This window comes from Rhizobium sp. CG4 (genome assembly GCF_023701965.1).
Lineage (GTDB): Bacteria > Pseudomonadota > Alphaproteobacteria > Rhizobiales > Rhizobiaceae > Agrobacterium.
In genome coordinates this window covers 517,086-574,756 of the sequence record NZ_JABAEG010000003.1, presented here as the reverse complement: position 1 = coordinate 574,756, position 57,671 = coordinate 517,086, and the positions used below count along the sequence as shown (strand labels likewise).

At 54.2% G+C, this 57,671-nt stretch carries 50 protein-coding genes, 1 tRNA gene and 1 riboswitch (2 of these 52 cut by a window edge); of the genes, 13 read left to right on the top strand and 38 right to left on the bottom strand.

Annotated features, from left to right (window positions below; all coding sequences use genetic code 11):
- On the bottom strand, positions 1-1,001 hold the 5' portion of the coding sequence (gene katA, locus HGO37_RS12915; RefSeq protein ID WP_250983615.1) for a catalase KatA. The gene continues 481 nt to the left of window position 1, outside the view; 1,001 of the gene's 1,482 nt are visible here — the first part of the coding sequence; the start codon lies at positions 999-1,001; its stop codon lies beyond the left edge, outside the window.
- Positions 1,002-1,154: 153 nt separating this feature from the next.
- On the opposite strand from katA, the gene HGO37_RS12910 reads away from it, so the two are divergent.
- Positions 1,155-2,075 (top strand): hydrogen peroxide-inducible genes activator, encoded by a 921-nt coding sequence (locus HGO37_RS12910; RefSeq protein WP_250983614.1) that lies wholly within the window; start codon positions 1,155-1,157, stop codon positions 2,073-2,075.
- Here HGO37_RS12910 and adhP read toward each other — a convergent pair.
- From adhP to HGO37_RS12890, 4 genes are all read right to left on the bottom strand, one after another.
- Positions 2,072-3,097: an alcohol dehydrogenase AdhP gene (adhP, locus tag HGO37_RS12905; protein WP_250983613.1), complete on the bottom strand. Its 1,026-nt coding sequence runs from the start codon at positions 3,095-3,097 to the stop codon at positions 2,072-2,074. The genes HGO37_RS12910 and adhP overlap by 4 nt on opposite strands.
- A gap of 124 nt (positions 3,098-3,221) precedes the next feature.
- On the bottom strand, positions 3,222-3,623 hold the full coding sequence (locus HGO37_RS12900) for an MAPEG family protein (RefSeq protein ID WP_250983714.1): 402 nt from the start codon (positions 3,621-3,623) through the stop codon (positions 3,222-3,224).
- 121 nt (positions 3,624-3,744) lie between these two features.
- Positions 3,745-5,250 (bottom strand): IMP dehydrogenase, encoded by a 1,506-nt coding sequence (guaB, locus tag HGO37_RS12895; RefSeq protein ID WP_192487059.1) that lies wholly within the window; start codon positions 5,248-5,250, stop codon positions 3,745-3,747.
- A gap of 209 nt (positions 5,251-5,459) precedes the next feature.
- A complete protein-coding gene (locus tag HGO37_RS12890; protein ID WP_250983612.1) occupies positions 5,460-6,461 on the bottom strand; it encodes an MBL fold metallo-hydrolase in 1,002 nt (333 codons plus the stop codon).
- Between the two features lie 200 nt (positions 6,462-6,661).
- Between HGO37_RS12890 and HGO37_RS12885 the strand changes: the two genes are divergently transcribed.
- On the top strand, positions 6,662-8,047 hold the full coding sequence (locus tag HGO37_RS12885) for an MDR family MFS transporter (protein WP_250983611.1): 1,386 nt from the start codon (positions 6,662-6,664) through the stop codon (positions 8,045-8,047).
- A gap of 69 nt (positions 8,048-8,116) precedes the next feature.
- Here the strand turns inward: HGO37_RS12885 and HGO37_RS12880 are convergent, their stop codons facing one another.
- The 6 genes from HGO37_RS12880 to nrdH all read right to left on the bottom strand — a co-directional run bounded on the left by HGO37_RS12880 (position 8,117) and on the right by nrdH (position 14,405).
- Complete coding sequence (locus HGO37_RS12880; protein WP_250983610.1) at positions 8,117-8,881, bottom strand: RlmE family RNA methyltransferase; 765 nt, start codon at positions 8,879-8,881, stop codon at positions 8,117-8,119.
- 12 nt (positions 8,882-8,893) lie between these two features.
- Positions 8,894-10,447: a Ppx/GppA phosphatase family protein gene (locus HGO37_RS12875; protein ID WP_250983609.1), complete on the bottom strand. Its 1,554-nt coding sequence runs from the start codon at positions 10,445-10,447 to the stop codon at positions 8,894-8,896.
- Between the two features lie 191 nt (positions 10,448-10,638).
- Positions 10,639-11,613 (bottom strand): class 1b ribonucleoside-diphosphate reductase subunit beta, encoded by a 975-nt coding sequence (nrdF, locus tag HGO37_RS12870; protein ID WP_250983608.1) that lies wholly within the window; start codon positions 11,611-11,613, stop codon positions 10,639-10,641.
- An 18-nt stretch (positions 11,614-11,631) separates the two neighbouring features.
- On the bottom strand, positions 11,632-13,785 hold the full coding sequence (gene nrdE / locus HGO37_RS12865; RefSeq protein ID WP_285200571.1) for a class 1b ribonucleoside-diphosphate reductase subunit alpha: 2,154 nt from the start codon (positions 13,783-13,785) through the stop codon (positions 11,632-11,634).
- On the bottom strand, positions 13,755-14,171 hold the full coding sequence (nrdI, locus tag HGO37_RS12860; protein ID WP_192487052.1) for a class Ib ribonucleoside-diphosphate reductase assembly flavoprotein NrdI: 417 nt from the start codon (positions 14,169-14,171) through the stop codon (positions 13,755-13,757). The genes nrdE and nrdI overlap by 31 nt, the downstream gene beginning before the upstream one ends.
- A gap of 12 nt (positions 14,172-14,183) precedes the next feature.
- Positions 14,184-14,405, bottom strand: coding sequence for a glutaredoxin-like protein NrdH (gene nrdH, locus HGO37_RS12855; RefSeq protein WP_192487051.1), 222 nt, complete (start codon positions 14,403-14,405; stop codon positions 14,184-14,186).
- 248 nt (positions 14,406-14,653) lie between these two features.
- A riboswitch (cobalamin riboswitch) is annotated at positions 14,654-14,871 on the bottom strand.
- A 288-nt stretch (positions 14,872-15,159) separates the two neighbouring features.
- On the opposite strand from nrdH, the gene HGO37_RS12850 reads away from it, so the two are divergent.
- Positions 15,160-15,783 (top strand): class I SAM-dependent methyltransferase, encoded by a 624-nt coding sequence (locus tag HGO37_RS12850; RefSeq protein WP_192487050.1) that lies wholly within the window; start codon positions 15,160-15,162, stop codon positions 15,781-15,783.
- Between the two features lie 455 nt (positions 15,784-16,238).
- Here HGO37_RS12850 and HGO37_RS12845 read toward each other — a convergent pair.
- Positions 16,239-16,315 (bottom strand) — tRNA-His (locus HGO37_RS12845).
- Positions 16,316-16,626: 311 nt separating this feature from the next.
- On the opposite strand from HGO37_RS12845, the gene HGO37_RS12840 reads away from it, so the two are divergent.
- On the top strand, positions 16,627-20,325 hold the full coding sequence (locus HGO37_RS12840; RefSeq protein WP_250983607.1) for an ATP-binding protein: 3,699 nt from the start codon (positions 16,627-16,629) through the stop codon (positions 20,323-20,325).
- Positions 20,326-20,683: 358 nt separating this feature from the next.
- Complete coding sequence (locus HGO37_RS12835) at positions 20,684-22,234, top strand: ABC transporter permease (RefSeq protein WP_250983712.1); 1,551 nt, start codon at positions 20,684-20,686, stop codon at positions 22,232-22,234.
- A 317-nt stretch (positions 22,235-22,551) separates the two neighbouring features.
- On the opposite strand, the gene HGO37_RS12830 is transcribed toward HGO37_RS12835, so the two are convergent.
- The 5 genes from HGO37_RS12830 to HGO37_RS12810 form a co-directional block, all read right to left on the bottom strand.
- Entirely contained in the window at positions 22,552-23,373 is an 822-nt protein-coding gene (locus HGO37_RS12830; RefSeq protein ID WP_192487048.1) for an ABC transporter permease, read from the bottom strand.
- Between the two features lie 10 nt (positions 23,374-23,383).
- Positions 23,384-24,289, bottom strand: coding sequence for an ABC transporter permease subunit (locus HGO37_RS12825; protein WP_250983606.1), 906 nt, complete (start codon positions 24,287-24,289; stop codon positions 23,384-23,386).
- An 11-nt stretch (positions 24,290-24,300) separates the two neighbouring features.
- A complete protein-coding gene (locus HGO37_RS12820; RefSeq protein ID WP_250983605.1) occupies positions 24,301-25,458 on the bottom strand; it encodes an ABC transporter ATP-binding protein in 1,158 nt (385 codons plus the stop codon).
- A gap of 117 nt (positions 25,459-25,575) precedes the next feature.
- Positions 25,576-26,670: a polyamine ABC transporter substrate-binding protein gene (locus tag HGO37_RS12815; RefSeq protein ID WP_192487045.1), complete on the bottom strand. Its 1,095-nt coding sequence runs from the start codon at positions 26,668-26,670 to the stop codon at positions 25,576-25,578.
- Between the two features lie 127 nt (positions 26,671-26,797).
- Entirely contained in the window at positions 26,798-28,216 is a 1,419-nt protein-coding gene (locus HGO37_RS12810) for a helix-turn-helix domain-containing protein (RefSeq protein ID WP_250983604.1), read from the bottom strand.
- A 237-nt stretch (positions 28,217-28,453) separates the two neighbouring features.
- Here HGO37_RS12810 and aceA point away from each other — a divergent pair, with 237 nt between their 5' ends.
- Positions 28,454-29,743, top strand: coding sequence for an isocitrate lyase (aceA, locus tag HGO37_RS12805; RefSeq protein WP_250983603.1), 1,290 nt, complete (start codon positions 28,454-28,456; stop codon positions 29,741-29,743).
- A 65-nt stretch (positions 29,744-29,808) separates the two neighbouring features.
- Entirely contained in the window at positions 29,809-30,054 is a 246-nt protein-coding gene (locus tag HGO37_RS12800; protein WP_192487042.1) for an SMc00767 family acetate metabolism repressor, read from the top strand.
- A 65-nt stretch (positions 30,055-30,119) separates the two neighbouring features.
- On the opposite strand, the gene HGO37_RS26370 is transcribed toward HGO37_RS12800, so the two are convergent.
- Together HGO37_RS26370 and HGO37_RS12795 are read right to left on the bottom strand one after the other, a co-directional pair.
- The gene (locus tag HGO37_RS26370) at positions 30,120-30,254 is read right to left on the bottom strand and encodes a hypothetical protein (protein ID WP_285200570.1); all 135 of its coding nucleotides are present in this window, start codon (positions 30,252-30,254) and stop codon (positions 30,120-30,122) included.
- Positions 30,255-30,438: 184 nt separating this feature from the next.
- Positions 30,439-31,620 carry a BaiN/RdsA family NAD(P)/FAD-dependent oxidoreductase gene (locus HGO37_RS12795; protein ID WP_250983602.1) on the bottom strand — a complete coding sequence of 394 codons (1,182 nt, stop codon included), beginning with the start codon at positions 31,618-31,620 and terminating at the stop codon, positions 30,439-30,441.
- A 127-nt stretch (positions 31,621-31,747) separates the two neighbouring features.
- Here HGO37_RS12795 and HGO37_RS12790 point away from each other — a divergent pair, with 127 nt between their 5' ends.
- The 5 genes from HGO37_RS12790 to edd all read left to right on the top strand — a co-directional run bounded on the left by HGO37_RS12790 (position 31,748) and on the right by edd (position 38,889).
- The gene (locus tag HGO37_RS12790) at positions 31,748-33,184 is read left to right on the top strand and encodes a glutamine synthetase family protein (RefSeq protein WP_250983601.1); all 1,437 of its coding nucleotides are present in this window, start codon (positions 31,748-31,750) and stop codon (positions 33,182-33,184) included.
- A 126-nt stretch (positions 33,185-33,310) separates the two neighbouring features.
- Positions 33,311-34,597, top strand: a complete 1,287-nt coding sequence (locus tag HGO37_RS12785; RefSeq protein ID WP_250983600.1) for an NAD(P)/FAD-dependent oxidoreductase — start codon at positions 33,311-33,313, stop codon at positions 34,595-34,597.
- A gap of 161 nt (positions 34,598-34,758) precedes the next feature.
- On the top strand, positions 34,759-36,234 hold the full coding sequence (gene zwf / locus HGO37_RS12780; RefSeq protein WP_250983599.1) for a glucose-6-phosphate dehydrogenase: 1,476 nt from the start codon (positions 34,759-34,761) through the stop codon (positions 36,232-36,234).
- A 12-nt stretch (positions 36,235-36,246) separates the two neighbouring features.
- Positions 36,247-36,945, top strand: a complete 699-nt coding sequence (gene pgl / locus HGO37_RS12775) for a 6-phosphogluconolactonase (RefSeq protein WP_250983598.1) — start codon at positions 36,247-36,249, stop codon at positions 36,943-36,945.
- A gap of 123 nt (positions 36,946-37,068) precedes the next feature.
- On the top strand, positions 37,069-38,889 hold the full coding sequence (edd, locus tag HGO37_RS12770) for a phosphogluconate dehydratase (protein ID WP_250983597.1): 1,821 nt from the start codon (positions 37,069-37,071) through the stop codon (positions 38,887-38,889).
- 78 nt (positions 38,890-38,967) lie between these two features.
- Here edd and HGO37_RS12765 read toward each other — a convergent pair whose 3' ends face one another.
- From HGO37_RS12765 to HGO37_RS12740, 6 genes are all read right to left on the bottom strand, one after another.
- The gene (locus HGO37_RS12765; RefSeq protein WP_192487035.1) at positions 38,968-39,324 is read right to left on the bottom strand and encodes a hypothetical protein; all 357 of its coding nucleotides are present in this window, start codon (positions 39,322-39,324) and stop codon (positions 38,968-38,970) included.
- A gap of 296 nt (positions 39,325-39,620) precedes the next feature.
- A complete protein-coding gene (locus HGO37_RS12760) occupies positions 39,621-40,712 on the bottom strand; it encodes an ABC transporter ATP-binding protein (protein WP_250983596.1) in 1,092 nt (363 codons plus the stop codon).
- An 18-nt stretch (positions 40,713-40,730) separates the two neighbouring features.
- Positions 40,731-42,386 (bottom strand): beta-galactosidase BglA, encoded by a 1,656-nt coding sequence (gene bglA, locus HGO37_RS12755; protein WP_250983595.1) that lies wholly within the window; start codon positions 42,384-42,386, stop codon positions 40,731-40,733.
- Positions 42,387-42,419: 33 nt separating this feature from the next.
- Complete coding sequence (locus tag HGO37_RS12750; protein WP_250983594.1) at positions 42,420-43,580, bottom strand: carbohydrate ABC transporter permease; 1,161 nt, start codon at positions 43,578-43,580, stop codon at positions 42,420-42,422.
- Position 43,581: 1 nt separating this feature from the next.
- Positions 43,582-44,595, bottom strand: a complete 1,014-nt coding sequence (locus HGO37_RS12745) for a carbohydrate ABC transporter permease (RefSeq protein WP_250983593.1) — start codon at positions 44,593-44,595, stop codon at positions 43,582-43,584.
- Positions 44,596-44,702: 107 nt separating this feature from the next.
- Entirely contained in the window at positions 44,703-46,064 is a 1,362-nt protein-coding gene (locus HGO37_RS12740; protein WP_250983592.1) for an ABC transporter substrate-binding protein, read from the bottom strand.
- A gap of 289 nt (positions 46,065-46,353) precedes the next feature.
- Here HGO37_RS12740 and HGO37_RS12735 point away from each other — a divergent pair, with 289 nt between their 5' ends.
- Positions 46,354-47,376: a LacI family DNA-binding transcriptional regulator gene (locus tag HGO37_RS12735; RefSeq protein ID WP_250983591.1), complete on the top strand. Its 1,023-nt coding sequence runs from the start codon at positions 46,354-46,356 to the stop codon at positions 47,374-47,376.
- Between the two features lie 68 nt (positions 47,377-47,444).
- Here the strand turns inward: HGO37_RS12735 and folD are convergent, their stop codons facing one another.
- The 13 genes from folD to HGO37_RS12670 all read right to left on the bottom strand — a co-directional run.
- Positions 47,445-48,344: a bifunctional methylenetetrahydrofolate dehydrogenase/methenyltetrahydrofolate cyclohydrolase FolD gene (gene folD, locus HGO37_RS12730; RefSeq protein WP_250983590.1), complete on the bottom strand. Its 900-nt coding sequence runs from the start codon at positions 48,342-48,344 to the stop codon at positions 47,445-47,447.
- Between the two features lie 151 nt (positions 48,345-48,495).
- Positions 48,496-50,268 carry a GumC domain-containing protein gene (locus HGO37_RS12725; RefSeq protein WP_250983589.1) on the bottom strand — a complete coding sequence of 591 codons (1,773 nt, stop codon included), beginning with the start codon at positions 50,266-50,268 and terminating at the stop codon, positions 48,496-48,498.
- Between the two features lie 617 nt (positions 50,269-50,885).
- Positions 50,886-51,428 (bottom strand): hypothetical protein, encoded by a 543-nt coding sequence (locus HGO37_RS12720; RefSeq protein ID WP_250983588.1) that lies wholly within the window; start codon positions 51,426-51,428, stop codon positions 50,886-50,888.
- A complete protein-coding gene (locus tag HGO37_RS12715) occupies positions 51,428-51,793 on the bottom strand; it encodes a hypothetical protein (RefSeq protein ID WP_192487838.1) in 366 nt (121 codons plus the stop codon). The genes HGO37_RS12720 and HGO37_RS12715 overlap by 1 nt, the downstream gene beginning before the upstream one ends.
- 19 nt (positions 51,794-51,812) lie before the next feature.
- Positions 51,813-52,382, bottom strand: a complete 570-nt coding sequence (locus HGO37_RS12710) for a rod-binding protein (protein ID WP_192487024.1) — start codon at positions 52,380-52,382, stop codon at positions 51,813-51,815.
- Between the two features lie 108 nt (positions 52,383-52,490).
- The gene (locus HGO37_RS12705) at positions 52,491-52,910 is read right to left on the bottom strand and encodes a hypothetical protein (protein WP_250983587.1); all 420 of its coding nucleotides are present in this window, start codon (positions 52,908-52,910) and stop codon (positions 52,491-52,493) included.
- Between the two features lie 54 nt (positions 52,911-52,964).
- Entirely contained in the window at positions 52,965-53,720 is a 756-nt protein-coding gene (locus HGO37_RS12700) for a flagellar biosynthetic protein FliR (RefSeq protein WP_250983586.1), read from the bottom strand.
- Complete coding sequence (flhA, locus tag HGO37_RS12695) at positions 53,717-55,804, bottom strand: flagellar biosynthesis protein FlhA (protein ID WP_192487021.1); 2,088 nt, start codon at positions 55,802-55,804, stop codon at positions 53,717-53,719. The genes HGO37_RS12700 and flhA overlap by 4 nt, the downstream gene beginning before the upstream one ends.
- Before the next feature lie 121 nt (positions 55,805-55,925).
- The gene (gene fliQ / locus HGO37_RS12690; RefSeq protein ID WP_192487020.1) at positions 55,926-56,192 is read right to left on the bottom strand and encodes a flagellar biosynthesis protein FliQ; all 267 of its coding nucleotides are present in this window, start codon (positions 56,190-56,192) and stop codon (positions 55,926-55,928) included.
- A gap of 30 nt (positions 56,193-56,222) precedes the next feature.
- On the bottom strand, positions 56,223-56,705 hold the full coding sequence (gene flgD / locus HGO37_RS12685) for a flagellar hook assembly protein FlgD (protein WP_192487019.1): 483 nt from the start codon (positions 56,703-56,705) through the stop codon (positions 56,223-56,225).
- On the bottom strand, positions 56,696-57,145 hold the full coding sequence (gene flbT, locus HGO37_RS12680; RefSeq protein WP_192487018.1) for a flagellar biosynthesis repressor FlbT: 450 nt from the start codon (positions 57,143-57,145) through the stop codon (positions 56,696-56,698). Before flbT ends, flgD begins: the two co-directional genes overlap by 10 nt.
- Positions 57,142-57,489: a flagellar biosynthesis regulator FlaF gene (gene flaF, locus HGO37_RS12675; protein WP_192487017.1), complete on the bottom strand. Its 348-nt coding sequence runs from the start codon at positions 57,487-57,489 to the stop codon at positions 57,142-57,144. The genes flbT and flaF overlap by 4 nt, the downstream gene beginning before the upstream one ends.
- A gap of 35 nt (positions 57,490-57,524) precedes the next feature.
- Positions 57,525-57,671 carry the 3' portion of a flagellar hook-associated family protein gene (locus HGO37_RS12670; RefSeq protein ID WP_259147471.1) on the bottom strand. It continues 960 nt past the right edge of the window, so only the last 147 of its 1,107 coding nucleotides appear in the window; its start codon lies beyond the right edge, outside the window; the stop codon is at positions 57,525-57,527.

Below are 57,671 nucleotides of genomic sequence, written 5' to 3'. Positions count from 1 at the left end.
ACCCGAGCCTGCAGCATCTTGTCTGGCGAATAACCGATGCCTGGCACGATGTTGGACGGCGAGAAGGCAGCGTTTTCGATTTCGGTGAAGTAGTTGTCCGGGTTACGGTTCAGCTCCATCACGCCGATATCGATCGGTGGGTACTCGGCATGTGGCCAGACCTTGGTCAGATCGAACGGGTTATAGGTTGTCTTTTCGGCTTCCAGTTCCGGCATGATCTGAACCTGTACAGTCCAACGCGGATATTCACCGGCTTCCAGCGCGTTGAATAGGTCTTCCTGCGTCGACTCGCGGGTTTTACCGATAACGGTTTCGGCCTCTTCATTGGTCCAGTGCTTGTGGCCCTGCTGGGTCTTGAAGTGAAACTTTACCCAGTAACGTTCACCGGCATCATTCCAGAAGGAATAGGTGTGTGAACCATAACCATTGATGTGACGAACGTCGGTTGGCAGACCACGGTCGGACATCAGGATCGTCACCTGGTGCAGGCTTTCAGGCGACAGCGACCAGAAATCCCACATGGCAGTTGCCGAACGCATATTTGTGCGCGGATGACGTTTCTGCGTGTGGATGAAATCAGGGAACTTGACCGGATCGCGCACAAAGAACACCGGCGTATTGTTGCCAACAAGATCCCAGTTGCCTTCTTCGGTGTAGAACTTGATGGCAAAACCGCGCACATCACGTTCGGCATCGGCAGCGCCCTGCTCACCGGCCACTGTGGAGAAGCGCAGGATCAACGGCGTCTCAGCGCCCGGCTGCAAGGCCTTGGCCTTTGTGTAACGGGAGATATCGCCAGTGATCTTCAGCGTGCCATAGGCACCCCAACCCTTGGCGTGAACGGCACGCTCAGGAATACGTTCACGGTTCTGATGTGCCAGTTTTTCAATCAACTGGTAGTCCTGCAGCAGAAGCGGGCCACGCTCGCCTGCACTCAGGGAATTCTGGTTATCAGGAATTGGTGATCCTGCGCTGGTTGTCATTGTCGGGCGATCAGCCAAGATTTCCTCCTTTTGGGTTCACTCTCGATGGCAGCAAGTCACCGGCAATTGGGCCGGACGCTTGTCTAGAATACTTCTAACACTGGTTTTTGGCATCCCCTTTCCATAATTTCCAATTGTATTTACGTTCATTTTCGATAGGATTTTCCTATCATGATTACACTTCGGCAAATGCGGTATTTTGAAACTCTGTCCAACACACTTCACTTTGGAAGAGCGGCCCGTGCTGCCAACATCAGTCAACCAGCGCTATCGGCCCAGATTATGGAGATGGAGAACCATCTCGGCGTAAAACTTGTAGAGCGGAGCCGCAGCGGGGTCATTATAACCCAAAAAGGCACGGATATTTTACAGCATGCTCGGGCAATTCTTGCTGAGGTCGATCGGCTTGAGGCAACGGCCCGCAAGGGGTCGGGTGTGCTGGAGGGTCCGGTTCGGATCGGCATCATTCCAACCATTGCACCTTATCTTGTGCCACAACTGATACCGCGACTGCGCCAAACCTATCCACGCATTGAAATCGAATTGAAGGAAGCCGTCACAGACCGGCTGCGCAGTGATCTGCTTGAAGGTAAGTTGGACGCGGTGATTGCTGCCCTGCCGCTGGATGACGAATCACTTGCCAGCCAGGTGCTGTTTACGGACCGCTTTTACATGGCCGTTGCCAGCAATGAAGACAGCGTGCTCTCCTCCCCGATGACCGAAGCGCAGGTCGACATGAGCAGGTTGCTGCTTCTGGAAGAAGGTCATTGCCTGCGCGACCAGGCACTGGCGGTGTGTGGCACAGCCGGCAAACGTAGTCTGGTGAATTTTGGTGCAACGTCGATGACCACGCTGCTGCAGATGGTGTCCCACGATATGGGCATGACGCTTATTCCCGAGATCGCGGTACCCTTGGAAACCAAACGCAACAATCTGAGGATCGTTGCCTTTGCCGAGCCGCAGCCATCCCGGCAGATTGGCCTCGCCTGGCGACGCTCCAGCGCCCGTGCGGACGACATGGCGGCACTGGCACAGATGATAACAGCCTGTGCTTCGAAAGAAACACAGGCTGTCGGACATGTGAAAGACTAGTTCAGATCGACAACGATACGGCCGTCGATCTTGCCTTCCTCCATGCGGTGGAAAATATCATTGATGTTTTCCAGCTTGTCCCATGAGAAGTGGGCGGCCACCTTGCCCTCACCTGCAAAGGTCAGGGATTCCTCAAGATCCTGTCGCGTACCGACAATCGAGCCGCGCACTGTAATGCGCTTCAACACCGTATCGAACACCGGCAGGGAAATGTAACCCGGTGGCAGACCGACCAGCGCCATCGTGCCCTTGGAACGCAGGAAACCAAAGGCCTGCTCCATAGCCTTCGGCGAAACGGCTGTTACCAATGCACCGTGAACACCCTTGGTTGCTTTCTGCACTTGCTCAATCGCATCCGGCGCCTTGCCGTTAACGACGATATCCGCACCGAGCTTTTTCGCCAGTTCCAGCTTGTCGTCAAAAATATCAGCGGCAACCACATGCATGCCCATGGCCTTTGCATATTGCACTGCCATGTGGCCAAGACCGCCGATACCCGAAATGACCACCCATTCACCGGGTTTCACCTCGGTTTCCTTCAGGCCTTTGTACACGGTCACACCGGCACACAGCACGGGAGCCGCAGGACCGAAATCGAGATTGTCAGGCAGACGCCCAACATATTTCGGATCGGCAAGGCCATATTGCGCAAAGCTGCCATTCACAGAATATCCGGAGTTTTTCTGTTCGGCGCACAATGTCTCCCAGCCGGTGCGGCATGGAACGCAGCAACCGCAGGCACTGTAGAGCCAAGGCGTGCCAGCACGGTCACCTTCCTTGATGCCGGTTACGCCAGCGCCAATCTTGGCGACATAACCAACGCCTTCATGGCCGGGAATAAAGGGTGGATTGGGCTTAACCGGCCAGTCACCGTTTGCTGCGTGCAAATCCGTGTGGCAAACGCCGGTCGCCTCATATTTCATGAGGATTTCGCCGGGGCCCGGATCGGGAATTGGCACCTCTTCAATAGAAAGCGGTTTGCCAAATTCCCTGACGACTGCGGCCTTCATCATTGCTGCCATTTGTCTTGCCTCCTTCAACCATAGAACGGTCAAAGGATAGAACAACAACATTCAGTAGAGTTGATCTATCGCAAGAGAAAACGGTTTCGTTTCGCACAGTGTCGCAGTTTTGCGGCAGTCGCGACTATTCAAATGCCAGCCAGATCACCATCCAGCCCCACATGCAGACCAACGCGGCAAAGCCGATGGCAAATGCCGGTGCACGATAACGCAGGCGATTGCTGGTGACATGAAAGTAAGAATGGGCGTAACGCGAAAGCACAAAAATCCATCCCAGCACGATAGTAACGATATTGTCCGCATCAGTAATGTAGAGCAACAAGCATGCCGCGTGGAACAGCACGGGAAGTTCGAACTGGTTGGCAATATTCTTGTTGACCAACTGGCTCTCGCGCGCCTCCTCATCGGCATCCCTGAAACGGCGCGCCGCTTCCGCGTTGAGGAAGGTGTATTTTTTCCGTCGAATGAACAGCAAGCAATAAAGACCGAAAACAAGGAAAGCATGCGCAATCATCGGCCAGAACATTGCGGTTGTGGGTGACATGCGGGTTCTCCTTAATCGGTATTCATAGTTACGCTCCCTGACCCGATCTGGATCAGGGAGCGCACAAAAATTCAATTGGCCGTCAACCTAGCCTGCGTAAGGATCAAACGCTACCCGGGTAATTCGGGCTCTCGCGGGTAATCGTCACGTCATGGGCGTGGCTTTCGCGCAGGCCGGCACCGGAAATACGAACAAATGTCGCGCGGTCCTGGAATTCAGGAATGGTTGCGCCACCGACATAGCCCATAGCAGCCTTCAGGCCGCCTGCCAGCTGGTGCAGAACGCCGGAAACCGGGCCCTTGTACGGAACCTGACCTTCAATGCCCTCAGGAACCAGCTTCAGAGTGTCGCGAACTTCGGCTTGGAAATAACGGTCTGCGGAACCGCGTGCCATGGCGCCAACGGAGCCCATGCCACGGTAAGCCTTGAAGGAGCGGCCCTGATAGAGGAACACTTCGCCTGGGCTTTCATCCGTACCGGCCAGCAGCGAACCAATCATCACGGCAGATGCACCAGCAGCGATAGCTTTGGCGAGGTCGCCGGAGAACTTGATACCACCATCGGCGATCACAGGAATGTCCAGGGACTGTGCCGCATCAACGGCCGACATGATGGCTGCAAGCTGCGGAACGCCAACACCTGCGACAATACGTGTGGTGCAGATCGAACCTGGGCCGATACCAACCTTGACGGCGTCAGCGCCTGCATCGATCAGCGCTTTGGTGCCGTCAGCGGTCGCGACGTTACCGGCGATGATGCGAACAGCGTTCGACATCTTCTTGACCTGTGCAACAGCGTCGAGAACACGCTGCGAATGGCCATGGGCGGTGTCGACAACGAGGATGTCCACGCCGGCATCGATCAGGCGTTCTGCACGGTCACGGGCATCATCGCCAACGCTGATGGCGGCTGCGGCACGCAAGCGGCCCTGCGCATCCTTTGTCGCATTCGGGTTGAGCTGCGACTTTTCGATGTCCTTGACAGTGATGAGGCCAACGCAGTTGCCCTGGGCGTCTACCACCAGCAGCTTTTCAATGCGGTGCTTGTGCAGAAGGCGACGCGCTTCCTGCTGGTCAACACTGCTTTCCTTGACCGTCACGAGGTTTTCGCGGGTCATCAGTTCGTAGATTTTCTGAGCTGGATCGGAAGCAAAACGAACATCACGGTTGGTGAGGATACCAACCAGACGGCCTGTTTTGTGGCCGCCCTGACCGCCGTTTTCGACAACCGGAATACCGGAAATGCCGTGTGCCTTCATCAGGCTCTGGGCTTCAGCAAGGCTGGCATCCGGACCGATAGTGACCGGGTTTACAACCATGCCGCTTTCGAATTTCTTCACCTGACGAACTTCTTCAGCCTGTTCAGCAGGGGTAAGGTTGCGGTGGATAACACCGATACCACCGGCTTGTGCCATGGCAATCGCCAGGCGGCTTTCCGTGACGGTGTCCATTGCGGAGGAAAGAATAGGCAGGTTCAGGTCGATATCACGTGCGATACGCGTCGAAATATTCGTCTGGCCCGGCATCACTTCGGAGTGTCCCGGCTGCAAGAGCACATCGTCGAAAGTGAGGGCGTCCAAACCTGTGGGCGTTTGAATAATGCGTGCCATGCCAATTTCCTTCATTAAAGAATAGGGTATCCGCCGGGAGGAATCATCCACCGGTGGTTTCACAAGGAGTTCTTGGAAGTTGGCGAGGGCTGGTAACACGTCTATGACAGGAAGGAAATAGCAAAAACCCGGATTCATTAATCCGGGTCTGCTGATCAGCTCACACTATTATGCATAGCTCGTTGTGTTTCAACCAAAACGGGAGGCTATTACAGGTCAAATTGGTAGGACTTCGGCACGAACCTGTAACCCTGGTCCTGCTTTTCGACATAACCGACTGATGGGAATGGCATGTGGTAACCGAGAAATGCCAGCTTGTCGGTCGCAATCATATCAAAGACTTTTTTTCGGGTTGCCGCAGCGGCAGCCTTGTCCATGTCGAAACGCACTTCCCATTCCGGACGCTGCAACGACAGCACATAATGGTTGGCCGTATCAGCGGTTAGAACAAGTTGGCGACCTTCCGACTCCACCCGGAAAATCATATGGCCGGGAGAGTGGCCGAAAGCCTCGATACCGGTAATGCCTGACACAACTTCAGCACCTTCTCCGATAAAGGTCATCTTTTCTGCAAGTGGCTTCACCTTGCCGAGCACACCCTTGTGGCCGTTTTCAGCTGGGGTTCCGACGCGGGCATCGCTGGTCCAGAAATCATATTCAACCTTGCCTGCCACATAACGGGCGTTGGGGAATGCCGCTGCGTCCTTCTCCGTCAGGCCGCCAATATGGTCGCCGTGCATGTGGGTCAGGACAACAACCGAGATATCCTCGGGCTTGTAACCGGCCGCAGCCAGGCCCTCCTGCAGGCGTCCATTGCCGTTGGCGCGGCCAGCCTCACCAAAGCCGGTATCAAACAGCACGCGCTCCGATCCGGTATTGATCATGACGGGTGCAAAGCTGTTGACGAACTTGTCTTTGGGAAGAAAGTTCTCTTCCAGAAGTTCGCCGACGGTTTCCGCAGACTGGTTGGTGCCGAAGGTTTCGTTTGGCGGTCCCGACACGGCTGCACCGTCCTTGATGACCAAAACCTCAAAATTGCCAAGCTTGAAGCGATTTGTTTCCGGCCCCATAGCGTGGTTTATCTCCATGGATGTTTGTGGTTGCGCGGTTTGCGCCATCGACGCACGCGCCATGATAAACGGAGCAGCCAGTACACCTGTTCCGGCAGATCCCAGAAGTACGCGTCTGCCGATTTTTGAAATCTCAGCCATTGTCCTGTCTCCTCAAAAAAATGTCCGTTTTCATTTGGCAGGAGTATGCAGACAAGACTAAGACGTTGATACCACTTAGATGAAACATCACACACACGTGATGGATGTCAAATCCACGACAAAGCAATTGGCATTGATCCACATAGAAACTAAACACACACCGTGTGAACCTGATCACAAGCGCAGCGCAGGCATTTCCCATGAACCGCATCATACCGCTTATCCTTGCCGTGGCATTGTTCATGGAGCAGATGGATTCCACCGTCATTGCAACAGCCTTGCCGACTATTGCCCAGGACCTCAATGTCGGGCCGATTACTCTTAAGCTGGCCCTCACCTCCTACATGGTGGCGTTGGCAATCTTCATTCCGATCAGCGGATGGATGGCTGACAAATTTGGCGCCAAGACCATCTTCCGCCTGGCCATCGGCGTCTTCATGGTAGGTTCGCTGTTCTGTGCGGTATCCGGTTCACTGGCAGAATTCGTGCTTTCGCGCTTCTTGCAGGGCATGGGCGGCGCAATGATGACGCCGGTTGGTCGTCTCGTCCTGTTGCGCACAACAGACCGCAAGGAACTTGTATCGGCCATGGCCTTGCTGACCATTCCGGCGCTGCTGGGTCCACTGACGGGGCCACCGGTTGGCGGCTTCATCACGACCTATTTTTCCTGGCACTGGATTTTCCTGATCAACATCCCGATCGGTGTCGCCGGTATCGTGCTGTCCAGCATCTACTTGCCGGTGATCGAAACCACCAATCCGCCGGCCATGGATGTGAAAGGTTTTATTCTGTCATCCGTCGCCGCATCGGGCGTGGTTTTCGGTGTTTCGGTTATCAGTCTTCCCGCTCTGCCGCCGACCATCGGCATCGCCTCAATTCTCACCGGTATCGTCGCTGGCGTGCTTTACGTGATCCATGCCCGCAGGCACCCGGCTCCGATCCTCGACTTCAAGATTTTCCAGAATACGACATTCAGAATAACCTCGGTCAGTGGCACGATCTTCCGCATCTCGACCGGCGCCATTCCCTTCTTGATGCCGCTGATGTTGCAGATCGGGTTCGGGTTGAATGCATTTCAGTCTGGCATGGTGACCTTTGCGGGCGCGATCGGCGCCATCACCACGAAGTTTATTGCAAAGCGGATGTTCGCCGCGACCGGCTTCAGGACCACATTGATTGTCGCCTCGGTAGTTGGCGCGTTTACAACAGCGGCCAATGCGCTGTTTGTGCCGGAAACACCGCACTCGATCATCATCAGTGTTCTTGTCGTGTCCGGTTTTGCCCGGTCGTTCTTCTTCACCGGTTCAAATGCGCTGAGCTATTCGGAGATCGACAACAATCAGGCCAGCCAGGCAACATCCATGTCGTCGGTTCTGCAACAGATCAGCCTTGCATTGGGTGTGGCGTTCGCCGCAACCATTCTGGAAGTCAGTGCCGCATTGACCGGTTCGCACCTGCAACTTGCGGACTTCCATCTGGCATTTGTGATTGTCGCGGCATTTTCGCTTCTCGCCCTGATACCGCTGTTCCGCTTGGATAAAAACGCAGGTGAAGCAATATCCGGGCATCGTCCGAAAATCAGATAACAGCGGAAACAAGACTGCGCAGCGCCTTATAAAGGGCTGCGCAGCCATTAAAGATCGAAACGTTGTCGCTTAGACGTCTTCGTCGGCGTCCTGCTCCAAAGTATCGCGCTCGTCGGCATGGTGGTCGGCCGCACCTGTATCTTTGCGGCCCTTGAAGCCCTTGGCCAGCAGGAACATTTCTACCGACTCAGAGCGCGATGACGCAGGTTTGATATGCAGGACCTGTTTGAAGTTGCGCTTTAATAGATCAAGCAGCGACTTTTCCGTGCCACCCTGGAAGGTCTTGGCAAGGAAGTGTCCGCCTTCTGCCAACACCTCAATGGCGAAGTCCGCCGCGACTTCGCATAGATGCATGGTGCGAATATGGTCGGTTTTCTGATGGCCCGTGGTCGGCGCCGCCATGTCCGACAGGACGAGATCCGGCGTGCCGCCGATTGCTTCCTTCAGCTTTTCTGGCGCAGTCGGATCAAGGAAGTCGAGCTGCAACAGACGAACGCCCGGAATAGGATCGACCTCAAGGAAGTCGATCGCGGCAACGCGGATATCGTCTTCGGTCGAATCCGTAACCTTGGCTGCAATCTGCGACCAGCTGCCCGGAGCGGCACCCAAGTCGATAATGCGGGTCGCACCCTTCAAGATCTGATGTTTGTCGTTAATCTCGAGAAGCTTGTAGGCTGCGCGGGCGCGGTAGCCTTCCAGCTTGGCGCGTTGCACATAGGGGTCATTGATATGGCGTTCAAGCCAACGGCGCGATGACGCCTTGAGCTTGGTTTTTTTCACCTTCTGGCCAATTTTACGGCCGGTGCGATTGCTTCCGACTGGAGGCTTACTCATAAACTTTATTCCTTATCTCGCACCGTTTTGCTGGCGGCGCAGACGATTGCGTCGCCACGCGCCATCATCCGCCATCATATCGGTCAACAAGCCTTCACGCAGCCCGCGGTCCGCGACCCGCATACGTCGAGCTGGCCAGCGGCGACGGATGGCCTCCAGAATAGCGCAACCCGCCAGCACCAGATCGGCACGATCCGGGCCAATGCAGGCATTGGCGGCACGGCCGGCAAAATCCCAATCCAGCAGCTTGTTCTGCATGGCTGTCACTTCGCGGTCCGACAACCACAAGCCATCCACCTTGCGGCGATCATACCGTGGCAAATCCAGGTGGACACCTGCCAGTGTGGTGACCGTGCCTGAGGTGCCGATCAGATGGAAATCTTCCAGTACGTCGCTTGCCGCAAATGGCGGGCACACGAACGAATCGAGAAGGCCTTCGACTTCGGTCACCATCGCGGAAAACACCTGCGGTGTAACATCGCGACCACCGTGACGTTCCGACAGGGTGACCACGCCAACTGGCAGCGATGTCCAGTGGGTGATGTGGTTGGCAAGACGGTTGGAGCGATTTTCACCAACGCGGATCACGGCAATTTCCGATGAACCGCCACCGATATCAAACAGCACAACCGAGCGAGCATCACGGCCAATCAACGACGAGCAACCGGAGACAGCAAGACGCGCTTCAGTTTCACGGCTAATGATTTCGAGGTCTAGGCCGGTCTCGCGGGTGACGCGGGAAAGGAACTCCTCCCCGTTTTCGGCAGCGCGGCAGGCTTCGGTCGCAATCAGGCGCATGCGCCGGATGGGACGCCCCGACAGTTTTGCAGCACAAACGCGCAGTGCTTCCACGGCACGGTCCATCGCTTCATTAGAAAGGCGGCCGGTTGAAATCAGCCCCTCTCCCAAGCGCACGATACGCGAAAAGGCATCAACCACACGGAACTGGCCGGGACGCGTTGGCTGGGCAATCAGCAGACGGCAATTGTTGGTGCCGAGATCAAGCGCCGCATACATATCGGCGGCCTGATCAGCATCACGGTCATGGCTGTGCTGGCGCTGGCCATGCCGGTGACCATCACCACGCGATGTCGATCCCGTTCCGTCCTGCCCGGACGACTGGCCTTGCGGCTTGCCGTTCTTGGCAACATGCGTCGGAACCAGCGGCCGGCCTTGCGGCCCGCGGTGTCCACGGCGACGGTCGCGAGATTTGCGTCCCTCGGGTGAACCGGCATTTGGTCCCGCCGCCTTGGCGGCCGGGCCATTGGCTTGAGCACCATCGTTGGCAGATTTTGTTTCTGGATTGGAATTTTGTCCGCTGCCGCGCGAACGCCTGCGCCGTTTGCGCTTGCGCTCACCGGCATCCTGGCCGGGTGAGGTTTCATGCTGAGAATCAGCATGGGAACCGACGACAACAACCGGCGTAGCAACTTGGGCGCCACGGTTAGTACCGTTGCGCTTGCCTTTACCACGTCGAGAGCGTTTCGCTCTGCTCTTGTTTACCGTCGACGCCCCTGATTCTGACGGCTTTTCGCCGCTGCCGGGGTCAGTCACTGTCTTGTCCATTTCGCCGCGCAAAGCGAGAAGCAATGCCGCAGGCGTTTAAAGGTTTCGTTGGGCAGAACATACCAGCACACGGCATTTTAGCCAACCGTTTTTTGTTTTGCCCAATGGCGGCGGCAGCCTGACACCACAACCGCAATCACAAAAAATCAGTGCACCCACTTTGCGTGCGAACTGGACAGAGAGGTCGCGGTTTAGAAATCCCAGTCGTCATCCTCAGTCGCAACCGCTTTACCAATGACGTAGGACGACCCAGAGCCGGAAAAGAAGTCGTGATTTTCGTCTGCATTGGGTGAAAGCGCTGAAAGAATTGCCGGATTAACCTTGCATGCTTCCGGCGGAAACAGGGCCTCATATCCCAGATTCATCAGCGCCTTGTTGCCGTTGTAGTGCAGAAATTTCTTGACGTCTTCGCTGAGGCCAACACCATCATAGAGTTCCTCGGTGTATTTCGCCTCGTTGTCATAAAGCTCAAGCAGCAAATCAAAGGCAAAGTCCTTGATCTCCTGTTTCCTGGTATCGCTGAGACGAACCAGCGCCCGTTGGAACTTGTAGCCGATGTAATAACCGTGAACGGCTTCGTCGCGAATGATCAGGCGGATCAAGTCAGCCGTGTTGGTCAGCTTGGCGCGGCTGGACCAATTCATCGGAAGGTAAAAGCCGGAATAGAACAGGAAGCTTTCCAGGAAGACGCTGGCGACCTTCTTCTTGAGAGGGTCATCGGAGGCATATTGCTCCATGATCAATGTCGATTTGCGCTGCAGGAACTCGTTTTCTTCCGACCAGCGATAGGCATCATCAACATCAGGTGTCAGGCACAGCGTCGAGAAGATGGAAGAATAGGAGCGCGCATGCACCGCCTCCATAAAGGAAACGTTGGATAGCACCGCCTCTTCATGCGGCGTGATGGCATCTGCCATCAGCTTTACCGCACCGACACCGTTCTGAATGGTGTCGAGCAGTGTCAGTCCGGTAAACACACGGATGGTGAGCTGCTGTTCCTGCGGGGTCAATGTTGCCCAGGACGGGATATCATTGGAGAGCGGCACCTTTTCCGGCAGCCAGAAATTGCCGGTCAAACGGTTCCAGACTTCCAGATCCTTGTCGTCCTCGATGCGGTTCCAGTTGATTGCACTCAGACGGCTGGCCGTCTTGATTTGCATGCTCATGTTGCTTGTCCCTCAAATTTACAGCGTACAGGAAACGCAGCCCTGAACCTGCGTGCCTTCCAGCGCCATCTGGCGCAACCGAATGTAATAAATGGTCTTGATGCCCTGCTTCCACGCATAGATCTGGGCGCGGTTGATATCGCGGGTGGTGGCGGTGTCGCGGAAGAACAGTGTCAGCGACAGTCCCTGATCGACATGTTGTGTGGCCGCGGCATAGGTATCGATGATCTTCTCAGGACCGATCTCATAGGCATCCTGATAATATTCAAGATTATCATTGGTCAGATAGGCTGCGGGATAATAGACGCGGCCAATCTTGCCTTCCTTGCGGATCTCGATTTTCGAGACAATCGGATGGATCGAAGACGTCGAGTGATTGATGTAGGAGATCGAGCCGGTTGGCGGCACGGCCTGCAGGTTCTGGTTATAGAGACCAGATGTCATGACCGCTTCTTTCAATTCCTGCCAGTCGTCCTGGGTTGGAATGTGAATACCGGCCTTTTCAAACAGTTCCTGAACCCTCTCAGTCGCAGGCGTCCATTCGCGCTGTGTGTATTTGTCGAAATATTCGCCGGACGCGTATTTGGAGTTTTCAAAGCCCTTGAAGCTTTCACCAAGTTCCGTAGCCAAGCGGTTCGATGCGCGGACTGCGTGGTAAGCCACAGTGTAGAAATAGATATTGGTGAAATCGATGCCTTCTGGCGAACCATAATAAATGCGCTCGCGGGCGAGATAACCGTGCAGGTTCATCTGGCCGAGACCAATCGCGTGGCTTTCCTCATTGCCCTTTGCGACCGATGGCACGGACGAAATATGGCTCATCTGCGAAACGGCGGTCAAAGCGCGAATTGCAGTCTCGATGGTGGTGCCAAAATCTGCAGAGTCCATCGCGGCAGCAATATTCAAAGAACCGAGATTGCAGGAAATATCCTTGCCCATATGGCTGTAGGAAAGGTCATCATTAAAGACACTTGCGTCGCTGACCTGCAGGATTTCGGAGCACAGATTGCTCATGGTGATACGACCGGCAACAGGGTTTTCCCGGTTCACCGTATCCTCGAACATGATGTATGGATAACCGCTCTCGAACTGGATTTCGGCAATGATCTGGAAGAACTCGCGGGCCTTGATCTTCTTCTTGCGAATGCGGCTGTCGGCAACCATTTCGCGGTATTTTTCAGTCACCGAAATCTCGGTAAACGGCACACCGTAAACCCGCTCCACGTCATAAGGCGAGAAGAGGTACATATCCTCGTTGTTCTTTGCCAGCTCAAAGGTGATGTCGGGAATGACCACGCCGAGCGACAGGGTCTTGATGCGGATTTTTTCGTCGGCATTTTCGCGCTTGGTGTCGAGAAACCGCATGATGTCAGGGTGGTGCGCATGCAGATAAACCGCCCCTGCCCCCTGGCGTGCGCCGAGCTGATTGGCATAGGAAAATGCGTCTTCCAGCAGTTTCATCACCGGAATGACGCCGGATGACTGGTTTTCGATGTTCTTGATCGGTGCGCCCATTTCACGGACGTTGGTCAGGGACAGGGCGACACCGCCGCCACGCTTGGACAATTGCAGGGCGGAATTGATGGAGCGGCCAATGCTTTCCATGTTGTCTTCGATGCGCAACAGGAAGCAAGACACCAGCTCGCCGCGTTGCTTTTTACCGGCATTGAGAAATGTCGGCGTTGCCGGCTGGAAACGACCGGAAATCACCTCATTCATCAGGTTGCGGGCCAGCTGCTCATTACCGCGCGCCAGCGTCAGCGCCACCATGCAGATACGGTCTTCGTAGCGCTCAAGGTAACGCTTGCCGTCAAAGGTTTTCAGCGTGTAGCTGGTGTAATATTTGAACGCACCCAGGAAGGTCGGGAAGCGGAATTTACGCGCATAGGCTTCGTCGAAAAGATCACGCACGAAATTGAAGGAATACTGGTCCAGAACCTCCTGTTCATAATAGCCTTCCAGCACCAGATAATCGAGCTTTTCCCGCAGGTTATGGAAAAAGACCGTGTTCTGGTTGACGTGTTGCAGAAAATATTGCCGTGCCGCCAGCTTGTCCTTGTCGAGCTGGATTTTGCCATCCTCATCATAGAGGTTCAGCATCGCGTTCAGCGCGTGATAATCCAGCGCCGTTTCACCCGCCTTTAGTGGGCGCTCGAGTGTTGTGACGTCCAAAATCGTTCCAATCCATGTTTGGCTTTCGCAACATCTTCCCCGGTACCCAACAGCTCGAATTTGTAGAGAAAGGGCACGTCGCATTTGCGGGATATGATGTCACCGGCAAGGCAGTAGGCCTCGCCGAAATTGGTGTTTCCAGCGGCGATAACACCGCGAATGAAGCTTCGATTTTCCGTAGAGTTCAAAAACTGGATAACCGGTTTCGGCACCGCACCTTTTGCGCCGCCGCCACCATAGGTCGGCACGACAAGCACATAAGGCTCTGTCACCAGCGGCGGGACCTGATCTGCCGCAACTGGTAGGCGCAGCGCCCGAAACCCCAGCTTTTCAACGAAGCGACGGGTGTTTTCCGATGTCGATGAATAATAAACGATCAGCCCCATGCCGATCGTCCGTCACGACAGCGTGCTGATCATATCCGGCCTGAAACCGGCCCAATGGGTGTCACCCGCCACAACAACCGGCACCTGACGGTAACCGAGATTCTGCACATGCATCAGCGCCTGATCATCAACGGAAACATCGATGACATTGTACGCAATACCCTGTCGCTCCAGAGCGCGTGTCGTGGCCGTGCACTGTACACATGCAGGTTTGCTGTAGACGGTGATATTCATGACGTTCCTCGTTGGTCGATAAAATTGGGCAAGCGGATGCATTCGGTTACGTCTTGGGGACAAAACCGTTGGTTCTTAAAATTCTCGGGGGTCTGAAATCACATCAGATTAAATACCGCGCGCGCATCATGACGAACGGAACACATATTTTATACAGCATGCTTTCACCCCGAAGCTTTGGCAGGGGTCAAATGTGCGCATGCCAAGCTATGCCTGGGATAACACGCACCCTTCGGACACCCCGCCCGTGGATTGTCTTGTTCGAGGCAGGTCTCCTGGCTCGCGGGTCACGGCATCATACCCAGTCTTCCCAAAGCACACATGCTTCAGTGACGGAATTAAGTAGACGCTATCCGCTTACAGTTGCGGGGGCAGCTATGGCATCGCCTGACTACGCTGGCTCACCATATTCCCATCTTAGCCTCCATGTCTTGCGACCGGAAGAACCTAGAACGCTACATATAGTATGGATAGCGCGTGATTCGTCAATCATGCACAATAGGCTGAAAGGCAATTTCCACATGTCAGCATGCATTGGTTTGATGCATGCTGTGTGACGGAACGTTTGTCGGCCTGCATTGCGGGCCTTTCCCCATGCTGCACCGACCCAGCCTCACGACCGAGATATCCTGTAAAAAGCGCATGACAAGGTAACTTCACTTGAAAATCACCGCAATATTGGGATGCTGCCTGCCAACAGTGCTAAGCACGTGATTCGAAATTGAAATTTCGCATAATTTAAAAGGCGGACGTCATGGTTTCCCATCAGGAAAAATCCGAGATTTATTGGAAAAACACCAGCAATTCACATCTGGCTGCACCGGAATATTACGAGAAAAAGAAAAAGATTCTCGAGGTTATTATTTCACATATTCCAGCCGCACATTCGACTTTGGATATCGGATGCGGCAACGGCGAATATACCGCAATGTTTTTGCCGAAATCTGAGAAGATCGTCGGCTACGATATCTCGCCCGGCCTGCTGGATGTTGCCAGACAAAATTTCGCGCACGAACCCAAAATGACCTTTCACTGTGCAACGGTGGACGAAATTTCTCCAGACCAGGAAAAGTTCAACACCATCCTGTGCATGGGCGTAACGAGCTGCATCATTGACGATGAGAAATTTAATGCTCTCGTCAAGAAAATGGTCCATCTGGCGTCCAACAACGCATTCATCATCATGGGTGACTCACTGTCTCACCACAATACTCTGTCTCTCGAAGACCAGTCCGGTTACGTGGCCAAGTACAGAGACCTGCATCTTTACCAAAACACCTTCATCAGCGAGGGTTTGCGGCTCGTCAGCGATATCAAGGTGATGGACGGCTACGGCGGCAAGACGACCAACAATCTGATGTTGTTCTGGAAGAAATAAGCGTGACAGCGCTGCTCGAAATCGCCGCCTCATCTCAAACATAACAAGCCTCCCGTACGTCAGAATGCGGGAGGCTTCTCATTTGGACGTAATCAGAAGCGTCGCGACCGGTAGGGTGCAGAACGTTCTTTTTTGCGACATTAAGCTTCGGCTTGAGCTCATCTGTCGCATTTTCAGTCGCGCCAAAGTGATTGCCTGAACGACAAACAGATGCAGTTAGAATGTTGAGATAAAATCGCGTTTAAGCGAATCAATGTGCTGCTTTAGGCGTAGTGCGCCACAAGTCGCGTTTCAAAGCCGGTGATTTCGATCTGAACACACAAACCGGGCGCACCGGACGCAAATTTGCGAAAACTCCAGAAAGCGGTCACATGGTGAGAAACCATAGCAGACAGGGCAACCGGGGCTTTTTACATCCCTAGCGTCTTACAACTGTCTGAATTTATGTGGAAAAATGGTACGGTTGAGTGGAGTTGAACCACCGACCTCAGGTGCCACAAACCTGCGCTCTAACCAACTGAGCTACAACCGCACACGACCGGCCGCAAGGCCGCTATGGGGGTCACATACGGGGTGTTTTCCGTTTTTGCAAGACCCTTTGAACTTTTTACAAAAAAAGACGTGGAATAGCAAATGCCGATCATTGACCGCAGGCCCACCAACAACCAAACTTCTGGCAATTAACTCTGTTTGCCAATTCCCTGCTGGTGATTATGGACCGCCGTGCGCTGGGAAGTTATTTAATATTCTGTTAACATGCCCTGTACGCATTAATGCTTGGCTTTTCATGAGGAAAAGCGACAGAAACATGCTGGGGTCAGCAGTACCAGAATAGGTTTCGAGATGCCCGCCGTTCAATATCCTTTCATAGATATAGCTGTTCATGAGCGTGTGCGTGACCGTTTTGGCCGGGGCGAAGCCCTCGTGTTGTTTTCTGTCGATCTCGAACATGTCCTGTGGGCAAACGGTCGCGGCGCCTCGCTGTTCGGCACGCCTTCAATCTATGATTTTGTGGATCATGGCCCGAAGCCGCAGGATATCACCTTCCGACAGATTTCGATGGCGGCGAGCAAGCTATCCGCCGTTGGCGATTCCCAGTTTTTTACCGCGCGTATTGCCTCGGGTTTCAGAACCTTTCCGGTGAAGGCAATCGTCGAACTGATCGAGGTCGATAACAATACCCAGGCCATTCTTTTTGCATCGCCCGTTGATGTGCAACAACCGTCGGCGCAGGACTGTGCAAATCGCATGATCGAAGGTTTCAGCGATCCCGACATTCATTTGGCGGTGCTGGATGAGAGTGGGCTGATCCTTGCTGCGTCGGATAATTTTCGCAATCTCGGCATCACGCCTAATACCGTAAAAACGCTGACAACAATGACCCAGCATCAAGCCGGGCATCTGGTTAAGCGCCCTATTCCAACCGGCAAGGGTTATTTGCCAGCTGCGACCGGCCAGCTTAGCCAGACACCGATCATGAACCTGTTGTTTGTGGTGGAAACTGCAATCGGGACACTCGACCCGGTTTTCGACGGCAGTGAGCAAGACGATGTCGCTCCGGCAGCGCCCGTGGCAGCTGTAGAGGTGACAGAACAGGTTATTGAACCAACTGAAAACAAATTCGAGACACTGATCAACGACATCGCCACCATTGAAGATCTGCCGCAGCAGGACGAAGAGTTTGATGCGTCGGAAGCACTTGATGCGCAGGCGTCGCTGATCTTCTCTGACGTTGAAGCGCCTGAACGGGCTGAGGCTGAGGCTGAGGCTGAGGCTGAGGCTGAGGCTGAGGCTGAGGCTGAGGCTGAGGCTGAGGAAAACATTGATGTTGCAGAGGAAGAAGTACAGCGCTCTGTTACCGAAAATTATGATGAGCGCTCCAAGGACCTCGACTTTCCTGTTTTTGACGACATCGAACCAGTTACCGTCGCGGATGTAGCTGTAGAAACTGTTTTAGAAACAGAAGCTGTGGCCGAAGAAATTGAACAGGCTGACGACGCACCATCTGCGGCGGCGGGCACATTCATATTCAACCCATCGGCCCGGGCTTCCCGGTTTGTCTGGAAAATCGATGCGAATGGTTGCTTCAGTTCGATCTCGCACGAATTTGCCGAAGCCGTCGGACCGCGCTCTGCCGCTGTCGAGGGCATGTCCTTTGCGGATGTTTCGAGCCTGCTGAACCTCGACAAGGACGGCAAGATTACCGAACTGCTCAGCAAACGTGACACATGGTCCGGCAAAACGATTTTCTGGCCGGTCGAAGGCACATCACTTGTTGTGCCGATCGATCTGGCAGCCCTGCCGACCTATACGCGCACCCGTGAGTTTGACGGCTTCCGTGGTTTCGGCATCGTGAGACTGGCCGATGCCGTTGAAGACCCGCATGCTATCGGCCTGACACTTGCCGAAACCGATATCGCTCCTTTGGTAGACGTGGTCGACACGACGCTGCCAGAGTCCGAGACTATTGTGCCGCAGGAAGAGCCACAGGCAGACGAGGCGCCAGTCGCCGAGGTCGAAGACCATGAGCCGGAAACCAAACTGACCGACGAGGCGGTTATCGTCGCGGAGGAGCAGAGCGAAGCAGAGCGCGAAAAGCCTGCCGCTTTGCAGCCGCCGCACGAAGAAGTTCCTGTGCTTCGGATCAGCGAAACCCCAAATCGTCGTTTCTCGGACAAGATCATTCAGCTGGAAGAACATCGTTCTCGCGGACGCGATGGCTTGAGCCCCGGCGAACAGGCTGCATTCCGTGAAATTGCGCGCCAGTTGACGCCCAAGGACGAATTGGAACCTGCGCCGGTGTCCGAGCCTCTGTCACCCGTGCAAGAGGTTGAGCTGGAAAGCCCAGTTGCTGATGTCTCGGACGTTTCTGAAGAGATCGCTGTTGAAGCGCCCATCTCGCTCACTGACGAGCTGACACCGGCAGAAGAAGAAATCACAGCCACGGCAGAGGCTGACGAACCGGAAGCGCCTGAGGTAACCGACGTAGAACCTGAGATCACCGAGGTGGAACACGAAGTGCCACCTGCCCGTGAGGTCGGTACATTGACGGAAGAAACCGTTGATGCGCTGCCGCTGGCGCTGCTCATCCATACAGGCGACGACCTCATTCACGCCAACCCGGATTTCCTGCGTCTGACTGGCTATAGCTCTGTTGAGGAACTGGCTTCGGTTGGTGGCATTGACGCGCTGCTGCAAAGACAGGATCTGGAGAATATCGGCGAAGGCAGCGGCGGCATGGTTGCCGTAAGCGCCGAAAACGATCTCATTCCTGTCAATGCCCGCCTGCAGTCCATTCGCTGGCATGGCGCCGCCGCACTGATGTTGTCGCTGGTGCCGGTCCACAAGGTCGTGGAGCCAGCCCCTGTCACTCCAGTGGCCGAGGTGATCGAAGCTCCTGCAAACACCCTTGCGGTCGAGACATTGCAGGGTGAAGTCGATGAGTTGCACTCGATCCTCGAAACGGCAACTGATGGCATCGTCATCCTGGACGAGGAAGGCACCATACGCTCCCTCAACAGGTCTGCCAGCGCGTTGTTCAATTACGACAATGGCGAGATCAGCGGCAAACCCTTCGTGGTTCTGTTTGCCCATGAAAGCCAGAAGGCCGTTCTCGATTATCTTTCGGGCCTGTCGAACAATGGTGTCGCCAGTGTTCTGAACGACGGCCGTGACGTTATCGGCCGCGAAGCAAGCGGTGGTTTCCTGCCACTGTTCATGACCATTGGGCGGCTCAAGTCTTCCAGAGGGTTCTGCGCGGTCATCCGCGACATTACCCAGTGGAAACGCACCGAAGAAGAATTGCGCAATGCCAAGCGTGTGGCGGAAACCGCCAACGCGCACAAGACCGACTTCCTTGCCCGCGTCAGTCATGAAATTCGCACGCCGCTTAACGCCATTATCGGTTTTGCCGACATGATGGCAACGGAGCGTTTCGGGCCGATTGGACACCCGCGTTATGTGGAATATGCCAATGATATTGGCCGCTCTGGACGCCATGTGCTGGATATCGTCAATGATCTGCTCGATATCTCGAAAATCGAAGCCGGCCAGATGGATCTCGATTTCGTGGCTGTTGAACTGAACGAAACGATCTCCGAAGCGGTATCGCTGGTGCAGCCACAGGCCAACAACCAGCGCGTCATCATCCGCACGTCGCTGTCGCAGTCGGTTCCCGCCATTGTGGCCGATCTTCGTTCGATCAAGCAGATCGTGCTCAACATTCTTTCCAACGCCATCCGCTTCACACCCGCTGGCGGACAGATTGTTGTGTCAACCGCCTACGAGCCGAATGGCAGTGTCAACCTGCGCATTCGCGACACCGGCATCGGCATGAGCCGTTCGGAACTGGAACAGGCGATGAAGCCTTTCCGGCAGGTGGCGTCCAGCAACCGCATTCGTGGCGATGGTACCGGCCTCGGTCTGCCACTGACCAAGGCGATGGTTGATGCGAACCGGGCGAATTTTTCGATCAGTTCTTCGCCCAATGAAGGCACGCTGGTTGAAATCAACTTTCCCTCGCAGCGGGTTCTCGCCACCTGAGTGAATGAATTTTTGAGAGGGCGTTGCATCCCGTCACAGGAACGCAATGCCCTTTTTACGTTGTTTCGGCAGGCAAATCCGCGCCCACTTTTGCCAGCGTGCTTTTGCCGCGGGATTTTCACATGATGCTTTATGAAAGCAGTTCCTGTTTGAGTAACGATGCTGTAAACAGCGGACTTCTTTTGCAGTAACGGATTTCTGCCGGACAGCCGGTGGAAGGATCAGACAATTGCAGTCAGCCGATACCAGTCTCCAGCATGTCTCCGGGCCAAGCACACGCTTTAACCTGTTGAGCCTCATTGCAATTCTTGTGGCGCTCGTGGTCGCCATTCCCATCATTGCGGTTTTCTGGATTGCCATGAGCGGCGGTGTTGGAAACTGGGAGCATTTGTTTGCCTATGTGTTGCCACGCGCCGGTGGTAGGACGGTATTGCTGTTGTTGTGCACCGGCTTACTGGCAACTTTCTTCGGTGCCTTGACCGCCTGGCTGGTCACGACGTTCGAATTTCCGCTGCGGCGTGTCCTGTCTCTGGCGCTCGTTCTGCCGCTCGCCATCCCCGCCTATCTGGCGGCCTATGCCTTCGGCGAATTTTTCGATTTTACCGGGCCATTGCAGACGGCAGTGCGTGGCCTGTTCGGCTATCACAGCATCAAGGATTACTGGTTCCCGGACATTCGCTCGCTGGGTGGTGCGGTGCTGGTGCTCAGCTCAGTACTTTACCCTTACATCTATCTGTCTGCCCGGTCGGCGTTCAGTATGCAGGGACGGTTTGCGGCCGAAGCTGCGCGTACCATGGGCGCTTCTTCCTGGCGGATTTTCTGGCAGGTGCAATTGCCGATGGCGCGCCCGGCGATCATGATCGGCCTGACACTGGTGCTTATGGAAACACTCAATGATATCGGCGCTGTCGAATATCTCGGTGTGCAGACACTTACCTTCACGATCTACGAAACATGGTTGAACCGTGGCAGCTTGGCTGGCGCCACGCAGATTGCTGCGGTGGTACTGCTGATTGTTGGTGCGCTGATCCTGTTGGAGAGAACAGCGCGTAAACGTCAACGCTTTTCCACCCAGAAAACCACGATGATGGCGCAACGGTTTCTGCGGAAACCTCTGACGGGTCCCAGAAAATGGCTGGCGACCATCACCTGTTTGATACCGGTTTTGACCGGTTTTGCCATTCCCGTTCTGGTGCTTGGCACCTATGCGGCCAAAAGGCTTGACGGATTTCTGTCTCCCAAGCTTCTGAAAGCGCTATGGCATAGCCTGTCTGTTTCAGGCACCGCTGCCTGCCTGACACTCGTCATGGGTTTCGTGCTGTCTTACGCTGCCCGCGCCAATGCATCGCCTGTAACGCGCACAGCTGGCCGGGTCGCCTCGCTGGGTTACGGAATACCCGGCACGGTTCTGGCGATTGGCGTGCTTATTCCGCTTGCCGGCTTTGACAATCAGGTCGACGCTTTCATGCGCAGCACATTTGGCTATTCAACCGGTCTGATGATGAGCGGAACGGCCTTTGCGATCATCTACGCAAGCACAGTGCGTTTCATGACCATGGCAGAAGGATCGCTGGATGCCGGCTTCCAGAAGCTTTCACCACATATGGATATGGCGTCACGCACTCTGGGCCGCACAAAACTGCAAACGCTTGTCTCGGTGCTCATTCCCAATATGCGGCCGGCAGCACTGACCGCATCGCTGTTGGTGTTTATCGAGTCTTTGAAAGAACTATCAGCGACAATTCTGCTTCGCCCATTCAGCTTCAATACGCTGGCAACACTTGTCTATGAGGATGCGTCGCGCTCGAAGGTACAGGATGCATCTGTCGCGGCCATCATCATCATTGCAGCAGGGCTTATTCCGGTGGCACTGGTTTCACGATCGCTGGAACAGCGACCGTCTGAGTAATCACCCAAAAAGAAAGGCAGCTAACGCTGCCTTAAAAATTAATGCTGTTCAACGAAAGGAGGAGTAGGCCGACATCATGTCTGTAGGACCAGAGGTCCTTGCGCCATCCACTCATCGGATGGCCCCACGTTGGTTTACTTTTGTCAAACGCCTCTTAACAGTGTGTTAAAAACCGCCCCAATCTATCAATGGCAAAAACTCGCGCATGTCTTTTGACACATGCCTTAAACCGACACCGGATTGCCTTAGAGCCGAATGCAAAAGCGCGCCAGGGTTTGCCCCCGACGCGCCTGATAGCTTCAAACCTACAATGCCGTTCAGCCTGCAGCAGCCTTGGCCGCCGCGTGCTCATCACGGATGCGTTGCAGTTCGGTCCGTTTCGAGGCAATCGACGCAAAGATCACACCCATAGTGACCAGACCGATCAGGATCGTACAAATCGCATTGATTTCCGGCGTCACGCCAAGGCGAACCTGCGAGTAAATCTTGATGGGCAGCGTCGTGGCTCCCGGACCTGTCGCAAAGCTGGCAATAACCAGATCGTCAAGTGACAGGGTAAATGCCAGCATCCAGCCAGCCAGAACCGCCGGGAGAATAAGTGGCAAGGTAATGCGGAAGAAGGTTTTGACAGGTGGGCAACCAAGATCCTGCGCCGCTTCTTCAAGGCTGCGGTCAAAGGTCAAAAGGCGTGATTGCACGACGATTGCCACGTAACACATGGTGAATGTGGTGTGGGCAATGACCACCGTCCAGAAACCTCTGTCGACACCAACCGCCACAAACAACAGCAACAGCGAAAGACCGGTGATGACTTCTGGCATGACGAGCGGTGCATAGATCATACCGGAAAACAGCATGCGTCCCGGAAACCGGGCAAAGCGTACCAGCGACAGCGCTGCCAATGTGCCGAGGATCGTGCCAAGGGTGGCGCTCAACACACCGACCCGGGCTGTCACCCAGGCGGCATCCATCAGACCCTGATTTGACCACATGGCACTGTACCATTGCAGGGAGAAACCACCCCATACAGTGACTAACTTCGAGGCATTGAACGAATAGATCACCAGAATGATGATCGGGATGTAGAGAAACGCAAACCCGAGGGTAAGGACGGTTACGTCAAACTTTCTGTTTTTCATCGCCCTGCCCTCACGCTTTCTGCTGCTGGTTTTGGAAGATGGCAATTGGAACCACCAGCACCAGCAGAAGCAGAACGGCAACAGCCGAGGCAATTGGCCAGTCACGGTTACCGAAGAACTCGGTCCACAATGTCTTGCCGATCATCAATGTTTCCGCACCACCCAGCAGATCAGGGATAACAAATTCACCGGTAATCGGGATGAAGCAGATCATGGAGCCGGCAATCACACCCGGCATGGAAAGCGGGAAGGTAATTTTCCAGAAGGCTTTCCATGGTGGGCAACCAAGGTCGGTTGCCGCTTCCAATAGGGTATTGTCAAGTTTTTCCAAGGCTGAATAAAGCGGCAGCACCATGAATGGCAGATAGGAATAGACCATGCCGATAAACACGGCCGTTTCCGTGCGGAAGATATGGACCTGCTGATCAGGTGCCATAAGTCCCAGCCATTGCAGGAACACCGTCAACAGCCCCTCCGGTTTCAGAATTCCGATCCATGAGTAAACGCGGATCAGGAACGAAGTCCAGAATGGCAGGATCACCAGCATCACCAAGGTCGGGCGAATAGTGGACGGTGCACGCGCCATGGCAAGTGCCATCGGATACCCGATCAGCAGCAACATCAGCGTTGAAACGAAGGCAATTCTTACCGAAGAAAAATAGGCATTAACGTAAAGTGCGTCTTCGGTGAGAAAGAGATAATTGTCAAAATTGAGTTGCGACAGAAAATCGCCGATAGCGCCGAAACCCTCAAAAACCGGCGTATAAGGCGGCATGGCAATCGCGGTAGCAGACAGCGATATTTTGACAATGATAAAAAACGGTACTGCAAAAAACAGCAGCAGCCAGAAATAAGGAACTGCTACTACCAACCAGCGTGCAAGACTTTGTTTGTTTTCCGAAGAGGCCGTTGCCATGAGAACCTCCCTTAGTTGGTCAAAACCATACCGGAATCTGGTCGCCAGTTGAGCCACACCGTATCATCAAAGGTGATCGGGCGATCAACAAGGCGGGACACGTTGGCTTGAGCCGCACGCATGATGCGGCCATCCGCCAGCTTGACGAGGAACACCGAGAAGTCCCCAAGATAACCGATGTCCCAGACCTGCCCACTGACTGCATTTGTCGTGGTATCTGCTGGTGGATCGATAGTGATACGGACCTTTTCCGGTCGAATGGCAAAAGCAACCTTGTTGCCGACTACGGCCTTGCAATCCTGCTCGACTGTCACACCCAAACCTTCACAATCGAGAAGGACGGTTCCGGGTTTGCCGACACCTGCCACATTGGACAACACGCTTGCCTCGAATATGTTGATATCGCCAATGAAGTCCGCAACATAACGGCTGTTGGGTGCCTCATAGATTTCCGCAGGCGTGGCAACCTGAACCACATTACCCTTGTCCATGACTGCGATACGGTCGGAAACGGTCATCGCCTCTTCCTGATCGTGAGTCACAATCAGGAAGGTCAGGCCTAGGCTTTGTTGAATATCCATGAGTTCGAACTGGGTTTCTTCGCGCAGTTTTTTGTCGAGCGCGCCAAGCGGCTCATCCAGCAACAGAACCTTCGGGCGTTTGGCAATCGAGCGCGCTAGAGCAACGCGCTGTCTTTGACCGCCCGAGAGCTGACTTGGTTTGCGTTTTGCAAATTCTGTCAGCTTGACCATGCGCAGCATTTCTTCAACGCGCGCCGATATGTCGGCTTTGGGCAAACCATCCTGCTCCAGGCCGAACGCAATGTTCTTTTCGACCGTCATGTGCGGGAAAAGTGCGTAGGACTGAAACATCATGTTGGTCGGTCGTTTGTGCGGCGGGGTACCGGAAATATCCTTGCCTTGCAGCAGGATACGGCCTTCCGTTGGCTCTTCAAAACCGGCCAGCATGCGCATCAGCGTGGTCTTGCCACAGCCGGATGGTCCCAGCAGTGAGAAGAACTCACGTTCATAGATATCAAGTGTCAGATTGTTGACAGCGACAAAATCACCAAAGCGTTTGGTGATGTTTTCAAAGCGGATGAAGGGTACGGATGCGGGATCGTCCCAGGGACTGAATTTTCGTTTTACAGGTCCGAGAGACTTCGCCATTCGCAATCCCCTAAAAATAACAATGAGGCGGGCAAATGGTAGCTGCCAGCCCAACAAGCTGGCAACCAATGGTCAGAAACGTGCCCGCCGGCCGTTTCTGAACCAGCGGGCCCAAAATCAGCTACCGGTTTTTATCTGTGTCCAGACGCGGTTCAGAACGCGCTGTTCTCTCGGTCCATAAGGCGAGATGGTGAAGAGCTTCTTCATTGTCGCTTCGTCAGGATAAACTGCCGGGTTCTTGGAAACGGCTTCATCCATCAACGCCTGTGATGCCAGGTTACCGTTGGCGTACTGAACATAATCAGACGCCTTGGCGATGACTTCCGGCTTCATCAGGTAGTTGATGAAGGCATGAGCTTCGTCAACATTCTTGGCATCCGCAGGAATGGCAAGGTTGTCAAACCACATGTAGGTGCCTTCCTTCGGAATGACGTAGTCGACAGTCACACCGTTCTTGGCTTCTTCAGCACGCGTCTTTGCCTGAAGAATATCGCCGGACCAACCGATGGTGATGCAGGTATCGCCATTGGCAAGTTCGTCGATATAGGCAGACGAGTTGAAGGTCTTTACCGATGGACGGATCGCCTTGTAGACTTCACCACCAGCTTCCAGATCAGCAGCTTCCTTGCTGTCCGGATCCTTGCCGATGTAGTTCATTGCAATTGCGAAGGTTTCGTCCGAAGCATCAAGAATGTTGATGCCACAGCTCTTCAGCTTTTCGGCATTTTCAGGCTTGAACAGAATGTCCCAGCTATCGATTTTCACGTCACCGAGAGCTGCTTTAACCTTGTCGACATTGTAACCAATGCCTGTTGTGCCCCACATGTAGTTCACGGCATATTCATTGCCGGGGTCGTACTTGGCGAGACGCTCGCTGACTTCCGGCCACATGTTGCTGAGGTTTGGAATTTTCGATTTGTCGAGCTTCTGAAACACGCCTGCCTGGATCTGGCGGGCGAGGAACGGTGCAGTTGGCACGACAACGTCGTAACCGGAGTTACCGGCCAGCAGCTTGGTCTCAACCAGTTCGTTGCTGTCAAAAACGTCGTAGACAACCTTGATGCCGGTTTCCTTGGTGAAATCGGTCAGGATCGATTCGTCGATATAATCGGACCAGTTGTAAACATGGACCACTTTTTCCTGTGCGAGGGCCGTACCGGCCATCAACATTGCGGCGAAGGCGACAGACATACCAAGTGAGCGCTGCGTCATGATTTCTCCTGTTAATACGCCTTTCGAAGCAGGCGGCATCCCCTTTTTGAATGAGACTAGAAAGGAAAAAGATTATCGGCAAGCGGGAAATGTGCAGTGCAGAATTTCCCACTTCACTTTTTTGGAGTTACTGAAAATCAAAAACACTCAATCCTGTAACCATTTCATCCAAACCCAATGGACGGGTTACCGGCGCTTGCGCTCTTGAGAGACAACCGGAGCGTTCACACAGGCGACAGGAAACACCGATGCCAACGGTGCCACTCGTTACTCTGGCAACATCACCATAGATTGTCTCGGCGCCTTGAGTGATATCGCAGGCCAGCAAAATCGCTGTGCGCCGCACCCTTTCACCAAAGGCTGTTTTGGGACCCTCGATCGTTCTGGCGATTGTTAAAAATGTGTCCCCATCCAGCACCTCGGCCGCTTCGGCCATAAGTTGTCCCGGCTGACTGAAGGCGGCATGGATATTGAGCCGCGGACAGTGGCCACCAAAGCTTGAATGCGGAAAGCCATGCGCTCCTATCTTGCGAAAGCGATTGCCCGCCTGATCAATCTCCATCAGGAAAAAAGCAATGCCAGACGCACCCGGCCGTCCCAAAGAGACAAGTCGATTGGCGACCTGCTCGAAGGACACCTGAAACCGTGACGCGAGAAGATCCAGATCATATCTGAAACGTTGCGCCGCCGCGAAAAATGAGCCGTAAGGCATGATCAGGGCATGAGCAGCGTAGCGGGCGAGTTCAAAACGCGCCAGGCGTTTGGCTTCTGGGCTACTGAGGTCCAGGGTTTCCAGCGACGCCTGTATCTCCGGCTGGAGCATCAGAAGGCATGCCTCCATCGCCATTTCCTGCAGCCGGTCAAAAGGTGACAACCGCTCGGACAGAAACAACCGCATGGAATGCCTGTCATACCGTCTGCGAAGATTTGGCATCGCATGGATGGGCAAGGTGCGCACCACGACGCCGTGCGTTTTCTGCAGCCAGGTTTTCAAGGCTGCCGGCAGGTCGTCACCCGGTTTCAACTGCTCATGGAATGTTTCGGCCGCGTCATCGATCGCCGCAAAATAATAGCTGCAATGTTCAAAGGCATCGCGGACCTCATCGATCGGCAACCGCGCCGATGAAAGAGACGATCCTTGACCATCCCTCGCCATCAGGCCCGCGAGATCAGACAGCCGTTCTGCCTGTTCGCGGTAGGCCCGATACAGTTTCATGATGCCACCGGCCACATTGGGTGCAGCATCTGCCACCTCGACCAGCTCCTGTGGAGATGGCACCTCCCCCGTCAGCAGCGGATCGGCAAACACTTCCCGTAACTGCGTGGCAACACCGCCGCTTTCACCCTGTAATTCATCCAGGTCAATCTTGTACGCAGACGACAGCTTCAATAGCAGCTGCACGGTCAAGGGGCGCTGGTTGCGTTCGATCAGGTTGAGATAGGACGGCGAAATGCCCAACCCCTCCGCCATGGAGGTCTGTGTCAAACCAAGGCCATTGCGCACGCGCCGCACACGCGGGCCTGCAAAAATCTTATTCTCCGCCACAGGCTCCTCCCTTTGACAAGAATATTACAAGATCGAGTTGTCGTTGTTTTTACAATTTTTACAAATTTACTACAGCCGTCAGTAAATGATACTACATCCTAACCTCTTTCAAGTCACTGATTTTATGTTTCCAATAGAACTAAACGGAGTGATTATGTAAATTCAGTCATAGAAAATCTGAGACATCCTTTTAGGAAGAAACGTCTCCTTTTCTATTTTTACATTCGGGAGAGAGATATGACTGATTTTTACAATCTGGTACCAAACGCACCCAAAGGCCGTTTTGACGGCATCGAGCGAACATATACCGCTGAAGACGTGAAGCGTCTGCGCGGGTCTGTGGACATTCGTTACTCCCTGGCGGAAATGGGTGCAAACAGGCTGTGGCAGCTTCTGGAGCAGGATGATTTTATCAATGCGCTGGGAGCACTGTCGGGCAATCAGGCCATGCAGATGGTTCGCGCCGGCTTGAAGGCCATTTACCTCTCGGGTTGGCAGGTTGCCGCCGACGCAAATACTGCATCGGCCATGTATCCTGATCAGTCTCTCTACCCCGCCAACGCGGCACCGGAGCTGGCAAAACGCATCAACCGCACCCTGCAGCGGGCGGACCAGATCGAAACATCTGAGGGCAAGGGCCTGTCGGTGGAGACATGGTTTGCACCAATTGTTGCCGATGCGGAGGCCGGCTTTGGTGGCCCGCTCAATGCGTTTGAGATCATGAAGGCCTTTATCGAGGCGGGTGCCGCCGGTGTTCACTACGAGGACCAGTTGGCATCGGAAAAGAAATGCGGACATCTGGGCGGCAAGGTGCTGATCCCTACAGCGGCCCATATCCGCAATCTCTCCGCTGCGCGCCTTGCCGCAGACGTCATGGGTGTCTCCACGCTGGTGATCGCCCGCACCGACGCCGAGGCTGCCAAGCTTTTGACATCCGATATCGATGAACGCGATCAGCCCTTCGTCGATTACGATGCTGGCCGCACGGTTGAAGGTTTCTACCGCGTCAAAAACGGACTTGAACCCTGCATCGCACGCGCCAATGCCTATGCGCCTTATTGCGACCTGATCTGGTGTGAGACATCAAAACCGGACCTCGAGCAGGCACGCAAATTTGCCGAAGGCGTGCACAAGGTTCATCCGGGCAAAAAGCTCGCCTATAACTGCTCGCCCTCGTTCAACTGGAAAAAGAACCTGGATGACGCAACCATTGCCAAGTTCCAGCGTGAGCTTGGAGCAATGGGTTACAAGTTCCAATTTATTACACTTGCCGGTTTCCATCAGCTCAACTACGGCATGTTTGAACTGGCACGCGGATACAAGGACCGGCAGATGGCCGCCTATTCGGAATTGCAGCAGGCTGAATTTGAAGCCGAGATCAACGGTTACACGGCGACAAAACACCAGCGTGAAGTTGGCACCGGGTATTTCGATGCGGTCTCAGTGGCGATTACCGGCGGGCAATCATCCACAACCGCCATGCATGAATCGACTGAACACGACCAGTTCCGCCCTGCGGCTGAATAACTGGCACTGCAAAACCTCGCATCAAAAGTCCGGTCCGGACCGATGCGTCAAAGGAGGAAAAGGAAATGGCTTCTATTTCGAGAGTTCGTGAGCGGGCCGAGGAACAGTCTTCGGCCATGACACAAGACCAGCAGGCCGCCATCCGTATGTTGGCCAATGATCTGCATCGCCTCAATCAGGCGGTTATGAATGCGGTTGAGGCGGGTGTTTCGGTTGAGCTGGTTCGCTCGGCACGCCACCACAGCGGCGGCGGCAATTGGGGTGATCTTTTGATCCCTGTTATCGTTGCCCAGAACAACGCGGCAGCCTGACCTTAAACTGCACAAAACAAGCCGGGCGGTCCACTGCCCGGTTTTTCTATTTGGATTGCGAGAAATTACGCCAACAACAGCGCGCAAAGCGAGGCGAAAGCACCAGCAGCAATAAGCGTCAGCCTGAAGATGAGGAGCTGCTTACGGTCCTCTGCGCGGGCCATAGCAATTGCGCGGGCACGTCTGCTGTTGTTTTTCATAAGCGGTTCCTAACGAGAAACATAACCGGCATGCCGCTTGGCGGCGCCCAGCAGCACATCATGTAACGGCATAAACCGCGCTGGTATCAAGGAGGATGCCTCGACGCTTGTTAACAAGTCCTTAATGAACGTGGTGTTTCACCATCGCTATTAAAAATGATTTAACTCGTTGTTTTATTACAGATCAGGCCGTTTCGCCTGCCGCATGGCCACTCGCCCAGGCCCACTGGAAATTGTAGCCGCCAAGCCAGCCGGTTACATCAACACATTCACCGATAAAATACAGGCCCGGGACTGTTTTTGCCTGCATATCCCTGGAGTCGAGACCGTTTGTGTCAACGCCGCCGAGCGTGACCTCGGCGGTACGGTATCCTTCCGAACCGGAGGGCTTTATCTGCCAGTTCTGGATAGCTTCAACCAGGGTCGCTAACTTGCGATCAGCCATATCCGCCAAAGGCCCGGTTATGCCGGAAGCTTCGACGGTATACTGCGCCAGACGTTTCGGCAGGATATCTCCCAGCACCGTCTGCGGTGACTGTTTGCCGTTGCTTTTGCGGGCTTCTTTCAGCCGTTCCAGGATATTGGTGTCCGGTTCCAGCTTCAGGCGGATGGTTTCGCCTTCCCGCCAATAGGATGAGATCTGCAGGATCGACGGCCCGCTCAAACCACGATGGGTAAACAACAAGGCTTCCCGGAAACTCGTTTTGCCTGAGGATACTTCAGCAGGCACAGCAACGCCTGAAAGTACGGACAGCTTCTCCAGCATGGTCGGATCAAGCGTTAAGGGCACAAGGCCGGGCCGCGTTTCGATGATCGGCAGGCCAAATTGTTCGGCCACACGATAGGCGAACCCAGTCGCACCCATTTTGGGAATGGATTTGCCACCGGTCGCAATAACCAGACTTTGTGCCTCGATCACACCTGATGAGGTGGAGACACTAAAGCCACCCGCCGTTTTTTCCACACCCGAAAGTTCAGTCTGCAACAGAAGCTCAGCGCCAACGCCGCGCATCTCTTTTAACATCATGGCAATAATATCTTTGGCGCTATTGTCGCAAAACAATTGCCCAAGGGTCTTTTCGTGCCAGGCAATGCCGTGTTTTTCGACCAGCGTCAGAAAATCGGCGGGCGTATAACGCGCCAGTGCCGACTTGGCGAAATGAGGATTTCCCGAGAGGTAGTTTTTGGCCGTGGCATGAATATTGGTAAAGTTGCACCGCCCGCCACCGGAAATTCTGATTTTTTCACCCGGTGCCTTGGCGTGATCGACAATGATGACCGAGCGTCCACGCTGGCCGGCGCGGATGGCACACATCATGCCCGCAGCCCCTGCTCCCAGCACCAGAACATCGCATCGCCGAACCATTTTTCATCCTTTGCTATCTCCTGCCTTCTCTTTTCAGAACATGGAGCAATGTCAATGCGGTTTCCCCCTCGCCAATTGCCAAACTCTGGTTATGATAGCGCCATTCGAAACAGACCTTCGGTGATTTATGCCTGCAAAGAGAACCATGCTCCGCCCAAAAAAATCGGCAACCATGGCAAAACCGGCAGCTCCAGACCTTTCCTCTACTCGTGGTGTTTCCTCCTGGCGTGAAGCCGCACAATGGTTGCGGGCACGGGGTATCGAGGACATTGAGTGCATTACACCGGACCTTGGCGGTGTACCGCGCGGCAAGATGATGCCGACCTCGAAATTTACCGGCGATACATCGCTGGCGCTGCCATCGGCACTTTATCGCCATACGATTTCCGGCGAATATCCTGACGAAACCGCGAACTTCCGTTATGAGCCACGCGACAGCGACCTCAAGCTCGTCCCTGATCTTTCGACACTGTCGGTTGTGCCATGGGAAAGCGATCCGACCGCACAGGTTATCTGTGACGTGGTTGACGCCGAAGGACAATCCGTTCCCTACACTCCACGCAACGTGCTGAAAAACGTGCTGTCGCTGTATGCCGACAAGGGTTGGAAACCGGTTGTTGCACCGGAAATCGAATTTTATCTGGTCGCCATGAATGATGACCCGGATTACCCGCTGCACCCACCAAAGGGACGTTCGGGACGTTCGATTGTCGGCGGACAGAGCTATTCAATTGCCGGCATCAACGAATTCGACGAGCTGATCGACGATATCTATCACTTCTCGGAAAAGCAGGGTCTTGAGATCGACACGCTGATCCACGAAGAAGGTCCGGCACAGCTTGAAATCAACCTTCGCCACGGCGATCCCATCGAGCTTGCCGATCAGGTTTTCCTGTTCAAGCGAACCATTCGCGAAGCAGCCCTCAAGCACGGTATCTATGCAACCTTCATGGCCAAGCCCATGCAGGGACAGCCAGGCTCGGCAATGCATATTCACCAATCGGTTCTGAATATTGAAACCGGCAAGAACATTTTCTCGACCGATAGCGGCGACGCATCGAAGGAGTTCTTCCATTTTGTTGGTGGCATGCAGCGTTATGTTCCCAATGCACTGGTGATGCTGGCGCCTTACGTGAATTCCTATCGCCGTCTGACGCCTGACATGGCCTGCCCGGTGAACAATGCGTGGGGATATGACAATCGCACCACCGCTTTCCGCGTACCGATTTCCGGTCCGTCGGCAAGGCGTGTTGAAAACCGCTTGCCCAGCTCTGACGCCAATCCATATCTGGCATTGGCCGCATCGCTGGCGTGTGGTTGGCTTGGCATCGTCAATGAAATACAGCCGACAGAACCAACCTATGAAACTGCCAATGAAGGCTCCATCGAGTTGCCGCGCGGTCTGCTGGAAGCGGTTGCGCTGCTGGAGGGAGAACCGGAACTGGAGCGGGTGTTTGGCCATGAGTTCGTTGGTCTTTATGCTGGCCTGAAACGGGGGGAGTTCGAAACGTTCATGCAGGTTATCAGCCCGTGGGAGCGGGAATTCCTGTTGCTGAACGTTTGATCCTACGGCATCGCTGCCATGGTCGAGGCCGACCTTTGGAACACGATGCGTAGAATTGAGTAACTTGGAGCACGCTCATGTGTCTGGCCGAAGGGTGGGCGCTCCAACACCGTCAAGGAATGTGCAATGACATGGCAAAGCCCGATAGCTCCCGGAATTTCCTGGTATCAGGCAACAATTGCTGACCGACCTGAATATCCCGCGATGGATGGGTCGAGAGAGGTTGAGGTCGCCATTATCGGTGGCGGTTTCACTGGCCTGCAAGCCGCCTATAATCTGGCTTTGAAAGGCATTTCCGTTGCCTTGATTGAAGCGAACCGCTTTGGTGACGGTGCATCCGGACGCAACGGTGGCCAGTTCGGCACCGGTCAACGGTCATGGCCGGATGAACTGGAAGACGAGATCGGTTACGAACGCTCCAAGGGCCTGTTCGATCTGGCAGAAAATGCCAAACATTACGTGCTGGATTTCGCCGCAGCCCATGGCATCGACATGGAGTATCTACCGGGTCAGTTGAATGTGGCCCACAAACAGGCCTATGAAAAACACTATCGTAAAAGTGTCGAGGCGGCGGTCGAGCGTTATAATTACCCGCACATGTCCTATATGGACAAGGCAGAGGTCGAAGAGCGCCTTGGCTCCACACATTATTATGGTGGCGTTCGCGACACCGGCACCGGCCATATCCATCCGCTGAAATTGTTGGTCGGACTGGCAAAAGCCGCGAAGGCTGCTGGTGCTGAAATCTACGAGCTGACACCTGCGACCAGCCTTCGCCAGTCAAGCGGCAAAACAATTATCGAAACACCGAAGGGCAATATAACAGCCCGTCGCGTGTTGCTGGCGACCAACGCCTATATCGGCAATCTGGAACCGGTTACTGCTGCCCATGTCATGCCGATCCGCTCCTTTATTGGTGCGACCGCGCCACTGGACAAGTTCCCGAGCATTCTGCCGGGCAAGGAGGCGGTTGCTGATTCACGTTTCGTGGTTCGTTATTTCCGTATGACGCCAGATAACCGGTTGTTGTTTGGCGGGCGCGAGGCCTATACGGCCGATACGCCACGGGACATTTCCACCCATATTCGCAAGCAAATTGCCGAAATCTATCCAGAGCTTGCCAATATCGAGATTACCCATGCATGGGGCGGCTCGGTTGGTATCACCATGCCGCGCCAACCTTTCGTGCGTGAGGTGATGCCTGGCGTCATGTCGATCGGTGGTTACTCCGGTCACGGAGTGATGCTTTCCAACTACTGCGGCAAGCTGTATGCGGATATGCTGACGGACAAGGATCGAGCGCTCGAGCAGTTCTCCTCCTTGAATGTCCCAGGTTTCCCCGGCGGGGCAACGTTGCGTGCGCCTCTGCTTTTCCTCGCATTGTCATGGTTTGCGCTGCGAGACCGTTTTTAATCGCCCGCTTCTGTCAGTGGGCATAACAATAGATAAACTTTCATTTTCGCCGGATAAAAGCGAAGTGACATCAAAATAATAATTCCCGACAACAAACTCTGGCGTTTTTAAATCGATTAGATTATCAATGCCCCCAACCCGTGAAGATCGAGAGAATCGGTATGAGCAGTCAAATTATTCCTGTTGACCCCTTTGATTGCGTCGTTTTCGGCGGCACAGGCGACCTGGCAGAGCGCAAGCTTCTGCCTGCGCTTTATCATCGTCAGGTAGAGAACCAACTCACGGACCCGACCCGTATTATCGGCGCGTCACGTTCGGTCATGACACATGAAGAATATCGCAAATTTGCCAAGGATGCTCTGAAAGAGCATCTGAAGGCAGGTGAATATGACGAAGCGCAGGTCACAAAATTCTGCGAACGCCTTTTCTACGTGCCAGTCGATGCGAAGTCCAACAATGGCTGGGATGCGCTCAAGAAGCTGCTGGAAGAAGGTAAAGAACGCGTTCGCGCATTTTACCTCGCCGTTGCACCGGGCATTTTTGGCGACATCGCCGACAAGATCCGCGAACACAAGCTGATTACCAAGTCGACACGTATCGTTGTCGAAAAGCCGATCGGCCGTGATCTCGCATCCGCTCTCGACCTGAACGACACGATCGGTCATGTCTTCAAGGAAGAGCAGATTTTCCGTATCGACCATTATCTGGGCAAAGAGACCGTTCAGAACCTGATGGCGCTGCGTTTTGCCAACGCTCTCTACGAGCCGCTGTGGAATTCCGCGCATATCGACCACGTACAGATCACCGTTGCGGAAGCTGTCGGCCTTGAAGGTCGCGCAGGTTATTACGACAAGGCTGGCGCGATGCGCGATATGGTGCAGAACCATATCCTGCAGCTTCTTTGCCTTGTTGCGATGGAACCTCCGTCTTCACTCGATGCCGAAGCCGTTCGTGACGAAAAGCTGAAAGTCCTGCGTTCGCTGAGACCAATCGACAGCTCGAATGTCGAAAAGGCCACCGTTCGCGGCCAGTACCGTGCCGGCGCATCTGCCGGTGGCCCAGTCAAGGGTTACCTGGACGAGCTTGAAGGTGGCGTTTCCAACACGGAAACCTTCGTTGCCATCAAGGCTGAAATCGGCAACTGGCGTTGGGCCGGCGTTCCTTTCTACATCCGCACCGGCAAGCGTCTTGCCACGCGCGTTTCGGAAATCGTCGTTACCTTCAAGCAGATCCCGCACTCGATCTTTGACGACGCAGCCGGGAAGATCGAAGCCAACAAGCTGGTCATCCGCCTGCAACCGGATGAAGGCGTGAAGCAGTCCCTGCTCATCAAGGATCCAGGTCCAGGTGGCATGCGTCTGCGTCAGGTTTCGCTGGATATGAGCTTTGCAGAAGCCTTCAGCGTGCGCAGCCCGGACGCTTACGAGCGCTTGCTGATGGACACCATCCGCTCCAATCAGACCCTGTTCATGCGCCGCGACGAAGTCGAAGCCGCATGGGAGTGGGTCGATCCTATTCTGAAAAGCTGGGAAGACATTGGACAGGGCGTGCAGGGTTACACGGCTGGCACATGGGGTCCAAGCGGTGCGATTGCTCTTATCGAGCGCGACGGCCGCACCTGGCACGACGCCGACTAAGGAGATATGCTTATGGACGCACAGATGCATGTTTTCGAAAACGGCCCGGCGCTTGCTGAAAAGCTGGCGGACGATGTTGCCGAACGCCTCAAGGCAGCGATCACCGAGAAGGAAACGGCCAGTATCGCCGTTTCCGGCGGCTCTACGCCAAAGCTGTTTTTTCAGGCGCTGTCCAAGCACGATCTGGAATGGAGCAAGGTCAATGTGACGCTGGTCGATGAGCGTTTTGTTGCCGCAGACAGTGACCGGTCCAACCACAAGCTGGTTGCCGACAATCTGCTGCAGAATAACGCAAAGTCCGCATATTTCATTCCGCTTTATCAGGCGGCCGCAACACCGGAAGATGCTGCGACTCTTGCCACAGTAAAGACGGAACCGTTCTGCGATCCGTTCGACGTGGTTATTCTCGGCATGGGAACCGACGGGCACACCGCTTCGTTTTTTCCCGGTGGAGACAATCTCGAAGAAGCACTCGACCTCGATGAACCGCGCAGTGTTCTGACAATGGCGGCGGAAACCGCAGGCGAAGAAAGATTGACCTTCAATCTGTCCAGCCTGCACGATGCCCGCTTCCTTGTTCTGCACATTGAAGGTGCTGCCAAGAAGGAAACGCTTGAAAAAGCGAAGGCCGATCTGGACGAGGACGAAATGCCCATTCGGGCCGTGCTGAACAGGGCAGATTCGCCCGTAAACATCTATTGGGCGCCCTGATTTTTCCGGCCGGATCGTGACCGGCTAGAAACCGGGTTTACCCCAAGACTGACAACAACATGAACATCGGCCTGTCCGTCCCAAGCGGAGGCCGGTGGTCACCAACAGACAGGATGAACGCCCATGGCCGCCGATTCCCGTATTCAGGCAATCACAGACCGTATCGTTGAACGCTCCAAACCTTTCCGTGAAACCTATCTGGAGCGACTTAGGCTTCAGGTTTCAAAGGGTGTTCACCGCTCAGTTCTCTCATGTGGTAATCTGGCGCATGGATTTGCGGTCTGTTCCCCCGCCGACAAGGACATCCTTGCCGGCGACAAGGTTCCAAACCTCGGCATCATCACTGCATATAATGACATGCTCTCGGCGCATCAGCCCTATGAGATCTACCCGAACATCATTCGTGATGCGGCGAAGGAAGCTGGCGGCATAGCGCAGGTTGCCGGCGCGGTTCCAGCCATGTGTGACGGTGTTACTCAGGGGCAGCCGGGCATGGAACTGTCGCTGTTTTCGCGTGATGCCATTGCCATGACTGCCGGCATCGGCCTGTCGCACAATATGTTCGACGCTGCCGTCTATCTCGGCGTCTGTGACAAGATCGTACCCGGTCTGGTGATCGCCGCTTTGACCTTCGGTCATCTGCCCTCGATCTTCATTCCTGCCGGTCCCATGACAACAGGCCTGCCGAATGACGAGAAGTCCCGTATTCGCCAGCTTTACGCTGAAGGCAAGGTCGGTCGCGCCGAACTGCTCGATGCGGAATCCAAGTCCTATCACGGCCCTGGCACCTGCACCTTCTACGGCACAGCCAATTCGAACCAGATGCTGATGGAAATCATGGGCTTCCATATGCCCGGTTCTTCCTTCATCAATCCCGGCACCGAACTGCGCGATGCATTGACGCGTGAAGCGACGAAGCGCGCACTGGCGATTACCGCACAGGGCAATGAATTTACCCCAGCGGGCGAAATGATCGATGAACGCTCTATCGTCAACGGCATCGTCGGTCTGCACGCCACTGGCGGTTCGACCAACCACACCATGCACCTTATCGCCATGGCGCGCGCTGCAGGCATTGTCCTGACTTGGCAGGACATTTCTGATCTTTCCGACGCTGTGCCGCTGCTGGCTCGCGTCTATCCGAACGGTCTTGCCGATGTGAACCATTTCCATGCTGCAGGCGGCATGGGCTTCCTCATCAAGCAGCTTCTCAAGCATGGTTTCCTGCATGATGATGTGCGCACGGTGTTCGGCCAGGGTCTCGAAGCCTACACCGTTGACGCAAAACTTGGTGAAAACGGCTCGGTCATTCGTGAAGCATCCCCTGAGGTCAGCCATGACCCCAAGGTTCTTGCCAGCATCGAAACACCGTTCCAGCCCACGGGCGGCCTGAAAATGCTGACCGGCAATCTCGGCAAGGCCGTGATCAAGATTTCTGCCGTCAAGCCCGAGCGTCATGTTATCGAGGCACCGGCTGTGGTGTTTAACGATCAGCAGGAACTTCACGACGCCTTCAAGGACGGCAAGCTCAACCGCGACTTTATCGCAGTCGTGCGCTTCCAGGGACCAAAAGCCAACGGCATGCCCGAACTGCATCGCCTGACACCGCCATTGGGTGTGTTGCAGGACCGTGGCTTCAAGGTGGCGCTGGTGACTGATGGTCGTATGTCTGGTGCATCAGGCAAGGTGCCTGCCGCCATTCACGTGACCCCAGAGGCCGTTGACTGCGGTCCGATCTCGCGTGTTCACGATGGCGACATCCTGCGCCTCGACGCCGTCACCGGCACGCTGGAGATTCTGGTGAGCGCGGCAGAACTTGCTCGCCGCGAACCGGCCACGGTGGACCTGTCTGGCAATGAATGGGGCATGGGCCGCGAGTTGTTTGCGACATTCCGCCGGAATGCCGGACCGGCAGACCAGGGCGCCAGCGTTCTGTTCAACTGAACCAGTTTCTCTAAATATAAAAAGCCGCGTTGGTGACAACGCGGCTTTTTCATATCCAGACGATGGACATGCTCCTGATTACCAGGATCGAAGATCAAGGGTTCTATCGCGATGCGCCGGATGCGTGCTGAACACAAAAATCCGGTCCAGCTCCTTCTGCGTCAACAGACGGAGGAAACGTACCTGCATGGTGTTGTTGGCGTGGACTCGCATCAACACGCAGCCAATCTTGCTGATACGAGCGTCAGGGATATCCAGATAAAATTGCTGCGGCAGGTTATACTGTGTCAAAAGAGCAAGAACTGCTTCCGACTGTGAAATCTTGATAACATCACAACGACGGGAAGCCATATTCATGACTGCTTTTTCAGTATATTCGATGCGCGCCGCATTCATCGTATCTTCCATCTTAAACCGCCCCTCGCGGTCATACATGAAAGACTCTTCCCTGCTGAAGTAACTGCTTTTTTGAATATTAGGACGGGCGTTCACAATATTTCCCCACTGAATTTATGGGTTCATACTAAGATCAGAATCTTTAAAAGTTTGTTTGCGCGTTTCGATATGAAACACTTCGGTAAATGCAGTGTAACCGGCCGAAAATGGCTTGATTTTCAGGCACTCCGCACCCATCAAACACTTGAATTTGCCTCACCTTTCGCCTCCAGAAACCAACCTTCAAACCGCAAATTACGCAATTTGAAGGTTAGCAGAGGGTTTACAAATTCATTCTATTTGCGATAAGTCGCCCCGTTCGCGTCAAAGAGATGCAGTTTTTCTCTCATCGCATTAAACTTCAACGTCTGACCTTTCTGGACATTCGCGATGCCGGGGATTTTTGCGATGACCGGCTCCTGAACAAAGCCACTGTCGATATAGAGAAGCGTGACCTCGCCCAAGGCTTCGACAATGGAAACCTTGCCTTCAAACAGGTAATCTTCACCGTCCTTGGCAATGTAAAGATCCTCGGGGCGAACACCAAAACTTGCCGGTTTACCAACCTCACTTTGCGCGGTCTCTATGGCAATGCGCAGGTTCTGGTTGCCGTTGAGTTCGAGCGCAGTTTCCGGACCAGCAGCGGTTATCTTGACTGGCAGGATGTTCATGGCCGGCGAGCCGATGAACTGGGCGACAAACAAGTTGGCGGGGCGTTCATAGAGATCAAGCGGTGCGCCGACCTGCTCCACACGCCCGGCATTCAGAACAACGATACGGTCCGCAAGCGTCATGGCTTCCACCTGATCATGCGTCACATAGATCATCGTGGTGTCGGACATCTGTTCGTTGAGCTTGGCAATCTCGATACGCGTTGCAACACGCAGCGCTGCATCGAGGTTGGAAAGCGGCTCGTCAAACAGGAAGACCTTCGGGTTACGGCAGATGGCGCGACCAATTGCGACACGCTGACGCTGGCCACCGGACAGCGCCTTTGGCAGGCGTTCCAGATACTGAGTCAGCTGAAGGATGTCTGCAGCGGCCCTCACCCTCCGGTCAATCTCCTGCCGGCTTTCCTTGGCGATCTTCATGCCGAACGCCATGTTATCATACACAGTCATGTGTGGATAAAGCGCATAAGACTGGAACACCATGGCAATGCCACGACGGGACGGAGGGATTTCGTTGACCAGTTGGCCATCGATAAACATTTCTCCGCCAGTGATGTCCTCAAGCCCGGCAATCATGCGCAACAAGGTCGATTTTCCGCAACCGGAAGGACCGACGAATACGATGAATTCGCCCTGTTTGATATCGAGATCGATACCATGCAGAACCTTTACCTGCCCATAGGACTTGCGAATGTCTTTAAGTGTCAGACCCGCCATTCTACCCTCCCCGTTTTCTCAGGCATAACGCGCGAAAAAAGCGCCCCATGCAGGCAATTCAATATTGCGTCCGTTCAGACTGCTTTCAAAGCCATGGCCTTCCAGAACTTCCCAGTTGCCGTCAGGCAGTGCGGCCGTGGCAGCTGCCGGAGACAGGTTGAAGAAGCAGACGATGGTTTCATTGCCCTTGGAACGGGTGTAACCAACGACGCTGTCGCTGACCGGCAGAAACTCGATCCCGCCCTTGGCAAAAGACGGGTGCTGCTTGCGGAACGAAAGGAAGCGACGATAATGCTCCAGAACCGAGGCGTCGTTGCCTACCTGCGTGCTGACGGCACGGGCCTTGTGCTCGGCAGGAATAGGCAGCCAGGTCTTTTCAGAGGTGCTGAAACCTGCCTGTGCATGACCGGCATCCCAAACCATTGGTGTGCGGCAGCCGTCACGACCCTTGAATTCCGGCCAGAACTGAATGCCGTATGGGTCCTGCAGGTCTTCGAAGGCGATATCGGCTTCTGTCAGCCCAAGCTCCTCACCTTCGTAAATGCAAACCGAACCGCGCTGCGTCAACAACAGGGCTGAGAGCACCTTGGCATAGGCATCCTTGTCGGCCACATCTGCACCCCAGCGGCTGACGTGACGGACAACGTCGTGGTTTGAAAATGCCCAGCACGCCCAGCCTTCAGGCGCGGCCGTCGCAAAGGCTGCCTGAACATCTGCCACCCGCTGCGGGGTCAGCGCATCCGGAGCCAGGAATTCGAAGGCGTAGCACATCTGCATCTTGTCATCGCCGGAGGTATATTCCCCGACAATTTCCAGACCACGCTGACTGTCGCCGACTTCACCGACGGCGGCAATATCCGGGAACTCGTCCAACACGGCGCGGAAGCGCTTGAGGAATTCCAGGTTCTCCGGACGGTTCTTGTCGTAGAGATGTTCCTGGAAATTATACGGGTTAACGGCTGGCGCAGTCGAAGCATTGCGGCGCTCTGGTGCAAGAGCCGGGTTGTCGCGTAGTTCCAGATCGTGGAAGTAGAAGTTGACGGTGTCGAGACGGAAACCGTCCACGCCACGCTTCAACCAGAAACGGGTGGCATTCAACAACTCGTCCTGCACCTGCGGGTTATGCAGATTGAGGTCTGGCTGCGAGGTCAGGAAGTTGTGCATGTAATACTGCATGCGGGTCGGGTCCCACTGCCAGCCCGGACCGCCGAAAATCGACAGCCAGTTGTTGGGCGGCGTGCCATCCGGCTTACCATCCGACCAAACATACCAATCGGCCTTGGGGTTATCAAGGCTGGAGCGGCTTTCGACAAACCACGGATGTTGGTCGGACGTGTGCGACATTACCAGGTCGATCATGACCCGTACGCCCAGTCGGTGGGCTTCGGCAATCAGACCATCGAAATCAGCCAGCGTGCCAAACATCGGATCGACGTCGACGTAGTTCGACACGTCATAACCGAAATCTTTCATCGGCGAGGTGAAGAACGGCGAAATCCAGATCGCATCTGCACCGAGGCGGGCAATATGTTCGAGGCGGTCGGTGATGCCTTTCAGGTCGCCGATGCCGTCTCCATTGGAGTCCTGGAACGATCGCGGATAAATCTGATAGATGACAGCACCGCGCCACCAATCCTTGTCAGACTTAAGAGCGGATGTAACCGAAGACGTCATAGCATTATCCTTGGTATAAGCATTCATAGAATATCAGCCTCCCTTGACGGAGCCGGCCAGCAGGCCGCGTACGAGATAACGTTGAAGGGCGAAGAAAACGCAAAGCGGCACGATGATGGTGACGAAGGCCGATGCGGTAAGAATTTCCCAGTTGCCGCCGCGTGAACCAAGCAACGCATTAAGGCTGCCGGTCAGCACCAACTGATCTTTCTGCGTGCCAAGGAACACCATGGCGACAAGCAGGTCGTTCCATGTCCACAGGAACTGGAAGATTGCAAAGGATGCCAGTGCCGGGAACGACAGCGGCAGGATGATCTTGACGAAAATCTCGAAATCGCTGGCGCCATCAACGCGCGCCGATTCAATGATTTCCTTGGGCAGACCGGAGATGTAGTTGCGCAACAGATAGATGGCGAGCGGCAGGCCGAACGCCGTGTGCGCCAACCAGATGCCGGCATAGGTTTTGGATGGCACGCCGAAGATGTTGCCGATCTCGTTGTAAAGCCGCAACAACGGAATAAGCGACATCTGCAACGGTACTACAATCAGGCCGACCACCATAGCAATCATCAGGGAACGGCCGGAAAAGCGCATCCATGACAGGGCATAAGCGGCAAAGGCGGCAATGAGGATCGGGATGATCGTCGCGGGAATTGTCACCGTCAGCGAGTTGACGAAGGATTGTCCTATGCCTTCTGAAAACAGCACGGTGCGATAGTTGTCGAAGGTGAAGACCGGTGGAGACAGAACGGAGATGTAGATACGTTTGCCGCGAGAACCCTCAAAGCTGGCGTTCTTGCTGTACTCATAAGCGCCGTCCTTCTGTAGCAGAAGGTTTTCGCCATCGCCGAGATCGACAACTTCATCGGCCGGATAGGCAGCAGGGTCCTGAACGCGCACACCAAATGCGGAGACCTGACCACCCTTGCCATTCTCGAACACCGAGCCGGAGATGATGAACTTGTCACCCTCCTGCCGTTGTGTTGATGGATCAGCCAAGCGCACCGCTTCCGTTTGCGTTGAACTGGCAAAAGCCGTCCACCAACCGGAGACGGTGATCTGATCCTTGTCACGTAGCGAGCTGACAAGGATGCCGAGTGTTGGCAGCAACCACAGAATGACGATGAACAGCACACTGGCATGAACGATCAGTCGTGGAAGGCCGACACGGCGAATACGTTTTACAATATCCATATCAGCGACCCTCCATTTCCTTGTTGGCCTGGCGAATATTCCAGATCATGATCGGGGTCACGGCTGCCATGATGACCAGAGCTATAACGGCACTTCGGCCGCTGTCGCCGCCGCCGCGGAACATCCAGTCAAACATCAGGTTCGCAAGAACCATGGTGTTCCACTGGCCGTTGGTCATGGTCAGCACGATATCGAAAACCTTGAGAACGAGAATGGTGATCGTTGTCCACACAACCGCAATTGTGCCCCAGATTTGCGGCACCAGAATTTTCCAGAAAATCTGCCAGCCATTGGCGCCATCAATGACAGCAGCTTCAACTGTTTCTTCGGGAATACCACGCAGTGCTGCTGACAGAATGACCATGGCAAAACCGGTCTGGATCCAGATCAGGATCACCATCAGGAAAAAATTGTTCCAAAACGGCATGGAGATCCATACTTCCGGATTGCCACCGAAAAATGCGACAACAGCATTCAGAAGACCGATCTGGGTTTGCCCCTCACCGCGATATTCATAAATGAATTTCCAGATAACCGAGGCGCCTACGAAGGAAATCGCCATCGGCATGAACACAATGCTCTTGGCAATATTGCCCCACCAGATGCGGTCGGTCATCACGGCGATAACCAGCCCGAAGAAGGTGCAGGCAGCCGGCACAACGGCAAGCCAGAGGATGTTGTTGAAAATCGACTGTCGGAAACCGGCATCAAAAAACGCCCAACGGTAATTCGCCAGGCCGACAAAATTCACGCCAGTCCTGTCATAAAAAGACAGATAGAACGTCGCGATGACAGGATAGACGAGATAGACCAACAGCAGGATAAGCGCTGGCCCGACGAATAGCCATGGACGCACAGCGGCTCTTCGATTGAGATTGCGAGAGGCGTCGATGACATTTTTTGCGCTTACAGGGAACAGAACCTGCAAAAATTTGTCGGAAAGCCAATAATAGGCGGCACAAGCAAATACACCGACAATCATGACGCCGATTGCCGAAACGATCTGAGCGATCACATTCCCCTCCCTTATTCCCGGTCGTCCGACCTTTTGCCGATCACGAGAACGAAAAGCTTTAGAAACAACCGCCCGGCAACGATGTTACCGGGCGGGGCAGGAAATGATTACTTCAGGCCGTCCCAGGCCTTCTGGATATCAGTCGCCACGGTTTCGGCAGACTTACCGCCGACGAAATCCACCATACCGGTCCAGAATGCGCCAGCACCGATCTTGCCCGGCATCAAGTCAGAACCGTCAAAGCGGAATGTCGTTGCGGAGGTGAGAATTTCACCCTGCTTCTTCATCTGCTCATTGCCGTAGGCATCGGTGTTCACACCCTTGAAAGGTGTGAGGAAGCTGGACTGCGCCATCCATACTTCGTGTGCGATTGGCGTCTTCAGGAACTCGACAAATGCCTTTGCAGTTGGCGATTCCTTGGTCACGGTCACCAGCGTACCTGCACCGAGAACCGGTTTTCCAAGCTCAGGCTTTGCAGCATAAGTTGGCATGTAGAAGAAATCGACATCGGTTCCGACCTTGGTGCCCTCAGGGAAGAAGGACGGAATGAAGGATGCCTGATGGTGCAGGTAGCACTTCGGTGGAATATCAAATAAACCCTTCGGGCTGTCACGGAAGTCGGTCGATGCAACGGCCGCGATGCCACCGCTGACATATTTTTCATTCTTGGCAAATTTGCCGAATTCATCGATAGCGGCAACGACGGCCGGATCATTGAACTTGATTTCGTTCTTGACCCACTTGTCATAGGTTTCCGGGCTGTGCAGGCGCAGCATCAGGTCTTCCACCCAGTCGGTGGCTGGCCAGCCGGTTGCACCACCTGAACCCAGACCGATGCACCATGGCGTACCGCCATCGGCAACAATCTTGTCGGACAGAGCTAGCAGGTCTTCCATGCTCTCAGGCACTTCATAACCGGCTTCTTCGAAATTTTCCGGCACGAACCATACCAGCGACTTCACATCAGCCTTGAACGGGAATGCGAAATAAGCAGGCTTGCCGTCCTTGCCATTATAGGTGCCGTAGTTCACCCAGGATTCACCGGCGCCGTAATTGTCCTTGACCCAGGACGCGACGTCATCGCCGAGTGGCACGAGCAGGCCCTTGGCGGCGAGGTCAGCCAGCAGACCCGGTTGTGGCAGAATTGCGATATTGGGAGGAGAACCAGCCTGTGTATCGATAACGATCTGCTGTTCGTAATTTTCAGAAGAAGAATATTTTACATTAATACCGGTCGCATCGGCGAAATATGCCAGGACCGTCTGGAACAGGGCTTCATCTTCACCGCGCCATGGTCCGAAAATCGTCAGGGTCTGGCCCTTGAGATCGGCATGCGCTGTTTTGAAATCTTCGTAGCTTTTCCAGTTGAATTTTGCGTCTTCGCCAGGGGCGAACTTCAAATCCGCAGCCATTGCGGAGTTCATGAAAATGGCCATGGCTGCTGTTGTTGCCAGGAATGTCTTAAGCATGTGACTTACCTCCCATCACATCAAGATTTAAACCTATACAAACACTTCAAAGCGCTTTGGACGCTATTAATTCCCCGCACAAACACGAGGAGTCAAGTGCCTTATCTAACTGTAACGTTGCAGTTATCTTGCTTCAATAGGTTTTGCAAAGAAATTGCAGTTTTGAGCTGTATTTTCCATTGAGCAAAAAGGAATCTGGCATTACACAATTCAAAGCGCTTTGGAGTAGGATTTTTGAGACGTTGGTTCGTCTCGTTAAAATTTGGAAGCGTGCGGAGGAGGAACAAAGATGAACCTGAAGCAATTGTCCCAGTTGCTCGGTCTGTCCCAAACGACAATTAGCCGCGCCCTGAACGGTTACCCTGAAGTCAATGCCGAAACACGCCAGCGCGTGCTTCAAGCAGCCAAGGATACGGGTTACCGTCCCAACCTGACAGCACGTCGACTAGCAACAGGCAAGACCGGCTCGATCGGTCTGGTCATGCCGACTGCCCCCGCCCATCAGTCCGACATGCATTTTGGCGAGTTTCTAAGCGGTCTCGGTGAAGAGGCTGCCCGGCATTCATTTCACATGCTGATCATGCCTGCCGATCCCAGCAACGAGGAAGACGCTTTGCGCTGGCTAGCCGGCAGCGGCAATGTCGATGGAATTTATCTGGCCTATATGCGGGAACGCGATCCGCGCATCGCGCTTCTCAAATCGTTCAACATCCCATTCATGGTACATGGGCGCTCGTTTGGTGCAGATGCCGATTACCCGTTTCTCGATGTCGACAATGAAGGTGCCTTTTACGATGCCACCAAATTGCTTTTGCAGCTTGGTCACAACCGGATTGGCCTTCTGAACGGCCCGGAAGGTCTGGATTTCACCTACCGACGCAAGGCCGGTGTCGAAAAGGCATTGACGGAATATGGCCTCGCGCTGCGTGCCGACTGTCTGCGGCACAGTGCCATGACCGACGAGATCGGTTTTCTGAATATGGAAGAGTTGCTTTCGCAGAAAAATCCACCGACTGCCATTCTCTGTGCCAGTACCACACTGGCGCTCGGTGCCATTCGCTCCCTCAACCAGCGGGGATTGAAACCCGGCAAAGACGTTTCTCTGATCGCTCATGACGATGTTTTGCCGCTGCTGAAGCCTCATAATTTTTCCGTGCCGCTGACCACCACCCGTTCATCGCTGCGAGCTGCCGGCATCCGGGTGGCACAACGACTGATCAATCGCATTTCGTTTGATGAGGTGGACCCGGTGCAGGAACTGTGGAAAGCAGAGCTTGTGGTGCGCGCATCGACCGGACCTGCCCCGGCCTAATTCGGCGGTTCAAGCACGCTGCATTTGTCAACGATTGCAACGTGCTTCTACGCTTAAGTCAAAGCGCGTTAGAATGTCGGCGCAGTCTTTCCGCATTTTCTGTAGGCGGTGATCACTGTGTTTGCCATCAGCATGGCAATTGTCATCGGGCCAACGCCGCCGGGAACCGGCGTAATTGCACCAGCAACCTGACTTGCTTCTTCAAACGCAACGTCGCCGACCAGGCGGGTTTTGCCCTCGCCTTTTTCCGGCGCGTCAATCCGGTTGATACCGACATCGATCACCGTTGCGCCAGCTTTGACCCAATCAGCCTTGACCATCTGCGGACGACCAACGGCGGCCACCAGAATATCTGCGTTACGGCACACGGCTGCAAGGTCCTTGGTGCGTGAATGTGCCATGGTGACAGTCGCGTTTGCGTTCAGCAAAAGCTGCCCCATCGGTTTTCCAAACAGGTTGGAACGGCCAATGACAACGGCATTCAAACCCGACAGGTCTTCGCCGTTAATATCTTTGACCAGGAGCATGGCGCCAGCCGGTGTGCAGGAGATCAGGCCCGAGGCCAGATCACCAGTGGCGAGCTTACCTGCATTGACGACGCTCAAGCCGTCGACATCCTTTTCCGGCAGGATCATCTGAATGACCGGTTCGGAATCAAGGTGTCTTGGAAGCGGTAACTGCACGAGGATCCCGTGGATAGAAGGGTCGTCATTCAAGGATGCGACTAGTGCCTCAAGCTCAGCCTGTCCGGTTTCCAGCGGCAATGTGTGTTGCACGGAGTTAAAACCGCACTGCTTGGCCATTCTGCTCTTGGAACCAACATAGGCATGGCTGGCGGGATCGTCGCCCACGATGATGACGGCTAGGCCCGGCTTTACGCCAGCGGTCTTTTCCAGCGTCTCAGCAGCAACACGAACTGCCTCCGTTACCGATACCGCTTTCGCTTTTCCGTCAATAACCTGAACCATGTGCCTGCCTCCAATAACAGCCTGCCAGCAGAACACCGGCAACGACTTGCCCTATCACACCGGATAGCCGTGTGAGTTTCGCCCCTAATGCTGCTGAATGATATCGATTGCAAGCAAAAAGGCTGCGACAGAAGCGACAATAATCTCAGGCTCAGGATGCCGCCCTGCGGTTTGCGTAATCGTGCAAACGTTGACGGAGGGCGGCGATGTCGCGGCGGACCTCAAGCACTTCATCAAGCTCGTCATAGACTGGCTGGCTGAAAGCTGGTTTGTCGTAGGACTGCACTTCGAATTGGCCTTGTAGGGCCGCTGCCAACACAGGCGGCAGATCAGCGATGTCTTGTGGTGATGCCTTGATACTTCTGCGCATCAACACTTCGCGGACACGTTGATCGAGCGGAATGTCATTTGCTGCGATGTCGTAGGCCAGATCGTAGGCATCAGCGGCTTTAGGGGTTGCAAAGTCCTCTTCAACATAATCCAGAGCGTCATCGCTTTCCGGCTGCGGGAAAATGGCATCCGGCTGCGGCGTATCCGTATAAAAGCCAATGTCTGGACCGTTGGCGGACTCGTGAGCAGGTATTGACACCTCACGCTTGCGGAAACGGATGTACAAGGCAACAAGTGTCAACACGCCAAGGCCAAGACCGCAGCCACCACCAATCACCGCCATTGAAATCATCTGGCGGAAACCAGCCGGAATATTGACCGCAAGCGGTGCGTTTGCGACAGCAAATGGAGCAGCGGCCTGTGTCGATTTCGGGTCACTATCAGCCAGCCCGTTGAAATAGGTTTCGCGGGCTTGCGACAGCTCTGCTTCCAACCTGTTTAGCTCCGCAGGCGCATCGCCAAAAACCGCCAATTCCTGTTCAAGCGCCTGCTGTCTGTTTCTGGCTTGTGCAAGCTCTGTCTTGGCCGCCTGCTCCTGCTGCTTCAGTTCGCTGGTGATGCTTTTCAACGCACGGGCAGCATTTGCCTTGGTTTCCTGCTGGGTCTGCGTTGCCGCAATGACGTGCGGATGTTTCGGGCCATATTGCACAGACAGTTGGGCGAGCGCTTTGGACGCGCCGACATATTGCCGAACAGCATCCTGAAGGGGAAGAAACGTCGTATCATCTGGAATTTCACGGGCAAGCGCCTTGTCGCCCTGCAACAGCGTCAGATTTGACAGCTTATGGGTCACGTCCGCCAGACGGGATTCCAGCTCGGCTACCGATCCTGAAACAAGCGCCAAATCCTGTGTCGCAGCTTCCATCTTTGCCATGGCGTCGTTGCCATGCCGGACCTGAAAACCAGTAACGGCCGCTTCCGCGTTTTCAAACAGTGCACGGTTGCTGTCGTTATGTCCCTGAATAGAACCAGTCGCGCTGGCATTGATATGAGTTACGATGCGATTGGCGGCATGTTGCGCAAACCGCGCGCTTGCACCTGATGTTTCGGCGTAGGTCGTTACAAAAATTGCACTGCCATCAGCGGCTTGCGACAGAGAAATACGTCCACGCATATCATGTCTGGCGCGCAGAACAGGGTCCGATGGCGTTGGCACCTTGCCGAGCACCACTTCACCAAACAGGCCCCACCATGTCGCCTCGTGAGCGGATGTCAGGACCAGGCCGTCATTGATGATCTGTTGTGCAAGCTCGGCCTTTCCCTCATCGGACAGCACGGCATTTTGTGCTACCGTCATCAATGTCTTGGAATCAGACTGCTGTGTTGAAGCGACATTGAACTGGATACGGATCTGCGTCAGCTTTTCGGGCTCAGATGACGGCGTCATCATCAGGCCAAGTGCGATACCCGCCAGCGTAAAAAGTACAGTGCAGCTGACTGCGAACCGATAAGGGTTTTTCTTGAAAACGGTGCTCAACCAACCCGTCGAGGACCGCGCCACGGCACTTGCTTCACCGCGCGTTTGTGCTGGCACACCAAATCGATCCGACAAATGCGAATGTTCAATATTTTGCGCGTGATCTGCCACGTCAAGCCACCTCAATATTCCGGGTCGGAACTGGTTGGAGCCCCCGTAATATTAATGAAACCTAAATCAACAAGGCAAATAAACAGTTAACAAAGGCCAATATAGGCGGTTGTCGGCCCAAAATGCCGGATAGGTTTCCGGCGGCGCGTTTCAGTGGCGAATGATGCGATAAAGCCATTCAAACCCAAGGCGCGAAAACACCTCTGGTACCGGTTCCTGGTCAGTGGAATAGTGAACCTGCGAGGTCTTGCTGGCTTGCATATTGCGTGCACGATTCACGTCAACGCGATGCGCCAAAGGCGTGGTTTTTTCGGGTGATTCAAATGCAGAAAAAGAAAATCCAGAAAACTTACTCACACCCACACCCGTCCTGCGCTAGCAGTTCCTCTTAAACAGCAACTTTGCTGTTCAGGCATATTATTTGACAGAATTGAATTTACTTTCAAATAGCGTTTTCGAATATGAAGCATTTTTTTAAGAGAATATTAATCATTTCAAAATGCACGAACAACAAGGGCCGCAATAGCGGCCCTTTGATTGGTGTCTGGACGAACTTTCCTGACTTAATGTGAGGGTGCTGCTTCGGCTGCCGGAGCCGCTTCGACCTTTTCACCTTCAACAATTTTGACAGACTGCGGTTCACCACCACCCTGCTGGGCGCGAATGTCTGCTTTGGAAAGATAATCGAGTTTTTCGATCAGTACTTCCTGCACGACGTCATCACCGAGCTTCTTGTTCAGTCCATCGCGAATGCGTTTCTTGAACTCATCCGCATCAAAGGTCGAAACATTGGCAATGTTGATCATGTTGGAACCAGCCAAAAGCGTGATCAACTCGTCGGTCATCAGTTCTGTTCTTGGTCCTTCGATCAGGTTGACCTTTGTCTTGTCGACATTCAACGAGATCAGCGTGAGGAAATAACCATTTACAGCCCCTTCACTAATAACCGGGACTGTAATCTGCTCTCCCTTGACCAAAGCCAGCGACGCCTTGCGGGCCTCCTCCTCGCTGACCGGCGCCGGTGGCATTGCCATCTGCACGGAAAAATACACTGCGCCGAGCGTGATTGCGCAAACCCATACGCCGGTAAGGAGAAGTTTTAACATCAGGTAGCGCCGTAAAGAAATTGTTCCTGCGAGTAAGTGCCGTCGGTGTCAGCTTCGCGGATGGCGTTTTTCAGCAGGTCGGCAACCGCACGCACTGCATTGAGATGTGCCTCGACGCGGCGGGCATTCGTTGCCAGCTTTTCCTTGATGCCACGAACCTGGTTGATGTAACCGGCGGCAATTTCTTCATGCGGTGTATCACGGAACAGCATGGTCAGTTCATAAAGGCAACGGCTTTTGTGGGCGTTGGAGACCTTCAGATCGAATTTCGGGTCTTTGCCAATTTTTTCGTTTTCATTATCAATGATCGTTTCCAGACGTCCGAGAACCGACTGAATACGATGATCGTTCGACACTGCTTCCATGACTTCTGTTCCGTTATGATTATACATTTCTAGCCTCGTCGTTCATGTCACTGGATACACCGAGAATCTTGCGTTCGAACTCTGCAACCATACGCAGGGCCGCATTGTTATCCTTGTCTTCGACGGAGGAGACGCTTTCGAAGCCCTGGCTTTCAGCCTTGCGCAGCGTGTCCTTGTAGACCTGCTCAGCAATACCGATGCCACCGTTCTCAGTCATACTGTTGGCCAACTGCTCGGCCAGCATACCTTTCCAGATTTCGCCAGCGTTACCCTTGCCATAGACTTCCTCGCTCTCCTGCGGGAGCATGGAGCCAATGAAGGTCCGCAGCACGGATGCTTCAAACTGACGGAAGGTTTCCGGAATTTCTTTACGCTCAGCGCGCAGATTGGTGTCTCCCAATCCGGCTTTGGATGCGGCATCGTTCAAAACGCCGACAGCGGCATCGAACCCCTTACCCGCATCCGCAAGGCTGGACGCTGCAAACGCCGCCTTGTTTGCCTTGAGCTTATCCTGCGCAACCTGCACGTCCGTTGGATCGGCTGCACGGACAACGTCCATGACAAGGTCGCTAACAATCGATATCGCCACGCAATTACCTCCTGAAAAGAATGCAGCAGGTTTTGACCCACCACATCTGCATTTCATCAATCACGAATATTCACCACCACTTAAGGGCGATGCATGATGTGGCGACGACTATGTATCGCGAACCTTGCTGGAGGCTGGTGCTGGTGTCGCATTCATGATTTCCAATAGATCATAAATTGCATTGTCATCGGTTTCGCGATCTTCATCATCGCGTGCTTCGTACATTTTGTCTTGCAGGCGATCGCCTTTGGTTTTCTCTTTGAGAACAGCCATTTCCTGCAATTGCTGCGCGCCGGCCAACTGCCGGTCCTTGACGGTGAGACGTCCGAAACGTTCCGAATACATTTTTGAGAACTGATGATGCACCGGGTCCATGGAGCTTAAAGCACCGAGAATACTATCCATGGAATCTGCGACTTCCGCACGCTGGCGGGTGGTATCGGCAAGCGTCACTTCTGCCATTTTTTCCATATGGCGTTGAACTGTGACAAGCCGCTTGAGCTTGCGGGAGCGTTTATCCTGCGCCATGGCGCTTCTCCTTCACGGCAGGTCTTTATAAAGACCACTTACCCAACACATCACTCAATAACCGAAGAATATCGGTCCGAATCCACCCGCGAACTGTCGAATCAGCGCTGCGATGGAAAGGTAAAGCATGAAAAGACCACCCATCAGCAAATAGGGGGTGGAAATGAAGTAGACAGGAACCTGCGGAGCCAGCTTGTTGATCAAACCAACCGCGACGTTGAACATCAGGCCATAGATCAAAAACGGGCTTGCCAGACGCAACATAACATTGGTGGTCGCGCGTAAGGTATCGGTCATGGTGATCAGTGTTTTTTGCGAATCCAGCACAAAACCGACGGGCGTTGAACTGTAGGAATCGATAACCGCTTTCAGAACCACATGATGAAAGTCGAAGATGAACAGCATCAGCAGGCCACCAAAGACGATCATGTTGGTCAACTGACTTTCCTGGCTATCTTCCAGAACGTCCGCACCGCCGGGCGCGTTGAAGCCGATGGCGTTACCCACGATAGCGCCGGTAAATTGCAGGCCGAGAACATATAGCCTTGCAATCATGCCGTAGACGGCGCCGATAATGGTTTCTGAAAAGATCAGCGCAACGTTGGCGCCGGGTGTTGCGCCCGCTACTTTGGGATAGACCGAATCCCACAGAATCGGCGTCAAAGCCATGGATACCGCAGCGGACAGAAGCAGTCTGATGGTCATGTTAAGACGGGCACTTGAGAAGCCCGGCATGGTCATGAAACAACCACCGATGCGGCAAAATGCAAGGAACAATGCCAATATTGTCCCTTGCGGGTCGGTTATCATGAAATAGCGCCTAGAATCTTGATCTCAAGCCCCTTGGCCAGTTCAACATGCGACAGCACAGGCAAGGTGGCGAAGAGTCGCTCGATAATCATGCGCACATAGGACCGTGTTTCAGGCGACGTGACAAGAACAAAAGGTAGGCCCCTGTCCATGAATTCACGGATAACTTTCGATGCCTGCTCACTGAACTCTTCCAGATGGCGCGGATCGATGTCGAATTCGACGATTTCGCCCTTTCCATCACGCTTCAGTGCCTGATGGAAAATCATGTCCCATTTGTTGCCAAGGCGCAAAACACGCAGGACGCCGTTGTCGGCAAGGTCACCACACAGCTGCTGGGCAATACGGATACGAACATGCTCAACGATCTGTTCTGTCTTGCGAACATGCGGTGCAAGTTCTGCAACGGCTTCTAGAATGAGGTGCAAGTTACGAATGGACACACGCTCGGCCAACAGCAGCTTCAGAACAGCCTGAAGGCCGGAATAGGACATGTGTGACGAGCAGATTTCATCTGCTAGCTTCTTGTACTCCGGATCAAGACGATCGATCAGCACCTTCACGTCCTTATAGGAAAGAAGCTGCGGCAGGTTGTTGCGAATAACTTCGCTCAGGTGGGTCAGAACCACCGAGACGTTATCAATCGGGTGGAAACCTTCGCGACGCAGGTCGTCAGCAAACGCTTCGAGGATAGAGACAGCCGGCATGCCAAAGGCCGGTTCGCGAATGTCGTCGCCGGGAATGGTTGGCTTGCGGCCGGAACCGGTCACGACAAGAACGTCGCCGACACGCAGTGAGCTGGAGGCAATCGTCGTTCCATGAATACGAATTTGGTACGATTTTTCGGGGATCATGATGTCGTCGGACACCTTGATCTCGGGCACCACAAAACCATACTGGCTGGCGAATTTCTTGCGCATCTTGCCAACGCGGAACGCCAGCTCCTGATGGGCACCCAGCAAGCGTGTTGAAACCTGCTTGCCAAGGGCAAGTTCGATTTCTGCGGTTTTGAGCACCAGCTTGACGGAGTCCTTCTCGGCTTCCTTACTCTGGATAACCTTCTTTTCTTCCTCTTCGCGGCGCACGAGGTTCATCGCCTCGACCTGCTTTGGAATGTACCAGGCACCGAAGGCCATGACGCCACAGAGCGCCATAAAAGGCAGGAAAGGCAGGCCAGGCATAACAGCAAGCAGTCCCATCAGAAGGGACGCAACGAACAGCGCACGCGGGTAGGCGCTCAACTGATCGACAACTGTTTTATCGGTGGTGCCGGACATGCCGCCACGTGAAACCAGAAGGCCAGCGGCCAGAGAAACGATAAGAGCCGGGATCTGGGTAACGATACCGTCACCAACCGACAGCTTTACGAAAACGTCAGCAGCTTCGCCGATTTCCATGCCATGACGGAAATAACCGATGATGATACCGCCGAAGATATTGATGGCGGTGATGATGAGGCCGGCGACGGCGTCACCACGCACGAATTTGGACGCACCGTCCATGGAGCCGAAGAACGAGCTTTCAGCTTCCAGCTCTTTGCGGCGGAGCTGGGCTTCCTTTTCATCGATAATACCAGCAGAGAGGTCAGCGTCGATCGACATCTGCTTGCCCGGGATCGCGTCGAGGGTAAAGCGCGCGCCCACTTCCGCGATACGCGTCGCACCCTTGGTGATAACGATGAAGTTCACCGTGATCAGGATAAGGAAGACGATCAGACCGATAACGAAGTCGCCGGACATGATGAGGCTGGAAAAGCCTGCAATCACGCTACCAGCGGCGTCATGTCCCTGGTGACCATGAGAAAGAATAACACGCGTCGTGGCCACGTTCAGTGCCAAGCGCACCATGGTCGCAATCAGCAAGATTGTCGGAAACGACGAGAAGTCGAGAGGGCGTTGGATCCACAGGGATACCATCAGGATCAGAACGGACAGCGCAATGGAAAACGCCAGCCCCATATCCACCAGAATAACCGGGATTGGCAAAAAGAGAATGCAAAGAATTGCAACGATACCAAGGGCAAATCCAACATCACGCGTGCTGGGAGTGACCTTCGGTATTGATATTGCAGGTGGTTGCGCCATCGATAACGTCCTGTCTCTTCATGAGAAGGGGCGACCGATAAGGGCCGCCGCATGGTTTCACACCATCACTAGCGACCGAAGCTTGCGCGAAAATGGTAACCGCGCATTCCTGCAACAAAATTCAGAACCCGGTTTGCACCCGAGAAAAAACGAGATTTGTAAAAAGAGAAATCTGGGCGCCAATAAAAGGCGCCGCAATTCCAATCGTCACCATGATGGCAACGATTTTAGGAACGAAGGTCAGGGTCATTTCCTGGACCTGGGTAAGGGCCTGGATGAAGGCAATCGTTACCCCCACCACCATGCCCGCAATGACGCAAGGACCGGATGCGACCAGAATGGTCCAAACGGCTGCCCGCATGATATCAAGCGCATCCGCCTCGTTCATTGCAAAACCTCAGAACAACAATTGTTGACCTTAGGTATCAGATTCGCTGCTCGAATCCGAAGTGGAATCTGTGGTGTCCGATGTGGAAGTCCCACTTTTCTCACCGAATTTGACGCCAACCTGCAGCAGGATGCCCTTGCCCTCTTCCGTGATGGCGATAATGCCGTCGGAATAGATTTCGACTTCCTTGACGATACCCGAGGTCTTGTCATCGGCGCTGGTGATATGTTTGCCGATAAGATCTGTCGAGCGCGTCAGGGCTTCAGCCTGCAGCATGCTCTTGAGGTGCGTATTCGTCTTGATCGACTGCTCGACCTGCGAGAAGCTTGCCAGCTGAGACATCTGCTGGCTGGCATCCATCGGTTCTGTCGGATCCTGGTTCTTCATCTGTGCGATGAGGAGCTTCAGGAAACTGTCATAATTCAGTGACGCCTTGTCGCTTGCCGAGGTGTCGGAACCTGCATTTGCCCAAGGGTTTGATGCAGCTGTGGAGCCGACAATGTCTACCGCCATGGTGCAATCTCCTTGCGAATATGTTCGATAGTCGCTGGCGTCATTTCCTGGTTGCTCAAGATCTGCTCTTCAGTCGCATACATGGAGCGGATAGCCTTGAGTGCATCAAACGCCTTGCCCGTTGCGACCAGCGCATCAATACGCTTCAACTCGGCCAGAATTTCGTCATTCTGGAAGCATGACAACAGCATCGTCACCGACTTGCGGAACATGGTCGTGGACTGTTCACGGCCTTCCGGGTTGATGAGCATCATCTGAGCGATGAAGTAGAGCTGACGCAGTGGAGTTGTCGCCTGCTCTGGCTGGAGAACATGGTTCTCGAGAAGGAAGGTAACATCATTCAGGAATTCGAGTGCAACCTTGCGGTCAACACGCAACACCGCCCCGTTAATAAAGATTTTCTCGCCGGATTTGAGCGAAATGCGCAGAGTACTTTTCATTTAAGTCCATCCCTGATGATGGTTGTTACGTCAATTATGCCTTGGAAGTTGCTCGATTCCCTCTTTCTGATCCGCTCGCATTCCTTCAAAATCCAGATTGCGATGGAGATCAGATTGGCACGAAGTTCGTTCGGCAACTGGTTCTCCGGGTGTTTGAGATCTTCTATGAACCTCACCCAAACCCGTCGAGTGTAATAGAGCGCTTCGACCGTCAGACGGTATTGCCCGGAGTCTTTTTGCGCGGCGTCCAGTAATTCCAAAGATTTGGACAAGGCCTGCCGCTCGCGATCCTTCGCGTCGGTGACGTCGTCCTCCATTATCTCCGCATAGGAAAACTGGTACATTCATTGTATCCTTTATCTACGGCTACCTTTAATCATCAAAGGTAGTTTACAAGGCTCATTTGTTGCAGCCGTGCCGTCAAGCTGTAGGCAATTTCTATTTGAGACTTCAGCAGATCGAGGCGTGTCTTTGCCTCGTATGTATCGATGCCCTCGAGATCAATGAGGTGCGTTTCGATGATCTT

Coding starts and splice junctions, on each gene's coding strand:
- guaB (WP_192487059.1), bottom strand. CDS start 5,250: ATGGCACGCATTATTCAAACGCCCACAGGTTTGGACGCCCTCACTTTC.
- HGO37_RS12740 (WP_250983592.1), bottom strand. CDS start 46,064: ATGCTTAAGACATTCCTGGCAACAACAGCAGCCATGGCCATTTTCATG.
- flhA (WP_192487021.1), bottom strand. CDS start 55,804: ATGGCGCAACCACCTGCAATATCAATACCGAAGGTCACTCCCAGCACG.
- flaF (WP_192487017.1), bottom strand. CDS start 57,489: ATGTACCAGTTTTCCTATGCGGAGATAATGGAGGACGACGTCACCGAC.
- HGO37_RS12800 (WP_192487042.1), top strand. CDS start 29,809: ATGGCTTCTATTTCGAGAGTTCGTGAGCGGGCCGAGGAACAGTCTTCG.
- HGO37_RS12885 (WP_250983611.1), top strand. CDS start 6,662: ATGAACCGCATCATACCGCTTATCCTTGCCGTGGCATTGTTCATGGAG.
- bglA (WP_250983595.1), bottom strand. CDS start 42,386: ATGACGTCTTCGGTTACATCCGCTCTTAAGTCTGACAAGGATTGGTGG.
- aceA (WP_250983603.1), top strand. CDS start 28,454: ATGACTGATTTTTACAATCTGGTACCAAACGCACCCAAAGGCCGTTTT.
- pgl (WP_250983598.1), top strand. CDS start 36,247: ATGGACGCACAGATGCATGTTTTCGAAAACGGCCCGGCGCTTGCTGAA.
- HGO37_RS12815 (WP_192487045.1), bottom strand. CDS start 26,670: ATGACGCAGCGCTCACTTGGTATGTCTGTCGCCTTCGCCGCAATGTTG.
- HGO37_RS12750 (WP_250983594.1), bottom strand. CDS start 43,580: ATGGATATTGTAAAACGTATTCGCCGTGTCGGCCTTCCACGACTGATC.
- adhP (WP_250983613.1), bottom strand. CDS start 3,097: ATGGCAGCAATGATGAAGGCCGCAGTCGTCAGGGAATTTGGCAAACCG.
- HGO37_RS12875 (WP_250983609.1), bottom strand. CDS start 10,447: ATGGACAAGACAGTGACTGACCCCGGCAGCGGCGAAAAGCCGTCAGAA.
- HGO37_RS12720 (WP_250983588.1), bottom strand. CDS start 51,428: ATGTTAAAACTTCTCCTTACCGGCGTATGGGTTTGCGCAATCACGCTC.
- HGO37_RS12735 (WP_250983591.1), top strand. CDS start 46,354: ATGAACCTGAAGCAATTGTCCCAGTTGCTCGGTCTGTCCCAAACGACA.
- nrdH (WP_192487051.1), bottom strand. CDS start 14,405: ATGAATATCACCGTCTACAGCAAACCTGCATGTGTACAGTGCACGGCC.
- HGO37_RS12840 (WP_250983607.1), top strand. CDS start 16,627: ATGCCCGCCGTTCAATATCCTTTCATAGATATAGCTGTTCATGAGCGT.
- HGO37_RS12795 (WP_250983602.1), bottom strand. CDS start 31,620: ATGGTTCGGCGATGCGATGTTCTGGTGCTGGGAGCAGGGGCTGCGGGC.
- HGO37_RS12900 (WP_250983714.1), bottom strand. CDS start 3,623: ATGTTCTGGCCGATGATTGCGCATGCTTTCCTTGTTTTCGGTCTTTAT.
- HGO37_RS12850 (WP_192487050.1), top strand. CDS start 15,160: ATGGTTTCCCATCAGGAAAAATCCGAGATTTATTGGAAAAACACCAGC.
- HGO37_RS12820 (WP_250983605.1), bottom strand. CDS start 25,458: ATGGCGAAGTCTCTCGGACCTGTAAAACGAAAATTCAGTCCCTGGGAC.
- HGO37_RS12760 (WP_250983596.1), bottom strand. CDS start 40,712: ATGGCGGGTCTGACACTTAAAGACATTCGCAAGTCCTATGGGCAGGTA.
- HGO37_RS12910 (WP_250983614.1), top strand. CDS start 1,155: ATGATTACACTTCGGCAAATGCGGTATTTTGAAACTCTGTCCAACACA.
- HGO37_RS12835 (WP_250983712.1), top strand. CDS start 20,684: ATGAGCGGCGGTGTTGGAAACTGGGAGCATTTGTTTGCCTATGTGTTG.
- HGO37_RS12830 (WP_192487048.1), bottom strand. CDS start 23,373: ATGAAAAACAGAAAGTTTGACGTAACCGTCCTTACCCTCGGGTTTGCG.
- flbT (WP_192487018.1), bottom strand. CDS start 57,145: ATGAAAAGTACTCTGCGCATTTCGCTCAAATCCGGCGAGAAAATCTTT.
- folD (WP_250983590.1), bottom strand. CDS start 48,344: ATGGTTCAGGTTATTGACGGAAAAGCGAAAGCGGTATCGGTAACGGAG.
- HGO37_RS26370 (WP_285200570.1), bottom strand. CDS start 30,254: ATGAAAAACAACAGCAGACGTGCCCGCGCAATTGCTATGGCCCGCGCA.
- HGO37_RS12765 (WP_192487035.1), bottom strand. CDS start 39,324: ATGTATGACCGCGAGGGGCGGTTTAAGATGGAAGATACGATGAATGCG.
- HGO37_RS12880 (WP_250983610.1), bottom strand. CDS start 8,881: ATGAGTAAGCCTCCAGTCGGAAGCAATCGCACCGGCCGTAAAATTGGC.
- HGO37_RS12785 (WP_250983600.1), top strand. CDS start 33,311: ATGACATGGCAAAGCCCGATAGCTCCCGGAATTTCCTGGTATCAGGCA.
- HGO37_RS12790 (WP_250983601.1), top strand. CDS start 31,748: ATGCCTGCAAAGAGAACCATGCTCCGCCCAAAAAAATCGGCAACCATG.
- HGO37_RS12705 (WP_250983587.1), bottom strand. CDS start 52,910: ATGGCGCAGGATAAACGCTCCCGCAAGCTCAAGCGGCTTGTCACAGTT.
- HGO37_RS12890 (WP_250983612.1), bottom strand. CDS start 6,461: ATGGCTGAGATTTCAAAAATCGGCAGACGCGTACTTCTGGGATCTGCC.
- HGO37_RS12825 (WP_250983606.1), bottom strand. CDS start 24,289: ATGGCAACGGCCTCTTCGGAAAACAAACAAAGTCTTGCACGCTGGTTG.
- edd (WP_250983597.1), top strand. CDS start 37,069: ATGGCCGCCGATTCCCGTATTCAGGCAATCACAGACCGTATCGTTGAA.
- HGO37_RS12700 (WP_250983586.1), bottom strand. CDS start 53,720: ATGATAACCGACCCGCAAGGGACAATATTGGCATTGTTCCTTGCATTT.
- fliQ (WP_192487020.1), bottom strand. CDS start 56,192: ATGAACGAGGCGGATGCGCTTGATATCATGCGGGCAGCCGTTTGGACC.
- flgD (WP_192487019.1), bottom strand. CDS start 56,705: ATGGCGGTAGACATTGTCGGCTCCACAGCTGCATCAAACCCTTGGGCA.
- nrdI (WP_192487052.1), bottom strand. CDS start 14,171: ATGGGGCTGATCGTTTATTATTCATCGACATCGGAAAACACCCGTCGC.
- zwf (WP_250983599.1), top strand. CDS start 34,759: ATGAGCAGTCAAATTATTCCTGTTGACCCCTTTGATTGCGTCGTTTTC.
- HGO37_RS12715 (WP_192487838.1), bottom strand. CDS start 51,793: ATGGAAGCAGTGTCGAACGATCATCGTATTCAGTCGGTTCTCGGACGT.
- nrdF (WP_250983608.1), bottom strand. CDS start 11,613: ATGAGCATGCAAATCAAGACGGCCAGCCGTCTGAGTGCAATCAACTGG.